Raw genomic sequence first — 57,671 nt, forward strand, 5'->3', positions numbered from 1 at the left:
AGCTCCGCCGCCTGGGTGTCGACATCCACCAGCCCGGCCAGCGATTTATCAATTTTGAGGCTGTCAAAGCTGAAGCTGCGTAAATAACCGATACTGGAGTATCCGGTACCGAAATCATCCAGCGCCACCGCAATGCCCAACGATTTTAAATTCTCAATCGCCGCCCTCGCGCGATCGGGATTTTCCAGAACATAGCTCTCGGTGACCTCAAGCTGCAATCGGCGGGCCGGGAAATGGCAGCGTCCAAGCACCTGTACCACGCGCGACTCAAACTCCGGGTCGCGGAACTGCGCCGGTGAAATATTCACCGACAGCAGCAGATCGCCCATCGACTGCAGGTCACAACAGGCGCGATAGAGGACAAACTGGCCGAGGGCGTAGATCAGGCCGCTGCTCTCGGCAATGCCGATAAACGCATCCGGCGGCAGCGCCCCCTGAGGGCGTCGCGGCCAGCGCAGCAGTGCTTCAACTCCCTCCATCACCAGCGTGTCGGCGTTGACTATCGGCTGATACCAGACGTCAAACTCTTCATTTTCCAGCCCCTGACGGATGCCGTTTTCGATATTGAGCTGATATTGCCGCGCGTCGCTAAGCGCTTCGTCATACCAGGTTGTGCGCCCTTTGCCGGTTTTCTTCGAGTGGTACATGGCAATATCGGCACGGCGAAACAGCTCGGTACTGGAACAGGTCGCCGGAACGCCGCTGGCGATACCGATACTGGCGCTGATATAAATTTTTCGATCGTTTAAGGTGACGGGGGCTTTCAGCATCTCCAGCACCGCCCAGGCAAATGCCGACGCCTGATTGACTGCCAGCTCCCCGCTGATTGTCATCGCGAACTCATCGCCGCCCATCCGCGCCAGCATCCCGCCAGAAGGAACGCGCTCCCGCAATTCTTTCGCAATATAGGTGATCAGCGCATCGCCAACATCATGGCCATAATTGTCATTGACGTCTTTGAAGCCGTCGAGGTCGATAAATACCACGCTTTGCGTTTCATACTGCGATTTTTCGCAGACCTGATTAAGCCGCTCGATCAGCGCCCGGCGGTTGGGCAAGCGGCTGAGCCAGTCGGTCATAGCGATATTACGCGCCAGCTTTTCGCCGCGCGCCAGCTTGTATAGTCCAAGGCTACTAAAGAGAATAAACAGCAGGATCAACCCCGCCGCTACCGCAGCAATCAGCCGAATGCTGTTCGATGCCGCTCGCGATGCCTCTGCGCCAGGAAGCCGGGACTGCCAGCTAAGATAGCCAACGATTTCCCCGGACTGAGTGAGCAACGGGATGCTGTACTCACCGCCGATCAGCGTGACATGTAGATTACGAATCTGAAACGTATCCCCCAGGCGTTCGAGCATTTGCGGGTTGATATGGCGGGTGATCACCAGGTAGCGGCGGGTGTCATCATAAACCTGCAAACGCCCGACCGTTGGGCGAATCAGGCCGATACCCACAAAGGCGATCCCAGCGCGGGTGCGTGTAATCCCGGCAAAGGCGCTTTTACCGCTGCGTAGCTCTCCAGCATGTTGCGTAATAAGCGTCTGGAAACCGCTGCCTAAAAATTGCGTATCCTGCTCAGTAAAGGACTGGCTGCGGAACGATCCCCACAGTACGTGGTGGTTCTGGTCCAGCACGAAAGTGCCGTCATAGAGATTATTAATTTTAAAGCCCGACCCCCATGAGTTGTAGAGCCATTTCGGATCGAGTTTAGTGGCATAGGCCTGAGTGACCGCGTCATCCCAGATAGAATTATCCAGCACCAGGGACAGCACGCGGTTGACCGAGGTCTGTACTGCGCCATTCACCGATAGCACCGAGCGATGCTTGTCGATTTCGTTGGCTTTGAGACCTATCAGATGTTGAGAGAGATAGAGTAGAGAAATAACAGACACGATTAAGCCGACCCCGGCGAGGACGATCATGACGGAAAGCGTTCTGGCGGAGGGAATATTGCGCCAACCTAACGAGTGAATCATGTTCTGTCCTCATCACGGCCAGCCGGGAGATGCGCCGAACTGGCTCTTTTTAAAGCGTAATACAGAGAACAGATTTTGCTGCCCGCATTCGCGAGCAGCATCACATCAGGCAAGTTTAATTAATACCATGCCTGCCACCAGCAGGATAAGTCCGGCCCAGCCTTTATAATTCAGACATTGACCAAACAGCACCCAACCAGCAGCAATAGTTGCCGCAATGCCGAAACCGCCCCACAGCGCATAGGCCACCGACAGGTCAATCCCCTTAACCGCCTGCGAAAGCGCGCTAAACGCGCCAAGGACCGCAGCCAGCGACATTACGCCGTAGAATTTACGCCGGAACCCGTCGGAAAACTTCAGAAAAACGTTCGCGATGATTTCCAGCACAATCGCCAGCGCCAGCCAAGCGCCGTGAACCCACTCAAACTGTTGCATGAGTTCTCTCCTTGCGCTGTTTCACCGTTTTTTGCGTCCCGGACTTGATTAATACGATCCCGGCGACCAGGGTGACCAGGCCAGCAATTTTTATCGCCGATAGCGTCTCATCAAACAACAGCACGCTGAAAATAGTGATCAGTAAAATACCGATCCCTTCCCATAGGGCGTAGGCTACGCCAAGGGCGATTTTTTTGACCGCGAAGGCCAGGAAAATATATGAAAGGGCAATCATTACCAGCATCAAAATAAAGCCAGTATGTCCACCGCTTACGCTAGCCCATTTCATCGATAGCGTGCCGGTAATTTCAGCAACGATAGCTAAAGCTAATAAAATCCAATAAAACATGATCCCTTCTCCTGCTTGAGAATATAATCCACAGCGGCTTACTCGAGTAAACCGGAAAAATTCTGACGTTATTTTAGCCGTGCGCAGCGCGCCAGCCCAGGCAGAGAGAAGAAGACTAAAGCGCCGAGCGCCAGTGCTGCTCGCCAAGAAAACGGGAGTGAGAGAGGGAAACTGCAGGGTGATAAGAAATAAACATCCTGAACTGATTGTCCATAAAATTACAATTATCCGCGCTATTGCTTCTCATCATTTGCGGATGAAAATTGTCCTCGGTAGTTATACACAAGCCGATTTGTACCATAATGCTACATTTAACTCAAAGTCTTTGCAGTTCTTTACCTTGGGTATTTTATTTTGATTAGTTTTTTCTGATAAAAATCGCCATTATGATATCGTTCTGGCAATTCTTTATTAATGGGTCGCGTTTTTCTTTCTAGCAGATGCAACGCGTTGAGACGCCGACTTTGCCAGCGTCTACAATAAACACACATTAGAGCTCATTTTTTCTCGCAGGGAGCGGTATGGCCAAACCCATCATCACGCTTAACGGCTTAAAAATGGTCATCATGCTCGGCATGATGGTTATCATCCTGACCGGCATTCGCTTCGCGGCGGATATCATCGTCCCTTTCATGCTGGCACTGTTTCTGGCGGTAGTGATTAACCCACTGGTTCAGCTTATGGTGCGCTGTCGGGTGCCGAGAGTGCTGGCCATTTCACTGTTGGTGGGCCTGATTGTCCTGCTTGCCGTCGTGCTGTTGGCTTCGCTGGGGACTTCTCTCAATGAGCTGGCGCGTACCCTGCCGCAGTATCGCAACTATCTCTATGAACCAATGCAGACCATTGCGCCGTGGTTACAGCGCTTCGGCTTTACCGTTTCGGTGGTTGAGCTTAATAAATATATTGACCCTAACGCAGTAATGACTCTGGTCACCAGTCTGCTCACTCAGCTTTCAAACGCGATGTCCTCTATCTTCCTGCTGCTGCTGACGGTGGTGTTTATGCTGCTGGAAGTCCCGCAGCTACCCGCCAAGCTGCAACAGCTGATGTCGCGACCGGTGGAAGGCATGGGGGCGATTCAGCGCGCACTCGACAGCGTCTCCCACTACCTGGTGTTAAAAACCGCCATCAGTCTGGTAACCGGCCTGGTGGTCTGGGGAATGCTGGTGCTGCTCGATGTGCGTTTTGCCTTTATGTGGGGACTGTTAGCTTTCGCGCTGAATTACATTCCTAATATTGGTTCGGTTCTCGCGGCAATCCCGCCGATTTTGCAGGTGCTGGTGTTTGGTGGTTTGTACGACGCGCTGGTGGTTCTGGCGGGCTATCTGATTATCAACTTGGTGTTCGGTAACATCCTCGAACCGCGCATCATGGGCCGTGGACTGGGGTTATCAACGCTGGTGGTATTCCTGTCGTTAATTTTCTGGGGCTGGCTGCTGGGACCGGTAGGAATGCTGCTATCGGTGCCGCTGACGATTATCGTCAAAATCGCCCTTGAACAGACGGTCGCCGGGCAAAGTATTGCCTTTCTGCTGAGTGATTTGAGTAAAAACTAACGACATTGCACGCGCGTTCCCCGGAGGCGATGCTGGCGCATCTGTCCGGGCTACCGACCCGCAGACGGCTGTGAAGCTGTAGCCCGGTCAGCGCAGCGCCACCGGGAAGAAACTGCGCCAATGCATCAGCTCCAGCACATTCCCCGGAGGCGGCGCTTGACGCACCTGTCCGGGCTACCTGTCCGCAAACGGCGGTGAACCCGTAGCCCGGTCAGCGCAGCGCCACCGGGAAGAAACTGCGCCAATGCATCAGCTCCAGCACATTCCCCGGAGGCGGCGCTTGACGCGCCTGTCCGGGCTACCTGCCTGCAGACGGCTATGAACCCGTAGCCCGGTCAGCGCAGCGCCACCGGGAAGAAACTGCGCCAATGCAACAGTCCCTAAACCATGCCGACTCGGGTTCTTTTTATACACATCCCCCCTGCTCGTAGACCAATCATTCACCTTCATTATTGATCGCCATCACATCTCTCACCCGCCAATTATTACTCTTACGCTAACAATTCGCCGTCAGCCTTAATTGATGCCTGCCACGTCGCGACGCACACTTACTCCCACACCAGGACAATCAAAACGATTTGTCGAATCAGGAGGTTAACAATGAGTGCCGAACAAACGACCGGACGGGTCTGGAACCGTCGCCGGACGGAAAAACAGCGGCGACTGGCCGAGACGAAGATCTCAGGTAAAGTCATTCCCACCGACCAGCTGGTTGCGGTTCTGGAACATTTACTGGCTCCCGGCGACCGGGTGGTGCTGGAAGGCAACAACCAGAAACAGGCCGATTTCCTCTCGCGGATGCTGGCGGAAGTCAATCCGCAAAAAATCCACGACCTGCATATGATTATGCCGAGCGTCGGGCGCAGCGAGCATCTGGATCTCTTCGAAAAAGGCATCGCCCGCAAGCTCGATTTCTCCTTCTCCGGCACCCAAAGCCTGCGCATTTCGCAACTGCTAGAAGATGGTCTGCTGGAAATTGGTGCCATTCACACCTATATCGAACTTTATTCACGCCTGTACGTCGACCTGTCGCCGAACGTCGCCCTGATCGCCGGTTTCAAAGCCGACCGCAAAGGTAATCTCTACACCGGGGCAAGTACCGAAGATACTCCGGCGCTGGTTGAAGCCGCCGCTTTCCATGACGGCATCGTCATTGCGCAGGTTAACGAACTGGTCGACGACGAATGCAACCTGCCGCGCGTCGATATCCCCGGTTCGTGGATTGACTACGTCGTTGTCGCCGACAAACCGTTCTTTATCGAACCGCTGTTTACCCGCGATCCGCGCCTGATCAAACAGGAACATATCCTGATGGCGATGATGGCGATTAAAGGCATCTACGCCGAGCATCAGGTGCAGTCACTGAACCACGGCATCGGCTTTAACACCGCCGCCATCGAACTGCTGCTGCCCACCTACGGCGAGCAACTCGGCCTGAAGGGCAAAATCTGTAAACACTGGACCCTGAACCCGCATCCGACGCTGATCCCGGCGATTGAGAGCGGCTGGGTGGAGAGCGTGCACTGCTTCGGCGGCGAACTGGGGATGGAAGAGTACATCCGCGCCCGCCCTGACGTGTTCTTTACCGGCGCAGATGGCTCCATGCGCTCCAACCGCGCCTTCTGCCAGCTGGCAGGCCAGTACGCGGTGGATATGTTTATCGGCTCGACGCTCCAGGTGGATGGCTACGCCAACTCCTCAACCGTCACCCGTGGGCGTCTTTCCGGCTTCGGCGGCGCGCCGAATATGGGCCATGACCCGCACGGTCGTCGTCACGCCACCCCGGCCTGGCTGAATATGATTACCGAACCGGACCCAATGCAGCGCGGCAAAAAGCTGGTGGTGCAGATGGTGGAAACCTTCCAGGCGGGCGTTAAACCCACCTTCGTAGAAAAACTGGATGCCATTGAAGTGGCGAAAACCTCCGGAATGCCGCTGGCGCCAGTAATGATTTACGGCGATGACGTCACCCATGTGCTGACCGAAGAAGGCATCGCTTATCTCTATCGCGCGGAAAGCCTTGAGGAGCGCCGGGCGATGGTCGCAGCGGTGGCCGGGATCACCGATATCGGCCTCGGCGTTGACGCTAAACGCGTAGCCGACCTACGCCGTAGCGGAAAAGTCGTTTACCCGGAAGATATCGGTATTCGCCGTAGCGACGCCACCCGTTCGTTGCTGGCCGCTGGCAGCGTCGCCGACCTGGTGGAATGGTCCGACGGCCTGTACAACCCACCGGCAAAATTCCGGAGCTGGTAATGAAAAACCTCTCTCCCCAACTCGCAGAAACCCGGGCCCAGCGTCTGGCGCAAATCGCCAGCGACTGCCTGATCGACGAAGCGCGCCTTAGCCCAAAACCGGGCCTGGTCGATAGCCGTGGCAACGGCGCGCATCAGGACCTGAATCTGGCGCTAATGGAACGCTCAGCCCACAGCCTGACACCGACTTTTCACGCGCTGGCGCAGCAAAGCTGGCTGCGCCCGGTTGATATCGCCCTGCGCGAGACCGTGGGTCGTCTGGGCCGTGAAGGCGAAGCGCAGATGATGCAGGCGACGGCGGGGGTCAACACCCATCGCGGCGCTATCTGGGCCCTTGGCCTGCTGGTCAGCGCAACGGCCATGCTGGGGGGGAAAGGTCATTCACAGAGAATCGCGGAAACTGCCGCCGCCCTCGCCCGTTTGCCGGACGCTTGCGCACCGAAGACCTTCAGTAAAGGTCTGCGCGCCAGCCGCCGCTGGCAGGTGCCGGGTGCGCGTGAAGAGGCACAGTGCGCTTTTCCGCACATCACCACCCTGGCGCTGCCGCAGCTACTGCGCAGCCGGGCGCAGGGGGCCAGCGAAGAGCAAGCCCGCCTCGACGCGCTGATAGCGATTATGACTTCGCTCAGCGATACCTGCGTGCTCTCCCGCGCCGGAATGGCGGGACTTGACGCCATGCAGCAAGGCGCAGCCGGGGTGCTGACCGCCGGGGGATGTGCGACAGCTGCGGGCCGAACCGCTCTGGCGCGACTTGATGCCCAGATGCTGGCGCAGAACGCCTCGCCGGGTGGCGCTGCAGACCTGCTTGCCGCCACCCTGTTTCTCGACCGGGTTTCCGCCTAACGCATTCAGAGGATGTTATGGAACAGATCAAATTGTCATTTCCTGCCAACCGCGCCCTCAGCGGCAAAGCGCTGGCAGGCGTTGTAGGCTCCGGGGATATGGAAGTGCTCTATACCGCCGGACAGAGCGACACGCTCAACGTAGAAATCACCACCTCGGTGGACAATAGCCAGGCGCGCTGGAACGCGCTGTTCGACCGCCTGAACCTGGTTAACGGCCTGCCCGGCGGGCTGCTGGTTATCCACGATTTCGGCGCCACGCCAGGCGTGGCGCGTATCCGTATTGAACAGGTTTTTGAGGAGGTGGCTCATGCGTAACGATCGCAGCTTTATCGAATTACGTGCCCGCGAACGCGCCCGCATCCTGCTGGACGACGGTAGCTATCGCGAGCTGCTCGACCCGTTCGAAGGCGTCATGTCGCCGTGGCTGGGCGCGCAGGGTATCGTCCCGCAGTCCGATGACGGCATGGTGGTAGCGAAAGGTACCATTAACGGTCAACCCGCGGTGGTGATCGCCATCGAAGGCACCTTCCAGGGCGGCAGCATGGGCGAAGTCTCCGGCGCGAAAATGGCCGCCGCGCTTGAACTGGCGGCGGAAGATAACCGCAACGGTATCCCCACCCAGGCGGTGCTGTGTCTGGAAACCGGCGGCGTGCGTCTGCAGGAGGCCAACCTGGGCCTTGCCGCTATCGCCGATATTCATGCCGCGATTGTCGACCTGCGTCGCTACACCCCGGTGGTCGGTATTATCACCGGCACCGTCGGCTGCTTCGGTGGGATGTCCATCGCCGCAGCGCTGTGCAGCTACCTGATTGTCACTCGCGAAGCGCGCCTGGGGCTCAACGGGCCACAGGTTATCGAACAGGAAGCAGGCATTGAAGAGTATGACTCCCGCGACCGTCCGTTTATCTGGAGCATGACCGGCGGCGAAATTCGCTACGCCAGCGGCCTGGTGGATGCGCTGGTGGGTGACGGCGTCAACGCGGTGAAAACGGCAATGAACGAGGCGATTGCCCAGGGCGTACCGGCCCAGCATCGCAGCGACAAATATGATGATTTCCTGACCCGTTTGACCCACTTCGATACCCGCCAGCAGGCGGATACCGCGCAGATCAAACAGCTATTCGCCCGGGAGGAGAAATAATGAGTCAGTTCACTAATCGCGCCGCGCTGTGGCTAAACCAGCTGGCACCGAATGCCCCACTGATGAGCGGTCTGTGCCCGTCAGTACAGGTTGCCGATGCCGATTTTAACGGCGAGTCCGTGCGTTTTATCGCCGTGGTGCCGGATGCTAATAACCACTACCCGCGCGCCGCTCAGGGCGAAGTTGGCCTGCTTGAAGGCTGGACTCTGGCGAAAGTGGTTAACGAAACGATCGACGCCGATGCGGATAACCCGGTGAAGCGCCCAATCATTGCGGTTATCGATGTGCCCAGCCAGGCCTATGGTCGCCGCGAAGAGGCCTTCGGTATTCATCAGGCACTGGCCGGTGCGGCAGGCGCTTATGCCAAAGCGCGTCTTGCTGGTCATCCGGTGATTGGCCTGATTGTCGGCAAAGCGATGTCCGGGGCGTTTCTGGCCCACGGCTACCAGGCCAACCGCCTGATCGCCTTTAACGACAGCGGCGTGCTGGTTCATGCAATGGGCAAAGAGTCTGCCGCGCGGATCACCCTGCGTACCGTTGAGGCGCTGGAGAAACTGGCGGCAACTATTCCGCCGATGGCCTATGACGTCAGCAACTACGCAACGCTCGGCCTGCTCTCCGCCCTGCTCGATATCAGTAATCCGGATGCCCCAGACGCTCGCGATCTGGCTTTGGTCACCGCCACCCTGCGCGACGCCATCGCTGACGCTCGCCAGGATGTCACCCTGAAGTGCCGCCTGGGCGCGAAGAACCGTCGTAGTTCCCAACAGGTGCGCGATCGCATGCGCGCCAGCTGGTAGTCAGTCCCAAGTAAAAGAAAACCTGCCGGAAGCGGCCACCCAAGGCACTCATTGAGTGTCTTTGGGGAGAGACTGCTTTTAGAAATTATAACAATCGCGCCAGTACTCTATTCTATTTACAGGTGATTTATGACTTATGTGATTATTCATGCTCTTGCGCCGATTTTTGTCATCATGCTGCTGGGCTTCTGGGCCGGTAAGGCCAAAATGGTCGATAACAAAAACGTCTCGCTGCTCAACATTTTCGTGATGGATTTCGCCCTGCCCGCGACGCTGTTCAGCGCCACGGTACAGACGCCGTGGGGCGGCATCGTCGCCCAATCACCGCTGGTGCTGGTGCTCACCGGCGCGATGTGGATTACCTACGCGGCCATCTACTTCCTCGCCACCCGCGTCTTTAAGCGCTCACCGCAGGATGCCGCCGTGCTGACCCTGACCGTGGCGCTGCCTAACTACGCCGCGCTCGGCCTGCCGATTCTTGGCAGCGTGCTCGGCGAAGGTGCGTCAACCTCGCTCTCGGTCGCCGTGTCTATTGCCTGCGGTTCGGTATTGATGACGCCGTTCTGTCTGCTGATTCTGGAACGTGAAAAAGCGCTGGCAGCCGGAGAAAACAGCGGTTCAACGCTGGCGATGCTGCCGGTATTGATGTGGCGCTCGGTGAAAAAACCGATTGTCTGGGGCCCGCTGCTGGGGGTGGTACTTTCCGCCATCGGTATCAAAATGCCGGACCTGCTGCTCTCCTCCATTAAACCGCTGGGCCTGGCGGCGACCGCCGCAGCGCTGTTCCTGACCGGGGTGATTCTGTCGGCGCGTAAACTGCAGCTCAACGCGCTGATCGCGACCTCCACCATCGTCAAACTGCTGGTGCAGCCGTTTATCGCCTGGGGTCTGGTGATGCTGCTCGGTCTGCATGGCTCCATCGCCATCACCGCGATTCTGATGATTGCCCTGGCGGCCGGTTTCTTCGGCGTGGTGTTCGGTAACCGCTTTGGCGTGCAGTCGCCGGATGCGGAAGCGGTGCTGCTGTTAAGCTCGGTTCTGTGTATCCTGTCGCTGCCGCTGTTTATCACTTTAACTTCAGGGATCTAACGATGTCATCAACGCCGCGTCCTCACGATTTAGTCTGGTTGAATCATGCCTGTGCGCTGGAGGCTACCGAGGAACTCTGGGTCGCCCAGCACTGGCGAGTCAGCCTGCCGGTGGTGGTCCGACGCGACGTTGATGCCGATGCCCGCATTCCAGTGGGCGTGCGGGGCATGAAGCGCGAACAGCGGGCGGCGGGCTGGGTACGGATGGAGAATATCGTTTGCACCATCAGCCCGGAAACGCTCGCCGACCGCCAGCTGCTTCTGCGCTCGCCGTTTGTCTCTCAGCCGCCGCTACAGGCGGCTATTTCACTGACTCTGCACGACTGGCCGTGGCGTTGGGGCATTACCGGCAGCACCGGCTACGCGCTGGCCACCGAAATTCCCGTTCTCCACGCCACCAGCGATCTGGATCTACTCATTCGCGCCCCGCAGCCTGTGGCCCGCGAGGCATTGCTCGAATGGCAAGCCCGCGTCGCCCAGTTGCCCTGCCGGGCGGATACCCAGATAGAAACGCCAGCCGGAGCTTTCGCACTTAACGAGTGGCTGCGCGATGGCCGCGCCCTGCTGAAGACGTCCCACGGCGCGCGTCTTACCGAGACGCCGTGGAACAGGGAGGAAGCATGAAAATTCTCTTTACCTTTCCCGGTCAGGGAAACCAGCATCCAGGTATGCTCGCCGCTATCCCCGACCGTCAGAATATTATGGCTGAAGCGCGCGCCGTGCTTGGCGATGAAGTCGATATTTTGGATAGCGCCGCCGCGTTACAACATACCCGCGCGGTGCAGCTGTGCCTGTTAATTACCGGTGTTGCCTGGGCGCGGGAGCTTCAGCGCCAGGGCGTAAACCCGGACATGGTCAGCGGCCTGTCGATCGGCGCTTTCCCGGCAGCGGTGATTGCCGATGCGCTGGACTTCGCCGACGCCCTGCGTCTGGTGGCGCTACGCGGCGATTTAATGGAGCAAGCTTATCCTCACGGCTACGGGCTTACCGCCATTATGGGCCTGACGCTCGACAGCGTAGAAAAGCTGATTGCCGACAGCGAGCTTTATATCGCCAACCTTAACGCCGAAACGCAGATAGTGATTGCCGGGCGCGACGAAGAGATGGCGCGAGTGGCACAGCTGGCGCTGAAGGCGGGGGCCAGCAAAGCGCAGCGGCTGGCGGTCAGCGTACCGTCGCACTGCGCGCTACTGGATAAACCGGCGGCTGAGCTGGCGAAGGCCTTTTCTGCCATCACGCTCAAGCGCCCACGCTGCGCGTATTTGAGCGGCTCCACGGCGCGCGTGCTCTGGGACCCGCTGAAAATCGCCGACGATCTGGCGCTGAATATGGCGCGCACCGTGCGCTGGCAGGAGGCGATGGTTGCCGCCGATGAACGCGAGGCGCGGCTGGCAATTGAGATGCCGCCGGGCGGCGTTCTGACCTGTCTCACCCGCCAGGCGGGCTGGCAGGGAGAGAGCATTTCGCTGGAGCGCAGCGGCATGGAAGTCGCTCGTCACCTGGCTGTCCGGCTTAATGGTTAAGGCTGCGGGCGTACATGCGCCCTTCTGCCGCCAGCGCCAGCAGGTCGGCGTCGCGTTCGCGATGATGTGAATAGACAATCGAAATCAGCTGGCGCATCTGATATGGCTCCGCCAGCTTCAACAGCTGTACGTCGTTTTCATAGACTTTTTTCATGCGTCCCGGCAGCAGCGCAAACCCCACCCCCGCCTGCACCAGGCTAATCATTGAAAAGATGTCGTTAACCCGGGTGACAATTTCCGGCTCAAATCCGGCTACCTGAAACGCATCCTGAAAGCCCGCATAGGTGGCAAACCCTTCCGCCAGCGAGACAAACTTACGCTCAGCGTAATCGCGCAGCTCGGCAGGTTGGCTGGTATCCAGTTGCTCCGTTGCCGGGGCAGCGAGGAAAATATCATCCTCGAACAGCGGGACCACATCAAAAGCGGAATTGCTGAACTCACCTTCGTTGGTGGCAATCAGAATCGCATCCAGCGCATCATCTTCCAGCATATCCAGCAGCATCTGATTAGAGCCCATAGTGAGATCCAGCTCCAGCTCAGGACGGCGCAGCTTCATGCCCATAATAATGCGCGGCACGGTTTCCAGCGTCAGGGAGTAAAGCGTACCGATGCGCAGCCGGCCCTGTCCAACGCCCGCCACTTTGCGCGCTGCTTCCAGTCCCCGAGTCATCAGGCTCATCACGTCCTGGCAGTATTCAAGCAGCGTCCACGCCGCCGGGAGCGGTAACAGATTCCGTCCTTTATGGATAAAAAGCGGACAGCCCACCCCCTCTTCCAGGGTGTGCAGCGCCCGATGAACGCTGACGCCGCTCAGCTGCATCGCCTCTGCGGTTCTGGCGATATTGCCCTTCACCATAAACATCATAAAAACCGACAGCTTGCGGAAGGTGATCTCCTGATTAATGTCGTCTTTCATTGCATTGCGCCCCGCATTTCGGTCTTCATTAGCATTTTCTTGTGTGATTTCAAGACAGTATAAACGCAATTACCGATTGAGGTATTAGCCGGAAGAGGGATATACCCGCATTGCAATTTATCGGTTTCGCCAGGCCAGCAGCAGGCTGGCAAGGGTAAAAGCAGCCATGATCCACGCCATCGTCCATGGCGTACCGTCACGCAGCCACGCCAGCAGTAACGAAGAAATAATCCCGCTACCGTACTGCAATGAGCCAATCAGCGCGGAGGCTGAACCAGCAAACGCCCCTGCCTCATCCAGCGCCGCGGCGGTCGAGGTGGCGGCAATCACCCCGTTCATTGAGAAAAAGAGGAACACGCTGGCCGCTATCAGACCAATGCCGCCAATTTGCAGCCTGACGCCCGTCGCCAGTATCACGACGGCTAGCGCGGCAACCGCCAGCGATATTTTCAGCAGCGAGCTCAGGGCGTGGCTCTGAACCAGACGGCGGTTTACCACGCTCATCGCCATAACCCCAATAATATTCACCGCGAACAGCCAGCCGTAATGTTGCGGCGCAACGCCGTAGTAACGAATATAGACATCCGGCGAACCGGTAATAAAGGCATAGGCGGCGACGTAGAAAAAGGTCAGGCTCAGGGTGTAGCGCATAAAAGTCGCGTTTTTCAACAGTAGACCATAATTGCGAAATGCCCCCAGCATTGAGCCCTGCTGACGACGTTCCGGCGGCAGGGTTTCCGGCAGCCAGCGCAGCGCGACAAACATCAGCGCGCCAATCACTGCCAACAGCCAGAAGATAGCGTGCCAACTGGTGACTTTAATCATCTGCCCGCCGATTAGCGGCCCGGCAATCGGCGCAATAGCCATCACGATAGTTAAGGTTGAAAGCATCTGCGCCGCCCGGCTGCGGGCAAAGAGATCGCGCACCATCGCCCGCGCCAGCATTGGTCCAGTGCAGGCTCCCAGCGCCTGGAAGACACGCCAGAAGACAATTTGATCGATAGTGGTCGACAGCGCACAGCCAGCAGAACCGATAATAAACAGTACCATGCCGATAAACAGCGGCGTTCGCCGTCCGAGGCGGTCGCTAATTGGGCCCCAAACCAGCTGCGCCAGGGCAAAGCCAATCAGAAAACCGGTGATAGTCAGTTCAGCGTCGCCCTGTAATTCGGCAGCCATTACCGGCATCGCCGGCAGGTAGATATCCGTTGAGAGCGAGGTGAACGCCATCAGCCCGCTGAGAATCAGAATAAACAGCGGCCCGCTGGCTGCACGCGTTTGCGGTGAAGTCATTATTGTTTCCGTTGAGGAGAGGGATTGCGATGAGGAGAGCGGCAAGTTTAGCGGGAAAGGCGCGCGGGATAATCCCTGCGAGGGGGATTGAGGTTATGAGTGAGATTCATTAATCGTGGGAGTCGAGTGGTCGACTTGTTTGGGTTACCGTGCCCGCCTTTCTGTCGGGCGGCGGCTAGCGCCTTGCCCGACCTACAAAACCCAAACTCATCCCGTAGGCCCGGTAAGGCGCTAGCCGCCACCGGGCAATTTCACAGGCGTGGGCTTAGAGTGCCATATCGTGCTGCGGCGACGCTTCCGCCTTCGGCTCTGCCGGTTTTGCGGTCATGACCGGTGCGGCGGTATTCATCTCGATCACCGGCGGTTTGGTCAACTGCAATGCAGCAGCAGTGTCATTCCAAACCTGCTGAGTCAGCGCAACGTTGCCGTTCAGCTTCTGACCGTAGCTTGGGACGATATCGCGAATGCGGCTCTGCCATTCCGGGGAGTTAAACTGCTCCGGGAACATCTGCTTAATCACATTCAGGGTGATTGGCGCGGCGGTTGAAGCGCCCGGCGATGCACCCAGCAGCGCGGAGATGGTTTTCTGCTGATCGACCACTACTTCCGTACCCAACTTCAGCACGCCGCCCTTTTCTGCATCTTTCTTGATGATCTGCACGCGCTGGCCGGCCTGAATCAGCTTCCAGTCCTCTTTACGTGCGCTTGGGTAATACTCTCTCAACGCCGCAAAGCGGTCATCATCACTCAACATAACCTGGCTAATCAGGTATTTCACCAGGTCGAAGTTGTCCAGACCAACGTGAGTCATCGGCAGCACGTTATCGGTAGTGGTGGTGCTCAGCAGATCCAGGAAAGAGCCGTTTTTAAGGAACTTGGTTGAGAAGGTGGCGAATGGCCCAAACAGCACCACGCGCTTGCCGTCGAGGAAACGGGCATCAAGATGCGGTACTGACATCGGCGGTGCGCCCACCGAGGCCTGACCATAGACTTTTTGCTGATGCTCTTTGGTCACTGCCGGATTTTCGGTCATCAGGAAGGAGCCACCCACCGGGAAACCGGCGTAGTTATCCGCTTCCGGAATACCGGTTTTTTGCAGTAATTTCAGCGCGCCGCCGCCAGCGCCGATAAAGATGTATTTAGCATCGATCGCCTGCTCTTCGCCGCTATTCACGTTTTTAATCGTCACGTGCCATGAATTATCGGCATTACGTTTAAAATCGGTCACTTCAGACGAAGTTTGCAGCGTGAAGTTGTTATTTTTCTTCAGGCTTCCGATCAGCTGGCGGGTTATTTCCCCATAGTTAACGTCGGTACCCACCGGCGTCCATGTCGCCGCGACTCTTTGCTGCGGATCGCGACCTTCCATAACCAGCGGCGCCCATTGCTTTATTTGTTCGTGATCGGTGGAGAATTTCATCCCCTGGAATAAAGTGGTTTGCTGCAAGGCGGTATAACGTTTTTGCAGATAATCCACATTATCCCCCCAGACGAAACTCATATGCGGGGTGGAATTAATAAATGCATGCGGATCGTGCAAAATGCCGCGTTTGACCTGCGCCGTCCAGAACTGACGGGAGATCATAAACTGCTCGTTAATATCCAGCGCTTTGCTGACGTCGATAGAGCCATCCGGTCGTTCCGGCGTGTAGTTCAGCTCCATGTTAGCGGAGTGCCCGGTCCCGGCGTTGTTCCAGCCGTTCGAGGACTCCAGCGCAACGCCATCTAACTTCTCAACCATCACCTGTTTCCACTCCGGCTGTAATTCGTGCAGCCAGGTCCCCAGCGACGCGCTCATAATGCCGCCGCCAATCAACAGGAAATCGGTTTTTTTCGAGGTATCGCCATTTGCATATGTCGCCGAACTGACGAACATCGCTAATGCGGTCATAGATATAATCGTATTTTTAATTGCAGGCATAATAGAAATATCACATAGCACAAGTGTAATAAGAGAGTGCATATTAACGCACTTTTACTTTATTTTAAAATATCATTTACACTTTCGCACACATAGCCAATTATTATTAACCTGGTTTTTTAACTTAAAAAAGTAAATCAGAGATTAGGCGAAGGGATATTTAACAGCAAAAACCGTCATCACGGAGAAATATATTGCTTTATATACCCCAAATAATTCGAGTTGCAGAAAGGCGGCGACGCAGGGACAAATGAAGACTCAGTACATCGCCAGTCCACCATCGACAAAATATTGGCTTCCGGTGACAAACGATGCCGCATCAGAGAGAAGAAATAGCGCCACTTCTGCCGCTTCTTCCGCCGTGCCCTGGCGGTTAAGCGCCAGCCGACTCACCACCGATGTTTCAAATTCGCGGCGAAAATCCTGGCTCATAAAATGGCGAAAGTCAGTATCGATCGGCCCGGGAACCAGGGTATTGACGCGGATGTTTTGTGACCCCAGCGCCGATGCCCAGCAGCGAGTCAGCGAAATTAGCGCCCCTTTCGTCGCTGAATAGAGACTTGCCGCTGCCGCCCCCTCATAAGCCGACGTCGATGCTGTCACGATAACCGAGGCCCCCGCGTTAAGCGCTCCGGCAAGCGCCGCAAATTGCAGTACCGGCCCGCGCACGTTGGCCGCCATCATGCTGTCAAAGTTGTGCGCATTAACCTGCGCGGGTTCGCCGACGCCAGCATAGCCGGCATTCAACCACAAGCCATCCAGTCTGCCAAAATCCTCAACCTCGCGAGCCAGCACCTCGCCTGTCGTCGGGTCGCTGGCGTCGTTATAGACCACCCGCGCCCGGTCGGAAAGCTGCCTGCACAGTGCCTCCAGCCGTTGCGGATCGCGCCCCGTCGCCAGAACATATCCCCCTTCACTATCAATCATCTTTGCCCCGGCAAGCCCGATACCGCTTGTCGCTCCGGTGACTAAAATTCGTTTCGCCGTAAATCTCGCCATTGCTGATCGCTCCTGATGGTTAATGACACTCAACGGGATGGTAACCAACAGGGGTATGTTTGATAATAGAACAATTATCAACAGGACTATTTGGGAAAACCGACATAATGCGAGGAAGTGATTTTGCTGAATTAAGAGCCTTCGCGATGGTCGTTGAGCAAGGCAGCTTCACCCGAGCCGCCGCACATCTTGGCGTCACGACCTCTACCTTAAGCGCTACAATACGGCGACTCGAAGAGCGTATCGGCGTGCGCTTGCTGCACCGGACCACGCGCAGCGTCGCGCCAAGCGAGGCGGGTAAACGCATGATGCAGCGGCTCGCTCCGGCGCTAGCGGGCCTCCAGGAAGCGGTTACCGATGCGCAAACTATCGATAATCCCGCAGGCCGTTTGCGGCTCAATGTTTCACGGGTCGCCGCCATTCATTATCTGTCCCCGCTGCTCGGCGGCTTTATTCAGCGCTATCCCAATATTGAGCTGGATATTGTCACCGACGATTGCCTGATTGATATCGTCTCAGCCGGGTTCGATGCCGGAATTCGTCTGGGCGAGAAGCTCCATCAGGATATGATTGCCGTCAGGCTAAGCGGCGACCTTGAGATGAAAGTGGTCGCCTCGCCGCACTATCTGGCGCAGGCTCCACGGCCCCACAAACCGCAGGATTTATTGCAACATCGGTGTTTGACTTATCGGCGGCCCAGCGATGGCAGCGTTTATCGCTGGGAGTTTCAACGTGACAATGAAAGCTGTGAAATCGCGGTCAAAGGGCCAATTGTGGTCGATGAGCCGGAGATGCTCACCCCCATCGCACTGGCGGGAGTGGGAATCGCTTACCAGTTTGCTCATCAGGTTGACGGCTGGTTAGCGACAGGGCAGCTGGTTCAGCTCCTGCCTGAATGGACGCCCGCCTTCCCCGGCTTTTACGTTTACTATCCGAGCCGTAAGCAAATGGCGTCGCCGCTGCGGGCATTTGTCGATTATCTGCGGGTTGAATGCGGCAAATAAGCCATAGTGGATTTGCCCGATATGCACCAACTGCTCGCTCGCAATATATTTTGCTTTTATTACACAGTTTTATGAAAGCCTTTCGTTCAGCGATAATACCACTCTATGAGTTTTACCCTGAGGTCGGAATGAACAAACTAGCTCAGCAGGCTTCGCCCGCGCGTAAACGCCCAATGAATATGAAGCTGAGCACCGCCGTGACCTTAATGATTGGCAGCGTGATTGGCTCGGTGCTGATTCTGGTTTATGCCCTGTGGTTTATGCAGATCAGCGGCGCGACGCGCGACGGTGTGAAAGATACGGCGCTGGCGGTGGCGCGAACGCTGGCCGATACCCCCGAAGTCAAACGTGGTTTGGCCTTATCGCCGCAAAATAATATCATCCAGCCGCTGGCGCTGGCGGCCACCAAACGCAATGGGCTGCTGTTTGCCGTAGTCACCAATATGGACCGCATCCGCTATTCGCACCCCAATAGCCAGATTATCGGTCAACCTTTTATTGGCGATGACATTCTGCCAACGCTAAAAGGTCGAGAGAACGTTGCCGTTAACCACGGCGTACTAGCCCCGGCGCTGCGGGTTTTTACGCCTGTTTTTGACGATAACCACCGGCAAATTGGCGTGGTGGCGATTGGCATTTCGCTGAGCAAAGTTGATCAGCAAATCGCTACCAGCCGCCGGGATGTGATATTGACCGTGCTGTTCAGTGCGCTGGTTTGCGCCATTGGTACCTGGAGTCTGGTTCGCGGTCTGAAGCGCGTTCTGTTGGGCCTGGAGCCGCAGGAGATATCCAACCAGTTTCAGCAGCGCCAGGCGATGCTGCACTCGTTAAAAGAGGGCGTCGTGGCGGTAGATGCTGACGGCCAGGTCACGCTGATTAACCCCGCCGCGCGCGATATCCTGTTTAACGGCCCTAATAATGACATCACCGATACGCCGCTGCTGGCGGACTTGCAGGAGGTGCTGCAAACCGGAGAACCCATTTACGATCGGGAGCTGGGCTGTAACGGTCTTCTGCTGATCAGCAACACCGTTGCGGTGCGCAGCCAGGATGACGTAGTGGGCGCAATCAGCACCTTCCGTGATAAAACCGAAGTCAGCCAACTGCTTCAGCGCCTCGATGGGATGGTGAATTACGTTGACGCCCTGCGCACCACCTCACATGAATTCATGAACAAGCTGCATGTGATTCTCGGCCTGCTGAATATGAAAAGCTACGACAAGCTGGAAGAGTACGTGCTGCACACCGCCCACACTTATCAGGCGGATATTGGTGAAATCCAGAACCGCATTAAATCGCCGGTCGTCGCGGGATTTTTAATCGGCAAAATTCAGCATGCCAGGGAGCGCGGTTTTACCCTCACGCTTGCCGAAGAGAGCCTGGTGCCGGACTGTCCGAATGAAAAACAGGTAACCGTGCTGATCACCGTGCTGGGCAATTTAATCGAGAACGCGCTGGATGCTATGAGCGGCCAGGCCGAGGGCGAAGTCAGCCTGCTGTTACACTATCAGAACGGCTGGTTGAGCGGCGAAGTCAGCGATGATGGCCCCGGTATTCCACAGGCGATTATTGATGATATTTTTAATAAAGGATTCTCCACCAAAGGCGAGAATCGCGGCGTCGGGCTGTTTCTTACCAGCCAGCAGCTTCACGAACTGGGCGGCACGCTGGCCGTCGAGTCCGAACCCGGCGTGTTTACCCAATTTTTTGTTCATCTTCCCTGGGATAGTAAGAGGAAAAGTGCGTGATAAATGTATTAATTGTTGACGATGATGCCATGGTAGCCGAACTGAACCGCCTGTACGTAGCGCGCGTCAGCGGCTTTCGCTGCAGCGGCACGGCGTCAACGCTGAGTAAAGCCAGGGAGATGATTGACGATAAGGATCTGGAGATAGACCTGGTCCTGCTGGATGTGTATATGCAGCAGGATAGCGGCCTGGATCTGCTGCCCACCATTCGCGCCTCGGGCCGCGCCATCGATGTGATTATGATTACTTCCGCCGCCGACGCCACAACGGTGCAGACGTCTATGCACTATGGCGTAGTCGACTATCTGATCAAACCCTTTCAGTTCCCGCGTTTTGAAGAAGCACTGACCGCGTGGCGCGAAAAGCGCAAGCTGATGACCGGCCAACCCTGGTACGAACAAGCAGATGTCGATCGGCTGCTGCACGGCAGCGCGCCGGAAGCCACCGATGCGCGTAAGCTGCCAAAAGGCTTAACCTCCCAGACGCTGCGCACCCTTTGCCAGTGGATTGATGCGCACCCGGACATTGAGTTTTCCACCGACGAACTGGCGGCAGCGGTGAGTATTTCTCGGGTATCTTGCCGTAAGTATCTGATTTGGCTAGCGCAGATTAACATTCTGTATACCAGCATTCACTACGGCGCCACCGGGCGTCCGGTGTATCGCTATCATCTGATCGCCGAACAATACGGCCTGCTTAAGCAATACTGTCAGTAAGCTGGTAGTTGTCATCCAGCAGATGGAAGCGAAAATGGCGCGGCGAGGGTCGCCGAATAGCGGCCTTTTAAGTATTACCGCTGGCTCGATTTCCGTGTTTTCAGCCGCCCGGCAAGCGTCACGTGGGTTGCGGCATCTTCCTCGTTGCACAAATACTCAACGGCCAGACGTCCCAGTTCACTGTAGGGCAACTGAATACTGGTCAGAGGTGGGGTGAGCTGTTCAGAAATTTTCTGGTCGTCATAACCCGCCACCAGAATATCCTCAGGGATCGCGATGCCCTGCATTGCCAGCGCCTGATAGCAACCAATCGTCAGCCAGTCGCTGGCACAAAAAATAGCATCGGGACGCGTTTCCAGCGCCAGCAGCTTTAGCGTGGCCTGGTGCGACTCGCTGAACTGCCAGTTGGTTTCACAAATCCACTCATTCTGCACGGCGATCCCCGCCTGCTCCAGCGCCGCACGCCATCCAGCCAGACGCTGTTTTGTCGCTTCCATCCATCCTTCGCCAGTAATATGCGCCACCCGCTGCGCCCCCTGGCTAATCAGATGGCGCGTCACCTGAAACGCGTTGGCATAGTCGTCCGGAACAAAGGACGGCAGCAGTGGGGAATCCGGATCGCGCTGGTTAAGCAGCACCAGCGGCAGTTCAGTACAATCGCGAAACTGCGACATATCGCTAACTGTGGTCACCGGAGAGGCGAGAATAATGCCCACGCAGTTGCGCTTTTCCAGCTGGCGAATAATGTTGATTGCCAGTTCGGCATCATCACCATATTCATACACCGTCAGAAGAATTTCGTTGCGCCACGCCGCCTCGCGAGCCTGACTTATGGCATCAATGAACGGATCGTAGCTCTGCAATGAGCTGATGAGCAGGGCAATCTCTTGTTGATTACGCGGAGAGTGAATCGCCGGTAGGCGGTCGTAACCCAGCGATGTCGCCACCTCAATCACCCGCTGACGGGTCTCTTCGCTAAGTTTAATATTGCGCGACTGATTGAGCACCAGCGACACCGTTGCCTGGGAAACCCCGGCGGCTCTGGCGATGTCGTTCATCGTCACTTTGGTTTTGCGTTTCATCATCCCTTCCCTTCGCATACAGAACCAACATCATAACCGCAGTTTGCGCCAGCTGCGCTCTCTCTCACGTTTCTTTGCCTTGATCCCACCAGGATTGTGACTCACTTCGCTTTTTTTTACTTCACTATTTGCTCATTTATACGCCAACTAATATTTATTAGCTAATTATTATCAGTAAGCGAGGCGATGATGAAACAACAATGGACACCTGAACAGGCACAGACGTGGTATCAGCAACAGGGTTGGCTATGTGGCTTTAACTACCTGCCATCAACAGCGGTGAACTGGACGGATATCTGGCAGGCGGAAACCTTTGACGCACCAACAATTGACCGCGAGCTTGGCTGGGCGGCGCAGGCGGGTTACAACTCCCTGCGCATCAACCTGCCGTTTATCGTCTGGCAGCACGATCGTGACGGGCTCATAGCGCGTATCGACCAGTTTCTGACACTGGCCGATGAGCGCGGGTTTAGCACCATGCTGACATTAATGGATGACTGCGGTTTCTCCGGCGATGAGCCTTACCTTGGGCCGCAGAAAGCGCCGGAGCCGGGGAAACACAACAGTCAGGCGGCCGCCAGTCCCGGGCGGGAAATCGTCTGTAACCGCGATGCCTGGCCTGAAGTCGAATGCTACGTACGTGATATCGTGCGCCAGTTCCGCGACGACCGCCGCGTGCTGCTTTGGGATCTGTATAACGAGCCGGGCAACCGGGGGATTTTTTCCACTGGCACCGTCGAAGTGTTGTATGACGAAAAACTGGAACATTACGCCCTCGAACTCATGCAGGCGGCGTTTCGCTGGGTGCGGGAAGAAGATCCGACGCAGCCACTCACCGTCTGCGCATGGAAACTGCCGGACGAAGTCGAAGGCGAGGTGTTCTATCAACATCCTTTAGACCAGACTGCGCTGGCATTATCTGATGTGATCAGCTTTCACGCCTATACCAATACCGCACGCATGGTGGCCATCATCCACCAGCTCGAACAGCACGGACGGCCGCTGTTCTGCACCGAGTGGCTGGCGCGCCATGTCGGCAGCCTGATTGAAGAGCAGCTCCCGTTAATGCATGCCGCTAATATCGCCCCCTATCAGTGGGGGCTGGTGCGCGGAAAAACCCAGACCTGGCTGCCGTGGCCGGTGGTGATGAAAAACTCACCGGACTACTGTCGCCTGTGGTTCCATGACGTTTTTGACGAAAACGGCATTCCGTTTGCCAAAGCCGAAATGGCGCTGGTGCGTAAACTCAGCCGGATTGGCCTGCATTCGAATAAAGCATAAAAAATATTATCTCTACAGACGCCCTGACCCAATGCGGCCGGGGCGTGAGGGAACACACGATGGCAAGCACCATGAAAATACCTTCTCGCGAGTTATGGTCCTATTTTGGCTATGGTTTAGGTCAGTGTTTTAGCTTTGGTTTAGTGGGTTCGTTTATTAACTATTTTTATACTGACGTGCTGGGGATCTCAGCCCTCGCGGCGAGCACTATCTTTTTGATCGCCCGCGCCTGGGATGCAGTTCACGACCCGCTGTTCGCCAGTATCATGGATACGTTAAACAGTCGCTTCGGTAAGTTTCGCCACTTCCTGCTGATCGCACCGCTGTTAATCACCGGCGTCACCCTGCTGGCGTTTTACAAAATAGAAGCCGATCTCACCACTAAGATCCTGTATGCCGGGGTGACCTACATACTGTGGGGCACGCTGTACGCCATTTCCGATATTCCGTTCTGGTCGATGTCTTCGGTGATGACTAACGATTCCGGTCAGCGTACCCGCGCGGTGACCGCCGCTATGCTCGGGGTTAACGCCGGTATCGCCTGTGCTAATATTTTCTTCCCCAAACTGGCGGCCTTCTTCGCCCAGTACAGCAATGACAAAGGCTATTTTATGGCTGCGCTGGTGGTGATGCTGGTGGGTCTGCCGCTGATGTTAAACGGATTCTTTCAGATCAAAGAGCGCGTGCCGCCAAGCCCGGAAAAGGTCACCATTCGCGATACCTTCCGCAATTTGCGTCACAATAAGCCACTGTTTATTATTCTGCTGTCGTTTTTCTTTTGCGTCTTTCATAACGTCGCGAACGGCATTTATATCTACTTTTTTATCTACAATCTGGGCGATGGCAGCCTGCAAATGGCGATAGGCGTGATGGGGATTGCCGCCGCCGTCATCTGCCTGATTGCCCCGCTTCTCACCCGTCATATGCAAAAACGTCAGCTGTTTATGATCCTTTGCGCGCTGGATATTGTGGTTCGCGTGGTGATGTGGTTTATCGGCTATCAGCACGTGGCGATGCTGTTCTTATTGCTTGGCCTGAGCACGCTGTTTGTCATGATGAGCAACATTCTGACTTCATCGATGATTGCCGACACCATCGAATACGCTGAATATCATACCCATCGACGCTGCGCGGCGATCACCTTCTCCGGCCAGACGTTCACCGGAAAAATGTCCGTCGCGGTGGGTGGCGGCCTGATTGGCATCTGGCTGACGATGATAGGTTATATTCCGCAAGCGCAAAGCCAGAGCGAGAGCGTGCTGAATGGCCTGTTCTTCGGGATTTGCCTGCTCCCGGCAATCGGGTCGTTGATTCGCCTGCTGTGCATGTCCCGCTTTACCTTCACGGAAGAAAAGCACGCGGAGATTTGCCGCCTGCTGGCGCTGCGCCGCCAGAGTGCGGAGGTGGATGACGCGGAGCAAACTGTTGAAACATATCCGGCATCAGTAAACTAAGGCTCTTTCCCCGCCAGGCGTGGTGTAATTCATCACGCCTGGCGGGGATTGTTATCAGGACCCGCTATCCATCTCATCAAACACCTGCTGCGCCAGGTGCATCGTGGCGTTAGCTGCGGGCAGGCCGCAGTAGAGCGCGGAGTGCATAATCAGCTCTTTTAACTCATCGCGGGTGACACCGTTATTAAACGCCGCGCGCAGATGCATTTTCAGTTCAGCTTCACGGTTCAGGGCAATCAGCATCGCGATGGTAATCATGCTGCGGGTGTGGTGATCGAGGCCCGGACGGGTCCAGGTCTCACCCCAGGCGTAGCGGGTGATAAAATCCTGAAACTCCTCATTGAGCGGCGTCAGTTTTTGCAGGGTTTTATCAACATGGGTATCGCCAAGTACCTTGCGGCGCACTGCCATTCCCTGCTGATAACGCTGTTTATCTTCCATGCTGTTCTCCCTGGAAAAAGCCCAGCAACGCGGCGCTGAACGCCTTCGGTGCTTCGATATTCGATAAATGAGAAGCTGCCAGCACCACCACCTGTGAGGCGGGGATCTGCTGATGCAGGAAGTTGGCGTCCGCCACTGTGGTGACAGGGTCACTTTCCCCGGCAATAATCAAAACGGGTAGTGGAATTTGCGCCACTTCAGCGCGAAGGTCGGCCGCCGCCAGCGCCTCGCAGCAGTCCGCATAACCTTCTGCATTGCTATGGGTCAGTTGATGGCACAGGGCTTCCACCACTTCCGGCGTCTTCTGGCGAAATTCGTGGGTAAACCAGCGATCCGCCGATCCGGCAGCCACAACGTCCATCCCCTCCTGACGAACCGCGCGGGCACGCGACAGCCAGCCCGACTGATCGCCAATTCGTGCTGCGGTATTGGCGACGACCAGGCCATAAAAGCGTTCAGGCGCAAAACGTCCCAGCCACAGTCCGGTCAGCCCACCCATAGAAATACCGCAGAACCAGGCTTTGTTGATATTAAGATGATCGAGCAGCGCTATTACATCTTCACCAAGCTGCGCCAGCGTCACTTTGCCGCTTTTACGGGTTGCGCCATGACCGTGGGTGTCGTAGCGCAGGACGCGAAAATGCTGAGTTAGCGCCGCGAGCTGCGGCTGCCACATCGCCCGGGTGGTCCCCAGCGAATTGGAGAGTACGATGACCGGCGCACCGTCCGGCCCGTCAATCTGATAATCAACCTTCATTACGTTGCTCCTTATAGCGCGCCATCACCTGACGCACGAAGAGTTCAGCGCTGCCGGTCGCCGTTGCCGGGTCCAGCAGTTGGGTTAAACGGCTGGTGGAAAGATGCTCACCGACCAAGGGATCGTTATCCAGCACGCTCAGCAGCGAACGAGATTCATCCATCGCCTGACGACACAAGGCCTCAACCCGATGATGGGCCTCGGCTTTACCGATAAACTCCACCAGCGCCAGGGTGACCGCTTCCGCCATAATCAGGCCATGGGTGATATCAAGGTTGGCGCGCATCTTATGCGCAAACACCTGCATTTCACGCACCAGTGCTTCGCTTTGCGCCATCGCGCCGCCGACGAGGGTGATCAGATCCGGCAGCGTTTCCCACTCCGCCTGCCATCCGCCCAGCGCGCGCTCATGCTGCTGAATCTGTCCGGCATACAGCGTTGCCACCAGTCCGGGCGTGCGTTGAGCGGCTGTCAAGATAGCCGCGCAGGAGATGGGATTACGTTTGTGCGGCATGGTCGATGAACCGCCGCGACCTTCGGCGACCGGTTCAGAGACTTCGGCAACTTCGGTTTGCATCAGCAGGGAAAAATCATTGGCGAATTTACCAAGAGTGCCGCAAACACCCGCGTACCACGCCCCCACTTCTAACAATCGATCGCGCTGGCTGTGCCACGGGGTATCGGGAAGGTTCAGGTCGAGCGTTTTTGCCAGCGCAGCGGCAACCTGTGGCGCTTGCGTTTTGAGCGAGTCCAGCGTGCCAGCGGCACCGCCAAATTGCAGCACCAGCACCCTTGATCGCATTTCACGCAGACGTATCTGCCAGCGCAGCAGCGCGTCGAGCGTTCCCGCTAGCTTCAGACCAAAGGTCACCGGCAGCGCATGCTGCATCCAGGTACGCCCGGGCATCACCGTATGCTGATGTCGCTCGGACTGGCTGGCCAGCGCATCAAGCAGGCGTTGTAAGAGCGCGTCCGTTTCCGCCAGCGCGCCGCGCAGTTGCAGGATCAAGCCGGTATCAATTGCGTCCTGACTGGTTGCTCCCCAATGGACATAGCGCGCAGCCGATTCGTCCTGAGCTTTTACCCGCGCGGTGAGCTGTTTTACCAGCGGGATGGCGAGGTTGCCCGCGCTGGCGGCGGCCTGTCCCAAAGCCGCAAAGTCAATTTGCTGATGCTGGCATGATTCGATAATCGGGTTAAGCGCCGCCTGCGGCACCAGCCCGCACTCGGCCTGAGCATGGGCCAGCGCGGCTTCAAAATCCAGCATACCCTGCACCCGCTGCGCATCGCTGAACCAGGCGGTCAGCGGACTGGTGCGCATCATCGGGGTCAACAAACTCATTATGGCTCCTTAAACGCGTTCAATAATCAGCGCGATCCCCTGACCGACGCCGATACACATGGTGCACAGCGCATAGCGCCCGCCGGTTCGCCGCAGCTGATACGCCGCAGTCATCGCCAGACGCCCACCTGAAGCCCCGAGCGGATGGCCCAGCGCAATGGCGCCGCCGTTTGGGTTTACGTGCGCAGCATCGTCAGGCAACCCCAGATCGCGCGTCACCGCCAGCGCCTGGGCGGCGAAGGCTTCATTCAGCTCAATGACGTCCATTTGCCCAAGGGTCAGGCCGGTTTGTGCCAGAACCTTACGCACCGCCGGTGCCGGGCCAAACCCCATAATGCGCGGCGCAACCCCCGCCGTCGCCACGCCGACCACACGGGCCAGCGGCTGTAAATCATTCGCCGTAAGCGCCTGCTCGCTGGCGAGCAATAGCGCACAGGCACCGTCGTTAACCCCGGAGGCGTTACCCGCCGTGACCGAGCCATCAGCACGCACGACGCCGCGTAGTTTCGCCAGCGCCTCTGCACTAGTGCCGCGCGGGTGTTCATCCTGGGTAAATAGCAGCGCTTCACCCTTTCGCTGCGGGACCGAAACGGCGATCAGCTCATCGGCAAAGCGTCCAGCTGCTTGCGCAGCCACAGTGCGCAGCTGGCTACGCAGCGCAAACGCATCCTGATCGGCACGCGAAATGGCAAAATCACCCGCCACGTTTTCGGCAGTTTCTGGCATTGAATCAACGCCATACAGCGCTTTCATCTGCAGGTTGATAAAGCGCCAGCCGATGGTGGTGTCTTCCATCTGCATCGTTCGGCTAAAGGCGCTTTCCGCCTTGCCCATCACAAACGGTGCCCGCGACATGCTTTCGACGCCACCGGCAATCATCAGTTGAGTTTCGCCGCTTTTAATCGCGCGCGCTGCGATGCCGATCGCATCAAGGCTGGAACCACACAAGCGATTAACGGTACTGCCCGGCACGCTTTCTGGCAGCCCGGCCAGCAGCAGCGCCATGCGGGCAACGTTGCGGTTATCTTCCCCGGCCTGGTTGGCGCAGCCGTAAATCACATCATCAATACGCGCCGGGTCAAGGCCTGGGTTACGTTCCAGCAGCGCTTTTAGCGGCAGCGCCGCCAGATCGTCGGCACGCATTGTCGCCAGCGTACCACCAAAACGACCGAACGGTGTACGCACCGCATCGCAGATAAATGCCTGATTCATCATAGGTTCCTTACGCGCTTTCCGCCAGTTGCTCGAAAGTCAGCGTCACCGGAGTGATGCGCTGCAGTTCTTCAAAAGAGAGGCCATTAAAGATTTCCCGCACCACCGGGCCGTTCTCACTGATATCGATCACCGCCAGATCGGTATAGATGCGGCTGACGCAGCCAACGCCGGTCAGCGGATAAGTGCAGTGTTCGACAAGTTTGCATTCGCCATCGCGGGTCAGGTGATCCATCATCACGAACACCTGACGCGCGCCGATAGCCAGATCCATCGCGCCACCGACGGCGGGAATGGCATCGGGCGCCCCGGTGCTCCAGTTCGCCAGATCGCCGCGGGCGGAGACCTGATAGGCTCCAAGGACGCAGATATCCAGATGGCCTCCGCGCATCATGGCGAAGGAGTCACCATGGTGGAAATAGCAACCGCCCTGAAGCAGAGTCACATACTCTTTCCCGGCGTTAATCAACTCCGGGTCCTCTTCCCCCGGCTGCGGTTTCGGCCCCATCCCGAGCAGACCGTTTTCGCTGTGCAGGAACACTTCTTTATCCACCGGAAGATAGTTAGCGATACGGGTCGGCAGGCCGATGCCCAGATTGACATAAGCGCCTTCAGGAATATCGCGGGCCACGCGCTGGGCCATCTCATCGCGAGTCAGTTTTTGCATAATGGGTTCCTCAGGCGCTTTTGGCAGCAATCAGGTGTTCCAGGGAATAGACACGCTGGACGAAAATTCCCGGCGTGATAACGCTTTCCGGGTCGAGATCCCCCAGGGCGACCAGTTGCGAGACTTCCACAATGGTGGTTTGCGCGGCGGTCGCCATAATCGGACCGAAGTTACGCGCCGCTTTGCGATAAATCAGGTTGCCCCAGCGATCGCCCTGATGGGCTTTAATCAACGCGAAATCTGCTTTGATGGGATATTCAAGAACGTAATGACGGCCGTCGATCTCGCGGGTCTCTTTACCCTCAGCCAACGGCGTACCGTAACCCGTAGGAGTAAATACTGCACCGAGACCGGCACCTGCCGCCTGAATGCGTGCCGCCAGATTTCCCTGCGGTACCAGCTCCAGCTCCACTTTGCCGCGGCGATAGAGATCATCAAAAATCTGTGAATCAACCTGGCGCGGGAACGAGCAAATCATCTTGCGCACCCGCCCGGCTTTCAGTAACGCCGCCAGGCCTACTTCGCCGTTACCCGCGTTATTGTTAATGATGGTTAAATCACGGGCCCCCTGTTCTATCAGAGCATCTATCAGGTACGTCGGCTGACCGGCGGGGCCAAAACCGCCAATCATAATGGTCGCCCCGTCGTGGATCCCAGCGATGGCATCACTTAGCGTCGACACGCTTTTATCAATCATCAGGTCGCTCCTGTATGTGCGGTATCGCACTTTTATTCGTTGTTCGCACAAAATGTGACCCGCTTAACGATGTTGGTCAAGGGCGATAATCGAAATATGGTGCGATAATCGAACATCGTATATCTTTAGCGAAAGAATGTGATCGATGGCAAATACGGAGACGAAAATGGAGAAACATCCAGACGATTTACTGACGGGCGATAGCGATCCGTTTAAGGGCGATCCGAACTTTATGGCTTCGTTGGCGCGCGGGCTGGAAGTGATTCAGGCCTTCACCCCACAGCGCCCACTGCTGTCCATCTCGCAAATCAGCCAGAAGACCGGTATTCCGCGTGCGGCGGTGCGTCGCTGCCTGTATACCCTGAGCAAATTAGGTTTTGTTTACGCCGAGGATGGCAAAAATTTCCAGCTGCGCCCGAGGATTCTGGCTCTGGGGCACGCCTGGCTGGCCTCCACGCCGCTGGCGCGATCCGCGCAGCCGGTGCTGAAGCATTTAAGCGAAATGCTTAATGAGTCCTGCTCTATCGCGACGCTTGATGGCGACGACATTCTCTATATTGCCCGCGCTTCCAGTTCGCGAATTATGACCATTGATTTGGATATCGGTAGCCGCCTTCCCGCGTGGGCGACTTCGATGGGACGGGTACTGTTGAGTCATCAACCGGAAGAGAAGCTCAACGATATGCTGGGCCGGGTAACGATGATTCGCTATACCCCGCAAACCGTCGATTCGGTAGCGAAACTGCGTGCTGAACTTAAACGCGTTCATCAACAAGGCTACGCGCTTAACGATCAGGAGCTGGAAATGGGGCTACGCTCGCTGGCGGTGCCGCTGTTTAACCCGCAGGGGCAAATTCAGGCGGCGCTTAACGTCGGCGTTCATGCCGGGCAGGTTTCAACGCGTGAGATGCTGGAAAGAGATTTGCCCGAGCTGCAAAAAGCGGCCCGGGAGCTGACGTTACTGATGCGCTAGCGGCTGCGTTTGGCGTGGCGCTCCCAGTTTTCCTGTTTTGCCTCGGCAGATTTGCGCAGAGCAACGTAGCACGCGCCGCTGCCGCCGTGGTGCCCTAACGCGGTACAAAAGGCCTGAACCTCCGGGAGTTCCACCAGCCAGCGCGCCAGGTAACTACGAATGATATTGGCGTGAGCATTATCATCGCGCCCTTTGCCATGAACGATCAGCAAATTGCGCAGTCCCTCCTTCTGCGCCTGAATCACAAAGGCGAACAGCAGTTGTCGACACTGTTCAACCGGCTGACGCAGTAGATTCAGGCTTGCCTGTTGGCTATATTTGCCGCGTCGCAGTTTATCCAGCACCCCGGATTGCAGCCCTTCGCGCTTAAACTCCAGCGCGGTGGCTAACGGTACAATATCGAGATAGCCGGTGGTGAGACAGTTATCGAGCTGTAGGGTGTCTACCCGTTGTACGGGACGAGCGTTACGCTCGGGATGCCAGTGAACGTCGTTATTGCGCTTCAGAGGCTGTACGTCCTCCATAGCGCCAAGAAATAGGGATTTGTCGTCAAGATTCATGCGCGTTCCTCCAGCTACCACCGGGGATTACTATAGCGGCGACGCCCTGCGCCCTCAATCCGTTTACGTTGTTTTACCGCCAGAGATGTTTATCTTTTGGAGGTATAGTTGCCCGCGCGGGCCGCGTGATATCTTGTTGGCCTAATACAAGGGAAGAGGAATAACGATGCTGACGCTGCTGCAGGACAAAATCGATACCCCAATGGGGCCGCTGTGGATCATTTGCGACGAGCAATATCAACTACGCGCAGTGGAGTGGGAAGAGCATAGCGATCGCATGGAGCAACTGCTGGAACTGCACTATCGCCGCGAAGGTTACCAGCGCGTTGCCGCCACAAATCCGGGTGATTTAAGCCGTAAGCTCGCCGACTATTTTGCAGGCGATCTGAGCATTATCGACACCCTTCCTACCGCTACCGCAGGCACGCCGTTTCAACGTGAAGTCTGGAAAGCGCTGCGCACCATACCCTGCGGGCAGGTCATGCACTACGGCCAGCTCGCGGAAACGCTGGGTCGGTCTGGTGCTGCGCGCGCGGTCGGTGCCGCGAACGGATCTAACCCAGTCAGTATTGTGGTACCCTGCCATCGCGTTATCGGGCGCAACGGCACCATGACCGGATACGCTGGCGGCGTACAACGAAAAGAGTGGTTATTGCGCCACGAGGGGTATTTGCTTCTTTGACCGTATGTGCCTTTTCTGGAATCTTCCGGTAATTTTACAATCCCATACGTTCCAACAACTCATTCGTAATCAAGCAGATAAGAGGGATAATTGATTTACCCTCTTAATATTACGTGTTTCAGAGGTTCGAGGCTTACCTGCTCACCAAAAAGATGTTAAAATTGACCAATATCAATTAAAAGCCTGAGCAGACCTATGATCCCGGAAAAGCGAATTATACGACGCATTCAGTCTGGCGGTTGTGCAATCCATTGCCAGGATTGCAGCATCAGCCAGCTTTGCATCCCTTTTACTCTGAACGAGCATGAGCTTGATCAGCTTGATAACATCATCGAGCGGAAAAAGCCTATCCAGAAAGGACAGACCTTGTTCAAAGCCGGTGATGAACTGAAATCGCTGTATGCAATTCGTTCTGGCACAATCAAGAGTTACACCATCACTGAACAGGGTGATGAACAAATTACTGGTTTTCACCTGGCGGGCGATCTGGTGGGTTTTGACGCCATCGGCACCGGCCACCACCCGAGCTTTGCTCAGGCGCTGGAAACCTCAATGGTCTGCGAAATTCCTTTCGAAACCCTGGACGATCTTTCCGGTAAAATGCCGAATCTGCGCCAGCAGATGATGCGTCTGATGAGCGGCGAGATCAAAGGCGATCAGGACATGATCCTGCTGCTTTCCAAAAAGAACGCAGAAGAGCGCCTGGCGGCCTTTATCTATAATCTCTCCCGTCGCTTCGCTCAACGTGGTTTCTCCCCGCGTGAGTTCCGTCTGACCATGACCCGTGGCGATATCGGTAACTATCTGGGTCTGACGGTGGAAACCATTAGCCGCCTGCTGGGGCGTTTCCAGAAAAGCGGTATGCTGGCGGTTAAAGGCAAATATATCACCATCGAAAATAGCGACCTGCTGGCACAACTTGCCGGTCAGGCCCGCAACGTCGCCTGATAACACTTCTGTTACTGGGCCAGATCGCGAATTTTTTTCTAATTTGTTGATCTGGCCAGGCACATCCCCTGTTTCATTTCATCCATATAGGTTATCTTTTTAATTACGAACTGTGGTTACAGTTGTAAGGAGACCCTGTATGGCAAAGTATCAGAACATGCTGGTAGTAATTGACCCCAATCAGGACGACCAGCCTGCATTGCGGCGTGCGGTGTATCTGCACCAAAGGATTGGTGGACGCATCAAAGCCTTTTTGCCGATCTATGATTTTTCCTATGAGATGACCACCCTGCTGTCCCCTGATGAACGCACGGCCATGCGCCAGGGCGTTATCAGCCAGCGTAGCGCCTGGATCCGCGAGCAGGCCAAATTTTATATTGATTCCGGTATTCCCATCGACATCAAAGTGGTGTGGCACAACCGTCCCTTTGAGGCCATTATTCAGGAAATCATCAGCGATAAGCATGATTTAGTCCTGAAGATGGCGCACCAGCACGACCGGCTGGAAGCGGTTATTTTCACCCCGACAGACTGGCATCTGCTGCGCAAATGTCCATGTCCGGTGTGGATGGTTAAAGATCAGCCATGGCCGGAAGGGGGTAAAGCGCTGGTGGCGGTCAACCTCGCCAGCGAAGAGAATTACCACAACGCGCTCAATGAGAAGCTGGTAAGAGAAACAATTGAACTGGCGGAACAGGTTAACCATACCGAGGTTCATCTGGTGGGCGCTTATCCGGTAACGCCAATCAATATCGCGATTGAACTGCCTGATTTTGACCCCAGTATCTATAACGACGCCATTCGCGGTCAGCATCTGCTGGCGATGAAAGCGTTACGGCAGAAATTCAGCATTGATGAAAGCCGCACCCACGTTGAGAAAGGTCTACCTGAAGAAGTGATTCCCGACCTGTCTGAGCATCTGCAGGCAGGGATTGTGGTGCTGGGTACCATCGGGCGCACCGGGTTATCGGCGGCCTTCCTCGGCAATACTGCCGAACAGGTTATCGATCACCTGCGCTGCGACCTGCTGGCGCTGAAACCGGATCAGTACCAGACGCCGGTTGAACTGGATGACGACGAAGACGATTAGCCAGCGCTTAAATAGACTGTAATAAAAACTATCCCCTGCCTACGCGGGGGATTTTTTATGTTCAAGGCAAAAATAAAGGGCCCTTTATGGCCCCTGTCATCAACAGCAAATGCCGGTAACGAAACGTTAGTGGATACCTAAACGCCAGGCGTGATCGATCTCTTCTTTAAGCTCCATGGATGAGAGCGCCATTAAGTCGGCAAACTCCAGCTCCAGCAGTTTTAGCTTTTTCAGGTACTGCGCAGGGGTTAAAACGGTGGGGTCACGACGCAGAAATTCGATGGCCAATTGCGTGGGGGTTAACTCGGTATCCATAATATCCTCAGTTTGGTGGGAAAACGAACTGAGTATAACACTGCGGGCTGACTATTTTATGAGCAATTAATGGCTTCATCATGCATATGAAAAAGCCGTCTCAGAAGAGACGGCTTAAGAAGTAAACGTTTTAAATTAAACGCTTTACATTACAAAGATTTGAGAATTGCATCGACGCTGGCTTTGGCATCGCCAAACAGCATGTGGGTGTTTTCTTTAAAGAATAGCGGGTTCTGTACGCCAGCGTAGCCGGTGTTCATCGAACGCTTAAAGACAATCACATTCTGCGCTTTCCACACTTCCAGCACCGGCATACCGGCGATCGGGCTGTTCGGATCGTCCAGCGCGGCCGGGTTAACGGTGTCGTTCGCGCCGATAACCAGCACGGTGTCGGTATCGGAGAAGTCATCATTGATTTCATCCATCTCCAGCACCACGTCGTAAGGCACTTTCGCTTCAGCCAGCAGCACGTTCATGTGACCAGGCAAACGCCCGGCTACCGGGTGAATACCAAAGCGCACTTTGATCCCGCGCGCGCGCAGTCTCTCAGTGATTTCCGCGACCGGATACTGTGCCTGCGCTACCGCCATGCCGTAGCCTGGGGTGATGATCACCGAGTGCGACTCTTTCAGCATCTCTGCCGTTTCTTCAGCACTGATTTCGCGATGTTCGCCCACTTCTTCATCACCGCTGGCAGCCGTACCATCGGTACCGAAACCACCTGCGATCACGCTGAAGAACGAACGGTTCATCGCCTTACACATGATGTAAGACAGAATCGCACCGGAAGAACCGACCAGCGCACCGGTCACAATCAGCAGGTCGTTGCTGAGCATAAAGCCCGCCGCCGCTGCCGCCCAACCGGAGTAGGAGTTCAGCATTGAAACCACGACCGGCATATCTGCACCGCCGATAGAGGCCACCAGATGCCAGCCAAATGCCAGCGCGATAACGGTCATCACCAGCAGGCACAGAACCTGCATGCCTACGCTGTCGGTACGAACAAACACCACCAGCAGCAGGAAAGAAACCACCAGCGCCGCCAGGTTCAGCTTGTGGCGATTCGGCAGCATCAGCGGCTTGGAGGACATCTTGCCGCACAGCTTGCCAAACGCGACAACGGAACCGGTAAAGGTCACCGCACCGATGAAGATGCCGAGGAACACTTCGGTCAGATGAATATTGACCAGAATCTGTTCCATGCCGGTTTCATGCTGCAGGTAGCTGTTAAAGCCTACCAGCACCGCCGCCAGACCTACGAAGCTGTGCAGAATCGCCACCAGCTCCGGCATTTCGGTCATTTCAACTTTCTTCGCCAGACGAATACCAATAGCGCCACCGATAACCATCGCCAGCAGGATCCACGCGACGTTGCTGCTGTCCGGCCCCAAAATGGTCGCCACCAGCGCAATCGCCATCCCGGCCACACCGTAGTAGTTGCCCTGCTGAGAGGTTTCGTGTTTAGACAGCCCTGCCAGGCTAAAAATAAACAGGATCGCGGCAACAATGTATGCAGCTGTAACTAATCCACCAGACATTTGTTACCCCTTATCCTTTGCGGAACATTTTCAGCATGCGCTGAGTGACGGTGAAACCACCAAAAATATTAATGCTGGCGATCAGCACCGCGATAAAGCTCAGGAAGCTAACCCAGCCGCCGTGGCCTATCTGTAGTAATGCTCCCACGACGATGATGCCTGAAATAGCATTTGTCACCGACATCAGCGGCGTGTGCAGCGCATGAGAAACGTTCCACACGACGTAGTAACCCACCACGCAGGAGAGAGCAAAAACGGTAAAGTGGCCGAGGAACTCTTTCGGCGCCACGCTTGCCAGCCAGCCAAACAGGATAATCGCCAGCGCCATCAACGCGTACTTGCGCCACGGCGAGCTCGGTTTCGCCTCAGCTTTTGGTGCTTCAACCTTCTTCGCTGCCGCCTGCGGTTGAGCAGAAACCTGAATGGGCGGTGCGGGCCAGGTGACTTCACCCTCGCGAACCACGGTAACGCCGCGGATAACGACATCATCAAAATCGATAACGACATTGCCGTCTTTCTCTTTGCATAGCAGTTTAAGCAGGTTGACGAGGTTGGTGCCGTACAGCTGTGAGGACTGAGTCGGTAAACGGCCCGGCAGGTCGGTATAGCCGATGATCTTCACGCCGTTAGCGGTCGTTACCACTTGACCCGATACGGTGTATTCACAGTTACCGCCGTTTTGCGACGCCAAATCGACCACCACGCTGCCAGGTTTCATGGAGTCAACCATTTCGCGGGTAATCAGCTTCGGTGCGGGTTTACCCGGAATCAACGCAGTGGTCACGATGATATCAACGTCTTTCGCCTGGGCGGCAAACAACGCCATCTCAGCTTTGATAAAGGCTTCAGACATGACTTTGGCATAGCCATCGCCGCTGCCCGCTTCCTCTTTAAAATCCAGTTCCAGGAACTCGGCGCCCATACTCTGCACCTGTTCTTTGACTTCCGGACGGGTATCGAACGCGCGGACGATCGCGCCGAGGCTGTTCGCAGCACCAATGGCCGCCAGGCCCGCAACCCCTGCCCCGATAACCATCACCTTGGCGGGAGGAACTTTACCGGCGGCGGTGATCTGCCCGGTAAAGAAGCGACCAAACTGATGAGCGGCTTCGACAATCGCACGATAACCGGCGATGTTAGCCATTGAACTTAACGCATCCAGCGACTGGGCGCGGGAAATACGCGGCACCGAATCCATTGCCATCACGTTAATGTTACGTGCCGCCAGTTTTTCCATCAGCTGCGGGTTTTGCGCAGGCCAGATGAAACTGATCAGCGTCGTGCCGGGGTTAAGCAACTGGATCTCATCGTCATCCGGCGCGTTAACTTTCAGAATGACGTCTGACTGCCACACGTCATTACCGCTAACAATCTCTGCCCCGGCCTCGACAAAAGCCTCGTCGTCGAAACTGGCCAGTTTACCGGCGCCGCTTTCTACCGCGACGTTAAACCCGAGTTTCAGCAGTTGCTCCACCGTTTTCGGCGTGGCGGCTGCCCGGGTTTCCTGGGCTAGTCTCTCTTTTGGTACACCAATACGCATAGTTTTCCCTTCCATCGGTTTTTGATGATGGTTTACTTTTCTCACAAACGACCGTCCGGTGGCGAAAGAAAGCGCAACCTGACATATGTCTGAAAAAATGAAACAGTAACAAACTTTTTATAACCTACTGAAAATACCGATTGTGATCTACAGCGATAAAACAGAAATTTTGATTTTATTGGTAAAACTCACGGCTAACCGTGTCAGGCAGCAATATTTACCTCATTTTTACGCCAACACCTGATATTTCGCCTGGATGATGGGTTAATTCGCCATTTATTACCATCCGGAACATCACATTAACATTACGTTAACTTATGAAAGTGATATGGATTATCGATTTTGCTGGTCAAGCGGCTGTTTTTTCCACATATCGAAAAATGTTATATTTCTGCACTATACGTTTCGGGCGACAACTGAAAATTGACGCAGACAGTCACTTACGATAAATGCAATAATCAAACGTTTTCAGTCAACAACAATACCAGTACATGGTTTGCGCAAGGCAAAGGATTATTTTTATGAAGCTTAAGAACTCACTCCTGGCGTCTGCTCTTCTGGCTACGACCGCGTTGTCTGCGCATGCAGCGACCGAGCTGACTCCAGAGCAGGCGGCAGCGCTGAAGCCCTACGACCGCGTAGTGGTCACAGGCCGTTTTAACGCCATCGGCGACGCGGTGCAGGCCGTTTCCCGTAAAGCGGACAAAGAAGGCGCAGCTTCCTTTTATGTTGTCGACACGTCTGATTTCGGCAGCGGCGGCAATTTGCGCGTAACGGCAGATTTCTATAAAGAAAACGCCCCGCAGGCCGACGCGCCAAAAAATCGCATTATCAACGGCGTTATGGAATTGCCTAAAGACCAGGCCGTTGAGCTGGAACCGTTTGATACCGTCACCGTCCAGGGCTTCTACCGCAGCCAGCCGGAAGTCAACGACGCGATCACCAAAGCGGCGAAAGCCAAAGGCGCAGCCTCATTCTTTATCGTGCGCCAGGTTGATGCTAACCAGGGCGGCAACCAGCGCATTACCGCTTACGTCTATAAAGCGGATGCGAAAAAACGCGTCCTGCAAAGCCCGGACGCGATCCCGGCTGATTCAGAAGCCGGTCGCGCCGCGCTGGCTGAAGGCGGCGACGCAGCCAAAAAAGTTGAAATCCCAGGCGTTGCTACCACCGCCGCCGTGGGTTCAGGTACCGGCGTAGGTCGCTTCTTTGAAACGCAATCCTCTAAAGGTGGGCGTTACACTGTCACGCTGCCGGATGGCACTAAAGTTGAAGAAGTGAACAAAATCACCGCCGCACAGATGGTTCCTTATGACAGCATCAAGTTCACCGGCAACTACGGTAACATGACTGAAATCTCTTATCAGACGGCAAAACGCGCAGCGAAGAAAGGCGCGAAGTACTATCACATCACCCGTCAGTGGCAGGAACGTGGTGGCAACATCACCATCAGCGCCGACCTGTACAAATAACAGTTCCCCGACTGAACAAAAAGGCGACGCTTTGTCGCCTTTTTGCTTTTTTTCATTTCTCTCCATTGCATGCATACAAAACACTCCGTAAAATCCCGCGCCTTAGCGCAATCCTCCATTTTTATGCGATTTCGCAAAATAAATATTCTTAGCTTTATGGTTATCACCTCGGGAATGCAATGGATAAGAAACTGGGCCTTAGCGCCCTGACCGCGTTGGTACTCAGCTCGATGCTGGGTGCAGGTGTATTCAGTTTGCCGCAGAACATGGCGGCCGTCGCCAGCCCTTCCGCTCTGCTTATCGGCTGGGCGATTACTGGTGTGGGAATTCTGTTTCTCGCCTTCGCCATGCTGCTGCTGACCCGAATTCGCCCCGAACTCGACGGCGGCATTTTTACCTACGCCCGCGAAGGTTTTGGTGAGCTGATTGGCTTCTGTTCTGCATGGGGCTACTGGCTGTGCGCGGTTATCGCTAATGTTTCCTACCTGGTTATCGTTTTCTCCGCCCTAAGCTTCTTTACCGATACCCCAGAACTGCGCCTGTTTGGCGATGGCAACACCTGGCAGTCAATCGTGGGGGCATCCGTACTGCTGTGGGTGGTGCATTTCCTCGTTCTGCGCGGGGTGCAGACGGCAGCGGGTATCAACCTGGCCGCAACGCTCGCTAAGCTATTGCCGCTGGGCGCGTTTGTCGCGTTGGCCGCCATCGCGTTTCGCCTGGAGACTTTCCGCCTCGATTTTAGCGGCCTGGCGCTAGGCGTACCGGTGTGGGAGCAGGTGAAAAATACCATGCTGATCACCTTGTGGGTGTTTATCGGCGTTGAAGGCGCGGTGGTGGTTTCCGCCCGCGCTCGCAATAAACAGGACGTAGGACGCGCCACGCTACTGGCGGTGCTGTCGGCACTGGCAGTATATTTGCTGGTGACGCTGCTCTCTTTGGGCGTGGTTCCGCGCGCTGAGCTGGCGGAAATTCGTAATCCCTCGATGGCCGGGTTGATGGTCAAAATGATGGGGTCATGGGGCGAGATTGTTATCGCCGCAGGGCTGATTATCTCAGTTTGCGGGGCGTATCTGAGCTGGACAATTATGGCAGCGGAAGTCCCATTTCTGGCGGCAACGCATAAAGCGTTCCCGCGCCTCTTCGCGCGACAGAATAAAAATAACGCACCGTCGGCTTCGTTGTGGCTCACCAATATCAGCGTGCAGGTTTCACTGGTGTTGATCTGGCTCACCGGATCGGATTACAACACGCTACTGACTATCGCTTCCGAGATGATTCTGGTCCCCTATTTCCTCGTTGGCGCATTTCTGCTGAAGATTGCGGTCCGCCCGCTGCATAAGGCTGTGGGTGTCGGAGCCTGCATTTATGGCTTATGGTTATTATATGCGTCCGGCCCTGTGCATTTGCTGATGTCGGTGATACTTTACGCCCCGGGTCTTCTGGTTTTCCTGTATGCCCGTCGTACACACCAGCACGATCGCTCGCTCAAACGCCGTGAATTGGCATTAATTGGTTTTTTGCTGGTTGCCGCCGTGCCGGCAACGTGGATGCTGGTGGGGTAAGCGGTTGCCCTGCCGCTGAACTCAAAGGAGATACCCATGGCTGAAATCCAGCCTCGCCCGATTCTGATAACAGGCGGAGGTCGTCGTATTGGCCTCGCCCTGGCCCACCATTTTTTGACACAACAACAGCCCGTTATCATCAGCTACCGCACGTACTATCCGGCTATCGACGCTCTGCGTGAAGCCGGGGCTATCTGTTTGCATGCGGATTTCAGCACCGACGAAAGCATTCTGGCTTTCGCTGAAGAGGTGAAAGCGCACGCCAGCAGCGGTCTGCGAGCCATCATTCATAACGCCAGCGGCTGGATGGCGGAAAAGCAGGGAATTGCGTTAACCACGGTGCTTGCCAGCATGATGCAAATTCACGTCAACGCGCCCTACCTGCTTAACCATGTGCTGGAATGCCTGCTGAGCGGTCACGGCCATGCTGCCAGCGATATTATTCACATCACTGATTACGTCGTGGAACGCGGCAGCGATAAACATATTGCCTACGCCGCCAGTAAGGCCGCGCTGGATAACATGAGCCGCTCGTTTGCTCGCAAGCTGGCCCCGGAAATTAAAGTCAACGCCATTGCCCCATCGCTTATCCTGTTTAATGAAGGCGACGATGCAGAGTACCGTCGACAGGCGCTGGACAAATCGCTGATGAAAATTGCCCCAGGCGAAAAAGAGATTATCGACCTTATAGAATATCTATTCAGTAGTAGCTATGTGACTGGCCGCTCATTCGCCGTCGACGGCGGCCGTCATCTGCGTTAGTGGAAGCGGCTCCAGCCGATAATTAACAGCCACGCGCAAAGACTCCAGCACACGACAGCGCCTGCCAGAGCAAACGGCAGGCGCATCACCCCGGTGAAATACCACAGCGAAAGCAGATAGATAAAGTACGGAATGATTGACCACATGCCGAACACAATGGTAGTCCGCAGCGCTTCAATACCCCGTTCGCTGGCGACGATATAGTGTGCAATCAGCGCGAAGGTAGGAAAGAGTGGAATTAATCCGGCGATATAGTAATTTTTCGTTTTGGACAGTACGCCGATCAGGACAACCACCAGCGCCCCGAGCAGCGCTTTAATCAACAACCCCATTCCTTTTGCCTTAACATTTAAACAACAAGTACCCGCAGCATAACGGAAGAACATTTGTTTATAAAAGAGTAATGGCAGGTAAATTAATCGCAGTGTATGTTAGCCCTTTTACATATACACATAAAATATGAATAAAATCGTTTATGTTGAGGATGAGCCGGAAGTTGGTGCCCTCATCGCCGCTTATCTGGGAAAACACGATATGGATGTCATCGTGGAGCCGCGTGGAGACCGGGCGGAAGAAGTCATCGCTCGAGAAAAGCCGGATCTGGTGCTGCTGGATATCATGTTACCCGGTAAAGATGGCATGACGCTGTGCCGGGATTTACGCGGCCAGTGGCAGGGACCAATCGTGCTGCTGACCTCTCTAGATAGCGATATGAACCATATTTTATCGCTCGAAATGGGTGCCAGCGATTATATTCTGAAAACCACTCCACCCGCTGTACTGTTGGCTCGTTTGCGCCTGCATCTGCGTCAACATATCACCACACCAGCAGGCGGAGTGCCCTCCTCGCTCACGCCGCATAAAGCCATCACATTTGGGTCCCTGAGCATTGACCCAGTCAATCGCCAGGTGATGTTGAGCGGCGAAAGTATCGCGCTGTCCACGGCAGACTTCGATCTACTGTGGGAGCTGGCAACCCATGCTGGACAAATTATGGACCGCGACGCTCTGCTGAAAAACCTGCGCGGCGTGACCTACGACGGAATGGACCGCAGCGTTGATGTTGCTATCTCGCGGTTGCGCAAAAAGCTTCTCGATAACGCGACTGAGCCGTATCGCATCAAGACGGTACGCAATAAAGGCTATCTGTTCGCCCCGCACGCCTGGGATAATTAATTTACGGGTCTGGCTATGAAGAAACTGTTTGTGCAGTTTTACCTGCTGCTGTTCGTCTGTTTCCTGGTGATGACCATGATGGTCGGTCTGGTGTATAAATTCACCGCCGAGCGCGCAGGCCGTCAGTCGCTGGACGACCTGATGAAAAGCTCGCTGTATCTGATGCGTAGCGAGCTGCGGGAGATCCCACCTCGCGACTGGAGCAAAACCCTCAAAGAACTGGACCTGAATCTTTCCTTCGACCTGCATATCGAACCGATCAGCAAATTTAAGCTCTCGGAAAATTCGATGCAGCATCTGCGCGCTGGGGATATTGTCGCCCTCGATGACCAGTACACTTTTATCCAGCGAATTCCGCGCAGCCACTATGTCCTTTCTGTTGGCCCGGTGCCCTATCTCTATTTTCTGCACGAGATGCGGCTACTGGATATCGCGCTGATGGCTTTTATCGCTATCTCGCTGGCCTTCCCGGTATTTATCTGGATGCGCCCCCACTGGCAGGACATGCTACGTATCGAAACCGCAGCCCAGCGCTTTGGTGAAGGACATCTGACCGAGCGAATTCATTTTGACAGCATGTCCAGCTTTGAGCGTCTGGGCGTGGCGTTTAACCAGATGGCCGATAACATCAATGCGCTCATTGCCAGCAAGAAACAGCTGATTGACGGTATCGCTCATGAACTGCGTACACCGCTGGTTCGTCTGCGCTATCGCCTGGAGATGAGCGAGAATCTGACTGAAGCGGAATCGCTGGCGCTAAACCGCGATATTGGCCAACTGGAAGCCTTGATTGAGGAGCTATTGACCTACGCCCGTCTTGACCGCCCGCAAAACGAACTGAAGCTCACCACCCCCAACTTCCCGGCGTGGATCAGCGCTCACATTGAAGACATTCAGATGGTTAACCCACAGCGCGAGGTGGCGTTAAGCAAGGTCATCCCCGGAAATTATGGCGCGCTGGATATGCGCCTGATGGAACGCGTGCTGGATAATCTGGTCAACAATGCCCTGCGCTACAGTCACCAACGGATTCAAGTGAGCCTAACGCTAGAAGGCTCGCGTGCGACGTTGTGGGTAGAAGACGATGGTCCGGGAATTGCGCCTGATGAACGGGAGCGGGTTTTTGAGCCGTTTGTCCGCCTCGACCCCAGCCGAGACCGCGCCACCGGCGGCTGCGGTCTCGGCCTGGCTATCGTGCACAGTATCGCCCAGGCGATGGCCGGAGAGGTTCATTGCGACGCCAGTCCATTGGGCGGAGCAAGTTTCTGTTTTAGCTGGCCTATCTACCACCAGTTGCCTGATTTTACCTCTACCTGATTAGCCCTTGCGCAGATGCCGAGGCCTGCGTATAGTTAAAAAAACATCTAGTATGTTGTAACTAAGGTGGAAAATATGGCTAGCTATGACCTTGTTGACCGTTTGAACGACACCTTTCGTCAGTTGGAGCGAGAACTCCTGGCGCTGCGGCAGTCCCTGAATGCTTGCCGCCTGCTGGCCGCCCGGGTATTTGAGCTACCGCCGGTGAGCAAAGATGCCGAACACCAGCCGCTGGACGCGATCAATGTGGTTCAGCATACCGGCAAAACTGCGCTGGAGATGGCGCTCAGCCACTATAGCCACCTGTTTATCCAGCAGCAGTCGGAAAGTCGCAGCAGTAAGGCTGCCGTGCGTTTGCCAGGGGCAATTTGTCTGCAAACCGATATCAATGAGCAGGCTGAATTATTGCGCCAAATCGCCCATATCAACGCCCTCAAAGCGACCTTCGAGAAGATTGTCACCATTGATTCCGGACTCCCCAGCGCCGCGCGCTTCGAGTGGGTCCATCGCCATCTTCCGGGCCTGATTACCCTCAGCGCCTACCGCACGCTGACGCCGTTGCGTGACCCGAGCACCATCCGTTTCGGCTGGGCCAATAAGCATATGATTAAAAACCTGACCCGCGATCAGGTGCTGATGCAACTGGAGAAAAGCCTGCAATCGCCGCGCGCGGTTCCACCGTGGACTCGCGAACAGTGGCAAAGCAAGCTGGAACGGGAGTATCAGGATATTGCCGCCCTGCCGCAGCGGGCAAAGCTTAAGATCAAACGGCCGGTGAAAGTGCAGCCCATCGCCCGGGTCTGGTATACCGGGGAGCAAAAGCAGGTGCAATACGCCTGCCCCGGGCCACTGATTACGCTGATATCCGGCACCAAAGGCGTGAGCGTGCCGGACCTGGGGGAGTTGCTGAACTATGATGCCGATAACGTGCAGTACCGCTATAAACCGCAGGCGCAGTCGCTCAGGTTAATGATCCCGAGGCTGCACCTGTGGCTGGCTAGCGAGTAGCCATGCTGCCGACCATCTCTTCAGGGCGTACCCAGCTATCGAACTCGGCTTCCGTCAGGTAGCCGAGCGCCAGCGCGGAAGCCTTCAGGGTTAGCCCCTCTTTATGCGCCTTCTTGGCAATTTCCGCCGCTTTATCGTAGCCGATATGGGTATTCAGCGCGGTCACCAGCATTAGCGACTCATTCAGCAGTTGGCTGATGCGTTCCCTATTAGGTTCAATCCCCACCGCGCAATGCTCGTTAAAGCTCTCTATGCCGTCGGCCAGCAGGCGTACGGATTGCAGGAAGTTATGGACAACCATCGGGCGATAAACGTTAAGCTCGAAGTTACCCGACGCGCCGCCGATATTCACCGCCACATCGTTACCCATCACCTGACAGCACAGCATGGTCAGGGCTTCACACTGGGTCGGGTTGACCTTACCTGGCATAATCGACGATCCCGGTTCATTTTCCGGGATGGAGATTTCCCCAATCCCGCAGCGAGGACCGGATGCCAGCCAACGCACATCGTTGGCGATTTTCATCAGCGAGGCGGCCAGACCTTTTAGCGCCCCATGAGCATGCACCAGCGCATCAACGGTCGCCAGCGCTTCAAATTTATTCGGCGCGGTAACAAACGGTTGACCGCTGATGCTCGCCAGTTCCGCCGCGACCCGCACCGCATATTCCGGATGCGTGTTCAGTCCAGTTCCGACCGCTGTCCCGCCCAGCGCCAGTTCCGCCAGATGCGGCAGGCCATAGTCGATGTGTTTGAGGCTGTGTTCAAGCATCGCCACCCAACCTGAAATCTCCTGGCCGAGGGTCAGCGGCGTGGCGTCCTGTAGATGAGTACGGCCAATTTTGACAATATCGTTGAAGGCAACGGATTTATCGTGGAGGGTCTTTTTCAGCACATTAAGTTGGGGGATCAGCTTTACGCGTAGGGCAATAACCGCCGCCACGTGCATCGCCGTCGGGAAAACGTCGTTGGAACTTTGGCTTTTATTGACGTCATCGTTAGGGTGAACTTTACGCTCCATCCCCCGCACGCCGCCGAGCAGTTCACTGGCACGGTTAGCCAGCACCTCGTTCATATTCATATTACTCTGGGTGCCAGAACCCGTTTGCCAGATGGCCAGCGGAAACTCGTCGGGATGCTTACCCGCCAGCACTTCATCAGCGGCCCGAATAATGGCATCAGCTTTCTCTGCCGCCAGCAGGCCGAGGTCGTGGTTCACTTTCGCCGCCGCGCGCTTGGTCAGCGCCAGCGCATAGATAAGCTCGCCCGGCATTTTTTCCGTCGAAATGCGGAAATGTTCCAGCGAGCGCTGGGTTTGCGCGCCCCATAGTTTATCTGCGGGCACGTCAATGGCGCCCATCGAGTCTTTTTCACTGCGATGCGTTGTCATTACTTTCTCCTTGAATTCAAAGTGTGTAATAGCGACAAAGCTCACTTGCTTGAAGCGTTAAGTATGGGTCAGTTTTATAAGAGCCTATCCCATTAGGGCTATTTTATTTGCCATTTTGAACCTGGGCAGTGCTCAAAATCCTCACGTACTCCGTGTACGCTCCGGTTTTTCCGCGCTGTCCGTGTTCAAACTGGCTGCAACAATAACGCCTACTGAGATAGGCTCTAAGTTGTTTTGGTGGTTCGTGCCGCAAAGCGGCATAAAAAAACCGCCCCGGAGGGCGGCTGAGATCATTTCACACAGCGGGTGCATTGCGAACTCTGGATCTGCTGGAAGAAGTCATTGCCTTTGTCATCCACCAGGATAAACGCCGGGAAGTCTTCCACTTCAATTTTCCAGATAGCTTCCATCCCCAGCTCCGGGTAGGCCACGCACTCCAGGCTGCGGATGCTCTGCTGCGCCAGCACCGCCGCCGGGCCGCCGATGCTGCCAAGATAGAACCCACCGTGCTTGTGACAGGCCTCGGTGACTTGCTGACTACGGTTGCCTTTCGCCAGCATGATCTTACTCGCACCATGCGCTTGCAGCAGGTCAACGTAAGAGTCCATACGGCCTGCGGTGGTTGGACCGAGGGAGCCGGAAGCATAACCGTCCGGTGTTTTTGCCGGTCCCGCATAGTAAATCGGGTGATCTTTCACGTACTGCGGCAGCTCATCGCCGTTATCGATAATCTCTTTCAGCTTCGCGTGGGCGATATCGCGCGCCACGATAATGGTGCCGCTCAGCGACAGGCGGGTCGACACCGGATACTGCGACAGCAGTGCCAGAATATCGCTCATCGGCTGGTTCAGGTTGACCTTAACCGCTTCGCCCTCACCGGCCTGGCGCAGATGCTCGGGAATGAATTTCCCCGGATTGCTCTCCAGTTTCTCCAGCCAGATCCCCTCGCGGTTAATCTTCGCTTTGATATTGCGATCCGCCGAGCAGGAAACACCCATGCCCACCGGGCAGGATGCGCCGTGACGCGGCAGACGTACAACGCGGATATCGTGAGCGAAGTATTTGCCGCCGAACTGCGCACCGAGGCCGAGGTTCTGCGCTTCCAGCAGCAACTCGTGCTCCAGCTGAATATCGCGGAAAGCCTGACCGTGCTCGTTGCCCTCAGTCGGCAAACCATCGTAGTACTTGGTTGAGGCCAGCTTTACGGTTTTCAGCGTAGATTCCGCCGAGGTGCCGCCAATGACAAAGGCAATATGGTACGGCGGACAGGCAGCGGTTCCCAGGGTACGCATCTTCTCGACGAGATAGTTTTTCAACTTCGCCGGGGTGATCAGCGCCTTGGTTTCCTGATACAGATAGGTTTTGTTCGCCGAGCCGCCGCCTTTAGCAATGCAGAGGAATTTGTACTCCTCGCCGTCGGTGGCGTAGAGGTCAATTTGCGCAGGCAGGTTAGTGCCGGTGTTCACTTCTTTATACATATCCAGCGCGGCGTTCTGCGAATAGCGCAGGTTATCCTGGATATAGGTGTTATAGACCCCCTGCGCCAGCGCCGCTTCATCGCCGCCGCCGGTCCACACGCGTTGACCTTTTTTGCCGGTGATAATCGCGGTGCCGGTATCCTGGCAGGTCGGCAGCACGCCTTTAGCGGCGATGTCCGAGTTGCGCAGGAACTGTAGCGCCACGTATTTATCGTTTTCGCTGGCTTCAGGGTCGTTGAGGATATCGGCGACCTGCTGCTGATGAGCCGGGCGAAGCATAAAGGAGGCGTCGTGGAAAGCGTGTTGTGCCAGTAGCGTTAGCGCCTGAGGTTCAACTTTCAGGACTTCCTGGCCGGCGAATTCGGCGACGGAGACGTAATCACTGCTGAGGAGGTAGTACTCGGTATCGTCCTTTTTCAGTGGAAAAGGATCCTGATATACAAACGGTTTATTCGACATTGTGCTCTCACTTACTGCTTGGCTGATTATATTTCAGGCAGACACTCCATTTGCCCGTAGAAAAGCGAGTCGATCGATTTTACACAATTTCTTAACAAAAACTGAGACCAGGACGACTTTTTCTTCGCGCCGGTTGCTTATCGGGCGTTTGCTGGTTTAATAGAGCCATTACTATCAAGTGGAAACAGGGATTGAGAATGCAAAAGCTCATCAACTCAGTGCAAAACTACGCCTGGGGAAGTCATACCGCCTTAACCGAACTTTATGGGATCGCCAACCCGAACAACCTGCCGATGGCAGAACTGTGGATGGGTGCGCATCCGAAGAGCAGCTCGCAGATTCTGGATGACGCCGGTACTCCGCGCTCGCTGCGTGAAGTGATTGAAGGCGATAAAACCGCCCTGCTCGGGGCGAAAGTGGCAGAGCGTTTCGGCGAGCTACCGTTCCTGTTTAAAGTCTTGTGTGCCGCACAGCCGCTATCTATTCAGGTTCATCCGAACAAACAGGCCTCCGAAATTGGTTTCGCCAAAGAGAACGCTGCCGGGATCCCGCTTGATGCCGCCGAGCGTAACTATAAAGATCCAAACCACAAGCCGGAGCTGGTTTTTGCTCTGACGCCGTTCCTCGCCATGAACGCCTTCCGCGAATTTGCCGATATCGTCAATCTGCTGCAGCCGGTAGCCGATGCCCATCCGGCCATTGCCCAGTTTCTTGCACAGCCGGACGGTGAACATCTGAGCCAGCTGTTTGCCAGCCTGCTGAATATGAAAGGTGATGAGAAAGCGCACGCCTTAAGCGTCTTGCAGGCCGCGCTGGACAGCGAGCAGGGAGAACCGTGGCAGACGATTCGCCTGATCGCCGAGTTCTACCCGGACGATAGCGGCCTCTTCTCTCCGCTGCTGCTCAACGTAGTGAAGCTGAACCCAGGCGAGGCGATGTTCCTGTTTGCGGAAACCCCGCACGCCTACCTGCAGGGCGTGGCGCTGGAGGTGATGGCTAACTCGGACAACGTTCTGCGCGCGGGCCTGACGCCGAAGTACATTGATATTCCAGAGTTGGTCGCTAACGTTAAATTTACAGCCAAACCTGCGGGTGAGCTGCTGACTCAGCCAGTGACCCACGGTGCGGAGCTGGATTTCCCGATCCCGGTCGATGATTTCGCCTTCTCTCTGCACGACCTGTCTGCGCAGGCGTCAACCATCGCCCAGGATAGCGCGGCGATTCTGTTCTGCGTTGAGGGTGAAGCCGTTATCACTAAAGGCGAGCAGAGCCTGACGCTGACCGCGGGTGAATCGGCGTTTGTTGCCTGTAACGAATCGCCAGTACAGGTTAGCGGCACCGGTCGCGTAGCGCGCGTGTTCAATAAGCTCTAGTAAGTTACTGAACTTTTTGACCACAATTGCTAGACTTTCACCCATCATGACAACACAACCAGGCGGCCCGATCCGCCTGGTTTCATTTATGGACAAATGCTATGAAAAAATCGCTGATCGCAGCAGGAGTTATCATCGCGTTGGCCGTCGTCTGGACCGGCGGCTCCTGGTACACCGGAAAGCAATTGGAGAGCCGTATTGCCGATATGGTGCAACAGGCCAATGCTCAGTTACAAAGCAGCGCACCGCAGGCAGGCGTTGAGCTGACTTATCAGGACTACCAACGCGGTCTGTTCAGCAGCCATTTACAGCTGGTGGTTAAACCGATTGCCGGTAAAGAGACCCGCTGGCTTGCTGCCGGACAATCGTTGGTCTTTGACGAAGTCGTCGATCACGGCCCCTTCCCGCTGGCCTCACTGAAAAACTTTAACCTCGCGCCATCGATGGCCTCCGTCAAAACCACGTTAGTCAATAACGACGCCAGCAAGGCGCTGTTCGACATCGCGAAAGGCGAAACGCCGTTTACCATCGATACCCGCATCGCCTACAGCGGCGATAATCAGTCCGCGATTGTGCTCAATCCACTGGATTACGCGAAAGGCGATGAGAAGGTGACTTTCAGCGGCGGGCAGTTCCAACTGGATTCTGACCGCGAAGGTAAAACCATCAATCTGAGCGGTGAAGCGGGCAGCGGGCAGATCAACGCGGTTAACGAGTACAATCAGAAGATTCAGGTCATCTTTAATAACCTGAAAACCGATGGCACCACCGAGATGGCCAGCTTCAACGAGCGCATTGGCAAACAAGCCATCTCGCTGGAAAAACTGTCAATTGGCGTTGAAGGCAAAGAGCTGGCGCTGTTTGAAGGGATGAAGGTCGACGGCAATTCCACGCTGACCGCCGACGGGAAAGGCATTAATAGCCAGCTGGATTACACCGTCAACAGCCTGAAGCTGCAAAATCAGGATATCGGTAGCGGCAGGCTAACCCTGAAGCTGGATAATATTGATGGCCAGGCTTTCCACGAGTTCAGCCAAAAATATAACGCCGAAGCGCAGGCGCTGATGGCAAACCCGCAGTTGGCGCAGAACCCGGAGCTGTACCAGCAGGCGCTGACGCAAACCTTCTTTAGCACGCTGCCGATGATGCTCAAAGGTAATCCTTCGCTGACCATCGCACCGCTGAGCTGGCGTAATGCGAAAGGCGAAACGACGCTCAATTTCTCCATTCTGTTGCAAGACCCGTCGCAAAACACAACACCGCCGCAGACCCTGGCCGATGAAGTGGATCGTAGCGTCAAGTCTCTCGACGGCAAGCTGGTGATCCCTGTGGATATGGCAACCGCCTTTATGACCCAAATTGCCGGGCTTGAAGGCTATCAGCCCGCAGACGCCGCCAAACTGGCTGACCAGCAGGTGAAAGGCCTGGCGGCGATGGGCCAGATGTTCCGCATCACCACCATGGAAGATAACGCCATCACCTCCAGCCTGCAGTACGCTGACGGTCAGGTGACGCTCAACGGTCAGAAAATGCCGCTGGATGAGTTTGCCGGCATGTTTGGCTTAGAGCTTCCTGCTGTGTCGGAACCTGCACCGCAGGAAACCCTGCCACAAGAAACCACTCCGCAAGAGGTGGTTCCGCCCGCCGCCCCGCAGCAGTAAACAACAACAAATAGCCCCTTACGAGGGGCTATTTCACATTACTGACACTGTCGCATTTGAGAAATCCGTCACCTGCATCACCGGTAAATCAGCGTAAAATGCTGCGGCGATTCCGTCAGCTCTGAAAGCGAATCCAGAGGGCTATTTGATAAATGCCGTTGAGGCTTAAGTTCCGCTCCCCCTTCGTTACCGAAGGGAGACTCTGATTAAGGAAGTTCAGATGTTTGATTTTTCAACGCCGGTTGACCGTCACGGCACCTGGTGTACGCAATGGGATTACGTTGCCGACCGCTTCGGTACCGCCGACTTGCTACCATTTACTATCTCGGATATGGATTTTGCCACCGCCCCCTGCATTCTGGATGCCGTTAGCAAGCGTCTGGCGCACGGCGTTTTTGGCTATAGTCGCTGGAAAAATGATGAATTCCTTAGCGCGGTGAGCTACTGGTTCGCCAGCCGTTTTCATAGTCCAATCAACCGTGAAGCCATTGTTTACGGGCCGTCAGTTATCTATATGGTGGCGGAGATGATTCGCCAATGGTCCGAGCCTGGCGACGGTATCGTGGTGCATACGCCAGCTTATGACGCGTTTTATAAGACTATTGAAGGCAACCAGCGGAGCATTGCCCCGGCTCCGCTAACGCTCGACAACGGCCAATGGCGTTGTGATATGGCCGAATTTGAGCAGATACTGGCTCAACCACGTAATAAGGTCCTGCTACTGTGCAGTCCCCAAAACCCAACCGGCAAAGTCTGGACCCGCGAAGAGCTGGAAACCATGGCGCATTTGTGCGAAAAGCATGGCGTGAAGGTGATCAGCGACGAGATCCATATGGATATGGTGTGGGCTGAACATCAGCATACCCCATGGTGCGATGTCGCTCGCGGCCCGTGGGCGCTGTTCACTTCCGGATCAAAAAGCTTCAATATTCCGGCTTTTACCGGTGCATACGGGTTAATTGACGATAGCACCACACGTGAAAGCTATTTACAGGCGCTCAAGAACCGCGACGGTCTCTCTTCCCCTTCCGTTCCGGCGCTGATCGCCCATGTTGCCGCCTATCGTGAAGGGGCTGCCTGGCTTGACGCTCTGCGCGAGTATCTGCAAGAAAACCTGCGCTACATCGCCCATGAACTCAATCTCGCTTTCCCCGAGCTAAGCTGGCAGCCGCCGCAGGCAACCTATCTGGCGTGGATTGACCTGCGTCCGCTGGGCGTTGATGATCAGGCTTTGCAAAAAGCGTTAATTGAAGAGCAGAAAGTGGCCATTATGCCCGGCTACACTTACGGTGATGAAGGAAAGGGTTTTGTCCGCCTGAATGCGGGTTGCCCACGCGAGAAGCTAGAAAAAGGCGTTCAGGGGCTGATTGCCGCCCTGCGCTCGCTGCGCTGACCGCGCGTTAAACGACGAAAACGGTAGCGGTCAACCCGCTACCGCTGTCGTTAAAGCTCATCCCGCCGCCGAAAAGCCAAATATCCAGCTCCAATCGTAAATACGGCGACAATCACCACCAGCCAAATAAAACCATGATGGTTGGTCGATAGCGGTATTCCACCGACGTTCATTCCAAAAAAGCCCGCGACGATATTAATTGGCAACGCAAGCACGGTAATCACCGTCAGGGTGTAGAGCGTGCGGTTGCTTTGTTCGAGCTGTCTGGCGCTGATCTCCTCCTGTAGCAAGCTGATCCGCTCAATCAATCCGGAAAGATCGTTCAGCACCACGGTAAACTCTTCGGTGAACTGGCGAAATTCCTGCACCACTGAGCGGTCGATCCACGCCGGGGGACGGTTAAGTAAGCGGAACATCGCCGCCGGTTCGGGCGCTAACAGACGCTGAAAGCGCAGCAGCATTCGCCGCAGACGCGCCAGATCGGCGCGATTACGCTGGACATGATTACTTAGCAAGCGCTCTTCAATCACATCCACATGCTGGCTGGCCTGACGAACCACCTGCTCGAGAACTTCTTCTTGCTCTTCCAGCAAAAAAGCAAGCAGTTCGGTCGATGAATTCACTTTGAGGGTTTGCAAGCGCGGGAGCATCCATTCAATAAAGCGCAGCGGCTTATAGCGGGCGGTCACCACCAGCTTCTGGCTGCAATATAACCACAGCGTCGAGGTTTCCGAGCCGGTATCCTTGGGATGAAAAATGACATCGTTCAGAACGGCATACAAATTTTCGCCCTGCCGTTCAATCCTCGTGGTGTGGGAACCGCCACGGATCTCTTCAAAGAAAAAGTCAGCCACGGTAAACTGACTTTTGAGCCACTTCTCAGCGGTTGCATGATTGAGATTCAGATGCAGCCAGACAAAATCATTTTCCTTATCCAGTTGTTGATATTGGGTACAAACCTCATTTGAGGTGATCCGCAGGGGTAAACTCCCTTCACGAAAGACATATCCGTGCACTAAGCCGGATACTTCCATATCAAAATCAGGCTTTAACATCTTACTGGTGACGTCTTGACTCATATATCCCTCAGGATCCTCAGTGAGCGCTAATTAAGCCCGAAGAAGGTTATCTTTCGCTATTATCCCGCCCCTGACAAGTGTAATAATCCGTTCATAAAACGGTAACCTGAATGAAATGCTCCTTTATTGCTCAGCGCCATACCCCCTAGGAATAATCAGACTTTAAATTTAACCAATCTACCCTATTATATTTTTAGCGAAAAACCGTTCATTATTTTGACAAAACTCAAAAAAAATTCTTCCCCATAGGTGTATTAAAATGCCGTTTTAACCATCCCGTCAAAATAGACTTAGAAAGGAGGAAACCATGAAAACTTACGATCGTAACCGTAACGCTATCTCGACAGGCAGTATGGTTATGGTAGCCGACAATGGCGCGACGGGCGTTATTAAGGCCATTCACGGGAGCGGCAAAACGGCAGAGCAGCTCCGTCGCTCAGATTGCGTGGAAATTGAAGGCCGTGAGGGATTATATTGCCCGCTAGGCCTCGTTCGCCTCGGATTCAATTAATATAAGAATAAGCTGACAATCCATCATCACCTCGATAAAGCAGTGGATAGCCGCTTGTAAAAGGCCACAACGCGTGGCCTTTTACCTTCATATCATCGCCTCACTTTGATCCCGTCGAGAGTTTTAACTGCTCAAACGGCGTATTATTGCGCCTCTCCAACCCGATACGGGTAATATACCCGTCATACTTCAAGTTGCATGTTCGTTGGCTACGTTCGTTCACCCCTGTCACTTACTTAAGTAAGCTCCCGGGGATTCACTTACTTGCCGCCTGCCTGCAACTCGAATTATTTAGAGTATAAACCTTCTGAGTTCAGAGGCATTTTCATGACATGGCAACAATTCAAACAAGCGTGGCTGATTAAGTTCTGGTCACCCGTTCCCGCAGTTATCGCCGCCGGCATTCTCTCTACCTACTACTTCGGTATTACCGGTACCTTCTGGGCAGTCACTGGCGAATTTACTCGCTGGGGCGGACAGTTATTGCAACTGGTCGGCGTACACAGCGAACAGTGGGGCTACTACAAACTGATTCATCTTGAGGGAACACCGCTAACCCGCATCGACGGCATGATGATTATCGGCATGTTCGGCGGCTGCTTCGCCGCAGCACTGTGGGCCAACAACGTTAAGCTACGCTTTCCGCGCAGCCGGGTTCGTATTCTCCAGGCTATCGCCGGGGGGATAATCGCCGGTTTCGGCGCGCGTCTGGCGATGGGTTGTAATCTGGCAGCATTCTTCACCGGCATTCCGCAGTTTTCTCTGCATGCCTGGTTCTTTGCCATCGCTACCGCCATCGGCACCTGGTTCGGCGCGCGCTTTACCTTGCTACCTATTTTTCGCATTCCGGTGAAGATGCAAAAGGTCTCTAGCGCGTCGCCTTTAACGCAAAAGCCAGATCAGGCGCGACGTCGTTTCCGCCTTGGAATGCTGGTTTTTTTCGCCATGATCGCCTGGGGACTGCTGACGGCTGCGAATCAACCTAAGCTCGGTCTGGCCATGCTGTTCGGCGTTGGATTTGGCCTGCTGATTGAACGAGCGCAGATCTGCTTTACTTCCGCTTTCCGCGATATGTGGATCACCGGGCGTACCAATATGGCGAAGGCGATTATTTTCGGTATGGCCGCCAGCGCTATTGGGATTTTTAGCTACGTGCAGCTTGGCATGGAGCCGAAAATTATGTGGGCGGGCCCTAATGCGGTCATCGGCGGCCTGCTGTTTGGCTTCGGCATCGTGCTGGCGGGCGGCTGTGAAACCGGCTGGATGTACCGTGCAGTTGAGGGACAGGTGCATTTCTGGTGGGTCGGATTGGGAAACGTTATTGGCTCAACTATCCTTGCTTATTACTGGGATGGGCTATCACCGGTGCTGGCAACCAACTGGGATAAAATCAATCTGTTAGCGACATTTGGCCCCTTCGGCGGCCTGCTGGTAACCTATCTTCTGCTGCTTATCGCGCTAATTTTGGTCATCGCCTGGGAGAAACACTTTTTCCGGCGCAAGTCCCTCACCGCCGCGTCCATTAAGGAGACAGCATGAAAACTATCGTTCCTGATTATCGCCTCGATATGGTTGGCGAACCCTGCCCCTATCCGGCAATCGCCACTCTGGAAGCTCTGCCTTCGTTAAAGAAAGGCGAAATTCTGGAAGTGGTCAGCGACTGTCCGCAGTCGATTAACAATATCCCGCTGGATGCGAAAAATCATGGCTACACCGTGCTTGATATCCAGCAGGACGGGCCAACTATTCGTTATTTAATTCAAAAATAGGCGCGAGCCAACAGGCCCGGCGGCGTCTAACGCCTTACCGGGCCGGGTATTTCACAGGATTACCAGCCTTTCACCGCATCACCTTTATAAAGCTCCTCCGCCGCAGCGGCGACTTCATCGCTTTGATAGGCTTTTACCAGGTTTTTCACCTTTTCACTGTCTTTGTTTTCGATGCGACTGGCGAAGATGTTGACGTAAGGCGAGTCTTTGCTTTCGACAAACAGGCCATTGCGCGACGGTGACAGCCCCACCTGACTTGAGAAGGTGGTATTGATGATCGCCATCGTTATCTGCTGGTCGTCCAGCGCGCGGGTTAGCTGCGGGGCCTCAATTTCAACAATCTTCAGATTTTTCGGGTTGCTGATAATATCCAGCGAGGTCGGCAACAGCCCGACGCCATCTTTAAGCGTAATGAGCCCCTGTTTTTGCAGCAGAAGCAGCGCACGTCCAAGGTTGGTCGGGTCATTCGGCACCGCGACCTGCGCGCCATCTTGCAGCTGGGCGACTGAATTGATTTTCTTCGAGTAGGCGGCTATCGGATAAACAAACGTCGTCCCCACTTCAACCAGTTTGTAACCGCGCTCCTGAATCTGTTTATCCAGATAGGGCTTGTGCTGGAAAGCATTAGCATCCAGGTCACCGTTGTTGAGCGCCTCGTTGGGAAGAACGAAATCATTAAACGTCACGACTTCAACATCGAGATTGTATTTCTCTTTTGCGACTTTTTGCGCCACCGCCCACACTTCCTGGTCAACGCCCGCGCTAATCCCCACTTTGACGTGATTGGGGTCCTGCTCAGAAGGTTTGCAGCCGCTCAGCAACAGTGCGCTTGCCACAGCCAGAGATACCGTGATTTTTTTTAACATGAAAACCATATCCCCAGGGTCCTTTTTAAAATAGCCTGCCACTCATTGCAGGAAAACTAGTACCGGAGACTATAAAAAATCTCACTGACAAAATTAAAGACTGTTTCACTATGATTAATAGCGTTTTGCTATGAACGCTACCGTCGCCCATGCACTGAAAAGGGTAATCCTCCCTGCTTTTTCTCTTTTCCATTGATTTATTCGGTATTTTTCAGAGCTTTTAACCGTTTATCGCTCTGATGTACAATAGTGCGCACTTTAACTAAAAAAAGAGTGCGACCATGATTGATTCAACTTTGCCACTAACCGACATTCACCGCCACCTTGATGGCAATATCCGGGCCCAAACCATCCTCGATCTTGGCCGTCAGTTCAATCTTTCTCTTCCAGCAAACACTCTTGATACCCTGCGCCCGCACGTACAGGTCACCAGCAATGAACCTGACCTGGTGAGTTTTCTCTCTAAGCTGGATTGGGGCGTAAAAGTGCTGGCCTCGCTGGAAGCCTGCCGCCGCGTTGCTTACGAAAACCTTGAGGATGCGGCGCGAAATGGCCTGCACTATGTTGAACTGCGCTTCTCCCCGCGCTATATGGCAATGACGCACCAGCTGCCGGTTGCAGGCGTGGTAGAAGCGGTCATCGCCGGCGTAAAAGAAGGTAGCCGCGATTTTAACGTTGAAGCGCGTCTGATCGGTATTCTGAGCCGCACCTTCGGTGAAGCTGCGTGTCAGGAAGAGCTGGAAGCCCTGCTTGCCCACCGCGATGGCATTACTGCCCTCGACCTCGCCGGAGATGAACTCGGTTTTCCTGGCAATCTGTTTATGGAACACTTCAGCCGCGCCCGCGATGCGGGTTGGCGCATTACCGTGCACGCGGGAGAAGCCGCAGGCCCGGAAAGCATCTGGCAGGCGATTCGTGAGCTGGGCGCGGAACGTATCGGTCACGGCGTAAAAGCGGTACAAGATCTGGCGCTGATGGATTATCTCGCCGCGCAGCGTATCGGTATTGAGTCCTGCCTGACGTCAAATATCCAGACCAGTACCGTGCCCTCACTGGCCCAGCATCCGCTGAAAACGTTCCTGGAACATGGCGTGCTGGCCTGCATTAACACTGACGACCCGGCCGTACAGGGCGTTGATATTATCCACGAATATACCGTCGCGGCCCCTGCTGCAGGCCTGAGCCGCGAGCAAATTCGTCAGGCGCAGGTGAATGGTCTGGAACTCGCTTTTTTAAGCCCACAGGAAAAAG

The 57,671-nt window shown here is 55.4% G+C and carries 54 protein-coding genes (2 of these 54 only partly in view); 31 read left to right on the forward strand and 23 right to left on the reverse strand.

Annotation, left to right across the window (positions count from 1 at the left end; all coding sequences use genetic code 11):
• The 3 genes from HV127_RS23240 to mdtJ form a co-directional block, all read right to left on the reverse strand.
• Positions 1-1,976 carry the 5' portion of an EAL domain-containing protein gene (locus HV127_RS23240; RefSeq protein ID WP_182239090.1) on the reverse strand. 181 nt of this gene lie to the left of the window's left edge, so only the first 1,976 of its 2,157 coding nucleotides appear in the window; it begins with the start codon at positions 1,974-1,976; the stop codon falls past the left edge of the window.
• Positions 1,977-2,081: 105 nt separating this feature from the next.
• Positions 2,082-2,411, reverse strand: a complete 330-nt coding sequence (gene mdtI / locus HV127_RS23245) for a multidrug/spermidine efflux SMR transporter subunit MdtI (protein ID WP_182239093.1) — start codon at positions 2,409-2,411, stop codon at positions 2,082-2,084.
• Complete coding sequence (mdtJ, locus tag HV127_RS23250; protein WP_182239095.1) at positions 2,398-2,760, reverse strand: multidrug/spermidine efflux SMR transporter subunit MdtJ; 363 nt, start codon at positions 2,758-2,760, stop codon at positions 2,398-2,400. Before mdtJ ends, mdtI begins: the two co-directional genes overlap by 14 nt.
• 521 nt (positions 2,761-3,281) lie before the next feature.
• On the opposite strand from mdtJ, the gene HV127_RS23255 reads away from it, so the two are divergent.
• The 9 genes from HV127_RS23255 (at position 3,282) to mdcH (ending at position 11,968) form a co-directional block, all read left to right on the forward strand.
• Positions 3,282-4,316, forward strand: coding sequence for an AI-2E family transporter (locus tag HV127_RS23255; RefSeq protein ID WP_182239097.1), 1,035 nt, complete (start codon positions 3,282-3,284; stop codon positions 4,314-4,316).
• 600 nt (positions 4,317-4,916) lie between these two features.
• Positions 4,917-6,572, forward strand: coding sequence for a malonate decarboxylase subunit alpha (gene mdcA / locus HV127_RS23260; protein ID WP_182239099.1), 1,656 nt, complete (start codon positions 4,917-4,919; stop codon positions 6,570-6,572).
• Positions 6,572-7,414 carry a triphosphoribosyl-dephospho-CoA synthase gene (locus tag HV127_RS23265; RefSeq protein WP_182239101.1) on the forward strand — a complete coding sequence of 281 codons (843 nt, stop codon included), beginning with the start codon at positions 6,572-6,574 and terminating at the stop codon, positions 7,412-7,414. Before mdcA ends, HV127_RS23265 begins: the two co-directional genes overlap by 1 nt.
• 17 nt (positions 7,415-7,431) lie before the next feature.
• The gene (gene mdcC / locus HV127_RS23270) at positions 7,432-7,731 is read left to right on the forward strand and encodes a malonate decarboxylase acyl carrier protein (protein WP_142463105.1); all 300 of its coding nucleotides are present in this window, start codon (positions 7,432-7,434) and stop codon (positions 7,729-7,731) included.
• Entirely contained in the window at positions 7,724-8,557 is an 834-nt protein-coding gene (locus tag HV127_RS23275; protein WP_182239103.1) for a biotin-independent malonate decarboxylase subunit beta, read from the forward strand. The genes mdcC and HV127_RS23275 overlap by 8 nt, the downstream gene beginning before the upstream one ends.
• Entirely contained in the window at positions 8,557-9,357 is an 801-nt protein-coding gene (gene mdcE, locus HV127_RS23280) for a biotin-independent malonate decarboxylase subunit gamma (RefSeq protein ID WP_182239105.1), read from the forward strand. The genes HV127_RS23275 and mdcE overlap by 1 nt, the downstream gene beginning before the upstream one ends.
• 129 nt (positions 9,358-9,486) lie before the next feature.
• Positions 9,487-10,446 carry an AEC family transporter gene (locus HV127_RS23285; protein ID WP_181486059.1) on the forward strand — a complete coding sequence of 320 codons (960 nt, stop codon included), beginning with the start codon at positions 9,487-9,489 and terminating at the stop codon, positions 10,444-10,446.
• A gap of 2 nt (positions 10,447-10,448) precedes the next feature.
• Positions 10,449-11,069: a malonate decarboxylase holo-ACP synthase gene (locus tag HV127_RS23290; protein ID WP_182239107.1), complete on the forward strand. Its 621-nt coding sequence runs from the start codon at positions 10,449-10,451 to the stop codon at positions 11,067-11,069.
• Positions 11,066-11,968: a malonate decarboxylase subunit epsilon gene (mdcH, locus tag HV127_RS23295; protein WP_182239109.1), complete on the forward strand. Its 903-nt coding sequence runs from the start codon at positions 11,066-11,068 to the stop codon at positions 11,966-11,968. The genes HV127_RS23290 and mdcH overlap by 4 nt, the downstream gene beginning before the upstream one ends.
• On the opposite strand, the gene HV127_RS23300 is transcribed toward mdcH, so the two are convergent.
• The 4 genes from HV127_RS23300 to HV127_RS23315 all read right to left on the reverse strand — a co-directional run bounded on the left by HV127_RS23300 (position 11,958) and on the right by HV127_RS23315 (position 17,097).
• On the reverse strand, positions 11,958-12,884 hold the full coding sequence (locus HV127_RS23300; protein ID WP_182239111.1) for a LysR substrate-binding domain-containing protein: 927 nt from the start codon (positions 12,882-12,884) through the stop codon (positions 11,958-11,960). The genes mdcH and HV127_RS23300 overlap by 11 nt on opposite strands.
• 117 nt (positions 12,885-13,001) lie before the next feature.
• A complete protein-coding gene (locus tag HV127_RS23305; protein ID WP_182239113.1) occupies positions 13,002-14,177 on the reverse strand; it encodes a multidrug effflux MFS transporter in 1,176 nt (391 codons plus the stop codon).
• 265 nt (positions 14,178-14,442) lie between these two features.
• Complete coding sequence (gene mqo, locus HV127_RS23310; RefSeq protein ID WP_182239115.1) at positions 14,443-16,098, reverse strand: malate dehydrogenase (quinone); 1,656 nt, start codon at positions 16,096-16,098, stop codon at positions 14,443-14,445.
• 258 nt (positions 16,099-16,356) lie between these two features.
• Positions 16,357-17,097, reverse strand: a complete 741-nt coding sequence (locus HV127_RS23315) for an SDR family oxidoreductase (protein ID WP_182239117.1) — start codon at positions 17,095-17,097, stop codon at positions 16,357-16,359.
• A gap of 107 nt (positions 17,098-17,204) precedes the next feature.
• Between HV127_RS23315 and HV127_RS23320 the strand changes: the two genes are divergently transcribed.
• The 3 genes from HV127_RS23320 to dcuR all read left to right on the forward strand — a co-directional run bounded on the left by HV127_RS23320 (position 17,205) and on the right by dcuR (position 20,565).
• Positions 17,205-18,101, forward strand: a complete 897-nt coding sequence (locus HV127_RS23320) for a LysR family transcriptional regulator (protein WP_182239119.1) — start codon at positions 17,205-17,207, stop codon at positions 18,099-18,101.
• A gap of 128 nt (positions 18,102-18,229) precedes the next feature.
• Entirely contained in the window at positions 18,230-19,849 is a 1,620-nt protein-coding gene (locus HV127_RS23325; protein WP_182239121.1) for a sensor histidine kinase, read from the forward strand.
• A complete protein-coding gene (gene dcuR / locus HV127_RS23330; RefSeq protein ID WP_182239123.1) occupies positions 19,846-20,565 on the forward strand; it encodes a two-component system response regulator DcuR in 720 nt (239 codons plus the stop codon). Before HV127_RS23325 ends, dcuR begins: the two co-directional genes overlap by 4 nt.
• A gap of 74 nt (positions 20,566-20,639) precedes the next feature.
• On the opposite strand, the gene HV127_RS23335 is transcribed toward dcuR, so the two are convergent.
• Positions 20,640-21,647, reverse strand: a complete 1,008-nt coding sequence (locus HV127_RS23335; protein ID WP_182240790.1) for a LacI family DNA-binding transcriptional regulator — start codon at positions 21,645-21,647, stop codon at positions 20,640-20,642.
• A gap of 189 nt (positions 21,648-21,836) precedes the next feature.
• On the opposite strand from HV127_RS23335, the gene HV127_RS23340 reads away from it, so the two are divergent.
• Positions 21,837-22,928 carry a cellulase family glycosylhydrolase gene (locus HV127_RS23340; protein ID WP_182240792.1) on the forward strand — a complete coding sequence of 364 codons (1,092 nt, stop codon included), beginning with the start codon at positions 21,837-21,839 and terminating at the stop codon, positions 22,926-22,928.
• A gap of 59 nt (positions 22,929-22,987) precedes the next feature.
• Positions 22,988-24,382 (forward strand): MFS transporter, encoded by a 1,395-nt coding sequence (locus tag HV127_RS23345; RefSeq protein ID WP_182239125.1) that lies wholly within the window; start codon positions 22,988-22,990, stop codon positions 24,380-24,382.
• 54 nt (positions 24,383-24,436) lie between these two features.
• Here the strand turns inward: HV127_RS23345 and pcaC are convergent, their stop codons facing one another.
• From pcaC to HV127_RS23375, 6 genes are read right to left on the reverse strand one after another with little or no spacing between them, the layout of a single operon-like run.
• Positions 24,437-24,823: a 4-carboxymuconolactone decarboxylase gene (pcaC, locus tag HV127_RS23350; RefSeq protein ID WP_110274039.1), complete on the reverse strand. Its 387-nt coding sequence runs from the start codon at positions 24,821-24,823 to the stop codon at positions 24,437-24,439.
• Complete coding sequence (pcaD, locus tag HV127_RS23355) at positions 24,813-25,580, reverse strand: 3-oxoadipate enol-lactonase (RefSeq protein ID WP_182239127.1); 768 nt, start codon at positions 25,578-25,580, stop codon at positions 24,813-24,815. The genes pcaC and pcaD overlap by 11 nt, the downstream gene beginning before the upstream one ends.
• Positions 25,570-26,922: a 3-carboxy-cis,cis-muconate cycloisomerase gene (locus tag HV127_RS23360; protein ID WP_182239129.1), complete on the reverse strand. Its 1,353-nt coding sequence runs from the start codon at positions 26,920-26,922 to the stop codon at positions 25,570-25,572. Before HV127_RS23360 ends, pcaD begins: the two co-directional genes overlap by 11 nt.
• Before the next feature lie 9 nt (positions 26,923-26,931).
• Complete coding sequence (gene pcaF, locus HV127_RS23365) at positions 26,932-28,134, reverse strand: 3-oxoadipyl-CoA thiolase (RefSeq protein ID WP_182240794.1); 1,203 nt, start codon at positions 28,132-28,134, stop codon at positions 26,932-26,934.
• Positions 28,135-28,144: 10 nt separating this feature from the next.
• Positions 28,145-28,801: a 3-oxoacid CoA-transferase subunit B gene (locus tag HV127_RS23370; RefSeq protein ID WP_182239131.1), complete on the reverse strand. Its 657-nt coding sequence runs from the start codon at positions 28,799-28,801 to the stop codon at positions 28,145-28,147.
• 10 nt (positions 28,802-28,811) lie between these two features.
• Positions 28,812-29,498 (reverse strand): 3-oxoacid CoA-transferase subunit A, encoded by a 687-nt coding sequence (locus tag HV127_RS23375; protein ID WP_182239133.1) that lies wholly within the window; start codon positions 29,496-29,498, stop codon positions 28,812-28,814.
• Positions 29,499-29,664: 166 nt separating this feature from the next.
• Between HV127_RS23375 and HV127_RS23380 the strand changes: the two genes are divergently transcribed.
• On the forward strand, positions 29,665-30,471 hold the full coding sequence (locus HV127_RS23380) for an IclR family transcriptional regulator C-terminal domain-containing protein (RefSeq protein WP_182239135.1): 807 nt from the start codon (positions 29,665-29,667) through the stop codon (positions 30,469-30,471).
• Here HV127_RS23380 and smrA read toward each other — a convergent pair.
• Positions 30,468-31,031 (reverse strand): DNA endonuclease SmrA, encoded by a 564-nt coding sequence (gene smrA / locus HV127_RS23385; protein WP_112214360.1) that lies wholly within the window; start codon positions 31,029-31,031, stop codon positions 30,468-30,470. The two genes, HV127_RS23380 and smrA, sit on opposite strands and share 4 nt — an antisense overlap.
• A 166-nt stretch (positions 31,032-31,197) precedes the next feature.
• Here smrA and ogt point away from each other — a divergent pair, with 166 nt between their 5' ends.
• From ogt to uspE, 3 genes are all read left to right on the forward strand, one after another.
• Positions 31,198-31,713, forward strand: a complete 516-nt coding sequence (ogt, locus tag HV127_RS23390; RefSeq protein ID WP_182239137.1) for a methylated-DNA--[protein]-cysteine S-methyltransferase — start codon at positions 31,198-31,200, stop codon at positions 31,711-31,713.
• 195 nt (positions 31,714-31,908) lie between these two features.
• Complete coding sequence (gene fnr / locus HV127_RS23395) at positions 31,909-32,661, forward strand: fumarate/nitrate reduction transcriptional regulator Fnr (RefSeq protein ID WP_004102577.1); 753 nt, start codon at positions 31,909-31,911, stop codon at positions 32,659-32,661.
• Positions 32,662-32,800: 139 nt separating this feature from the next.
• Positions 32,801-33,751 (forward strand): universal stress protein UspE, encoded by a 951-nt coding sequence (gene uspE / locus HV127_RS23400; protein ID WP_110274030.1) that lies wholly within the window; start codon positions 32,801-32,803, stop codon positions 33,749-33,751.
• A 126-nt stretch (positions 33,752-33,877) separates the two neighbouring features.
• On the opposite strand, the gene HV127_RS23405 is transcribed toward uspE, so the two are convergent.
• The 3 genes from HV127_RS23405 to pntA form a co-directional block, all read right to left on the reverse strand.
• Positions 33,878-34,066, reverse strand: a complete 189-nt coding sequence (locus HV127_RS23405) for a YdiH family protein (protein WP_110274029.1) — start codon at positions 34,064-34,066, stop codon at positions 33,878-33,880.
• A gap of 149 nt (positions 34,067-34,215) precedes the next feature.
• On the reverse strand, positions 34,216-35,604 hold the full coding sequence (gene pntB / locus HV127_RS23410; protein ID WP_112214364.1) for a Re/Si-specific NAD(P)(+) transhydrogenase subunit beta: 1,389 nt from the start codon (positions 35,602-35,604) through the stop codon (positions 34,216-34,218).
• A 10-nt stretch (positions 35,605-35,614) separates the two neighbouring features.
• Entirely contained in the window at positions 35,615-37,144 is a 1,530-nt protein-coding gene (pntA, locus tag HV127_RS23415; protein WP_181486410.1) for a Re/Si-specific NAD(P)(+) transhydrogenase subunit alpha, read from the reverse strand.
• A gap of 521 nt (positions 37,145-37,665) precedes the next feature.
• On the opposite strand from pntA, the gene ydgH reads away from it, so the two are divergent.
• The 3 genes from ydgH (at position 37,666) to folM (ending at position 40,940) form a co-directional block, all read left to right on the forward strand.
• On the forward strand, positions 37,666-38,616 hold the full coding sequence (gene ydgH, locus HV127_RS23425; protein WP_112214366.1) for a DUF1471 family protein YdgH: 951 nt from the start codon (positions 37,666-37,668) through the stop codon (positions 38,614-38,616).
• Positions 38,617-38,795: 179 nt separating this feature from the next.
• Complete coding sequence (locus tag HV127_RS23430) at positions 38,796-40,178, forward strand: amino acid permease (protein WP_182239139.1); 1,383 nt, start codon at positions 38,796-38,798, stop codon at positions 40,176-40,178.
• Positions 40,179-40,214: 36 nt separating this feature from the next.
• Entirely contained in the window at positions 40,215-40,940 is a 726-nt protein-coding gene (gene folM / locus HV127_RS23435) for a dihydromonapterin reductase (RefSeq protein ID WP_182239141.1), read from the forward strand.
• On the opposite strand, the gene HV127_RS23440 is transcribed toward folM, so the two are convergent.
• Complete coding sequence (locus tag HV127_RS23440) at positions 40,937-41,272, reverse strand: GlpM family protein (protein WP_004119621.1); 336 nt, start codon at positions 41,270-41,272, stop codon at positions 40,937-40,939. The two genes, folM and HV127_RS23440, sit on opposite strands and share 4 nt — an antisense overlap.
• Before the next feature lie 127 nt (positions 41,273-41,399).
• Here HV127_RS23440 and rstA point away from each other — a divergent pair, with 127 nt between their 5' ends.
• From rstA to tus, 3 genes are all read left to right on the forward strand, one after another.
• Positions 41,400-42,116: a two-component system response regulator RstA gene (rstA, locus tag HV127_RS23445; protein ID WP_182239143.1), complete on the forward strand. Its 717-nt coding sequence runs from the start codon at positions 41,400-41,402 to the stop codon at positions 42,114-42,116.
• Between the two features lie 15 nt (positions 42,117-42,131).
• A complete protein-coding gene (rstB, locus tag HV127_RS23450) occupies positions 42,132-43,433 on the forward strand; it encodes a two-component system sensor histidine kinase RstB (RefSeq protein ID WP_182239145.1) in 1,302 nt (433 codons plus the stop codon).
• A gap of 75 nt (positions 43,434-43,508) precedes the next feature.
• Positions 43,509-44,441 (forward strand): DNA replication terminus site-binding protein, encoded by a 933-nt coding sequence (gene tus, locus HV127_RS23455; protein WP_182239147.1) that lies wholly within the window; start codon positions 43,509-43,511, stop codon positions 44,439-44,441.
• Here the strand turns inward: tus and fumC are convergent.
• Together fumC and fumA are read right to left on the reverse strand one after the other, a co-directional pair.
• Entirely contained in the window at positions 44,431-45,831 is a 1,401-nt protein-coding gene (gene fumC, locus HV127_RS23460) for a class II fumarate hydratase (RefSeq protein ID WP_182239149.1), read from the reverse strand. The two genes, tus and fumC, sit on opposite strands and share 11 nt — an antisense overlap.
• Before the next feature lie 290 nt (positions 45,832-46,121).
• Positions 46,122-47,768: a class I fumarate hydratase FumA gene (fumA, locus tag HV127_RS23465; protein ID WP_182239151.1), complete on the reverse strand. Its 1,647-nt coding sequence runs from the start codon at positions 47,766-47,768 to the stop codon at positions 46,122-46,124.
• 197 nt (positions 47,769-47,965) lie between these two features.
• Here fumA and manA point away from each other — a divergent pair, with 197 nt between their 5' ends.
• From manA to HV127_RS23480, 3 genes are all read left to right on the forward strand, one after another.
• Complete coding sequence (manA, locus tag HV127_RS23470; RefSeq protein ID WP_182239154.1) at positions 47,966-49,141, forward strand: mannose-6-phosphate isomerase; 1,176 nt, start codon at positions 47,966-47,968, stop codon at positions 49,139-49,141.
• 101 nt (positions 49,142-49,242) lie between these two features.
• Positions 49,243-50,802, forward strand: a complete 1,560-nt coding sequence (locus tag HV127_RS23475; protein WP_182239156.1) for a YdgA family protein — start codon at positions 49,243-49,245, stop codon at positions 50,800-50,802.
• A gap of 220 nt (positions 50,803-51,022) precedes the next feature.
• Positions 51,023-52,195, forward strand: coding sequence for a MalY/PatB family protein (locus tag HV127_RS23480; RefSeq protein ID WP_182239158.1), 1,173 nt, complete (start codon positions 51,023-51,025; stop codon positions 52,193-52,195).
• 50 nt (positions 52,196-52,245) lie between these two features.
• On the opposite strand, the gene HV127_RS23485 is transcribed toward HV127_RS23480, so the two are convergent.
• Complete coding sequence (locus HV127_RS23485; protein WP_182239160.1) at positions 52,246-53,274, reverse strand: CorA family divalent cation transporter; 1,029 nt, start codon at positions 53,272-53,274, stop codon at positions 52,246-52,248.
• 307 nt (positions 53,275-53,581) lie between these two features.
• Between HV127_RS23485 and ydfZ the strand changes: the two genes are divergently transcribed.
• The 3 genes from ydfZ to yedF all read left to right on the forward strand — a co-directional run bounded on the left by ydfZ (position 53,582) and on the right by yedF (position 55,554).
• On the forward strand, positions 53,582-53,785 hold the full coding sequence (ydfZ, locus tag HV127_RS23490) for a putative selenium delivery protein YdfZ (RefSeq protein WP_110274014.1): 204 nt from the start codon (positions 53,582-53,584) through the stop codon (positions 53,783-53,785).
• 327 nt (positions 53,786-54,112) lie between these two features.
• A complete protein-coding gene (gene yedE, locus HV127_RS23495; protein WP_110274013.1) occupies positions 54,113-55,324 on the forward strand; it encodes a selenium metabolism membrane protein YedE/FdhT in 1,212 nt (403 codons plus the stop codon).
• Positions 55,321-55,554, forward strand: a complete 234-nt coding sequence (gene yedF, locus HV127_RS23500) for a sulfurtransferase-like selenium metabolism protein YedF (RefSeq protein WP_110274012.1) — start codon at positions 55,321-55,323, stop codon at positions 55,552-55,554. Before yedE ends, yedF begins: the two co-directional genes overlap by 4 nt.
• A 59-nt stretch (positions 55,555-55,613) precedes the next feature.
• Here the strand turns inward: yedF and metQ are convergent, their stop codons facing one another.
• Positions 55,614-56,429, reverse strand: coding sequence for a methionine ABC transporter substrate-binding lipoprotein MetQ (gene metQ / locus HV127_RS23505; RefSeq protein ID WP_182239162.1), 816 nt, complete (start codon positions 56,427-56,429; stop codon positions 55,614-55,616).
• 272 nt (positions 56,430-56,701) lie between these two features.
• Between metQ and add the strand changes: the two genes are divergently transcribed.
• A protein-coding gene (add, locus tag HV127_RS23510) for an adenosine deaminase (protein ID WP_182239164.1) crosses the window boundary here: on the forward strand, positions 56,702-57,671 show its 5' portion. Its footprint extends 32 nt past the window's final position; 970 of the gene's 1,002 nt are visible here — the first part of the coding sequence; its start codon is at positions 56,702-56,704; its stop codon lies beyond the right edge, outside the window.

The organism is Klebsiella sp. RHBSTW-00215 (genome assembly GCF_014103785.1).
Lineage (GTDB): Bacteria > Pseudomonadota > Gammaproteobacteria > Enterobacterales > Enterobacteriaceae > Klebsiella.

Coding starts and splice junctions, on each gene's coding strand:
- mdtI (WP_182239093.1), bottom strand. CDS start 2,411: ATGCAACAGTTTGAGTGGGTTCACGGCGCTTGGCTGGCGCTGGCGATT.
- mdtJ (WP_182239095.1), bottom strand. CDS start 2,760: ATGTTTTATTGGATTTTATTAGCTTTAGCTATCGTTGCTGAAATTACC.
- HV127_RS23255 (WP_182239097.1), top strand. CDS start 3,282: ATGGCCAAACCCATCATCACGCTTAACGGCTTAAAAATGGTCATCATG.
- mdcA (WP_182239099.1), top strand. CDS start 4,917: ATGAGTGCCGAACAAACGACCGGACGGGTCTGGAACCGTCGCCGGACG.
- HV127_RS23265 (WP_182239101.1), top strand. CDS start 6,572: ATGAAAAACCTCTCTCCCCAACTCGCAGAAACCCGGGCCCAGCGTCTG.
- mdcC (WP_142463105.1), top strand. CDS start 7,432: ATGGAACAGATCAAATTGTCATTTCCTGCCAACCGCGCCCTCAGCGGC.
- HV127_RS23275 (WP_182239103.1), top strand. CDS start 7,724: ATGCGTAACGATCGCAGCTTTATCGAATTACGTGCCCGCGAACGCGCC.
- mdcE (WP_182239105.1), top strand. CDS start 8,557: ATGAGTCAGTTCACTAATCGCGCCGCGCTGTGGCTAAACCAGCTGGCA.
- HV127_RS23285 (WP_181486059.1), top strand. CDS start 9,487: ATGACTTATGTGATTATTCATGCTCTTGCGCCGATTTTTGTCATCATG.
- HV127_RS23290 (WP_182239107.1), top strand. CDS start 10,449: ATGTCATCAACGCCGCGTCCTCACGATTTAGTCTGGTTGAATCATGCC.
- mdcH (WP_182239109.1), top strand. CDS start 11,066: ATGAAAATTCTCTTTACCTTTCCCGGTCAGGGAAACCAGCATCCAGGT.
- HV127_RS23300 (WP_182239111.1), bottom strand. CDS start 12,884: ATGAAAGACGACATTAATCAGGAGATCACCTTCCGCAAGCTGTCGGTT.
- HV127_RS23305 (WP_182239113.1), bottom strand. CDS start 14,177: ATGACTTCACCGCAAACGCGTGCAGCCAGCGGGCCGCTGTTTATTCTG.
- mqo (WP_182239115.1), bottom strand. CDS start 16,098: ATGCCTGCAATTAAAAATACGATTATATCTATGACCGCATTAGCGATG.
- HV127_RS23315 (WP_182239117.1), bottom strand. CDS start 17,097: ATGGCGAGATTTACGGCGAAACGAATTTTAGTCACCGGAGCGACAAGC.
- HV127_RS23320 (WP_182239119.1), top strand. CDS start 17,205: ATGCGAGGAAGTGATTTTGCTGAATTAAGAGCCTTCGCGATGGTCGTT.
- HV127_RS23325 (WP_182239121.1), top strand. CDS start 18,230: ATGAACAAACTAGCTCAGCAGGCTTCGCCCGCGCGTAAACGCCCAATG.
- HV127_RS23335 (WP_182240790.1), bottom strand. CDS start 21,647: ATGAAACGCAAAACCAAAGTGACGATGAACGACATCGCCAGAGCCGCC.
- HV127_RS23340 (WP_182240792.1), top strand. CDS start 21,837: ATGAAACAACAATGGACACCTGAACAGGCACAGACGTGGTATCAGCAA.
- HV127_RS23345 (WP_182239125.1), top strand. CDS start 22,988: ATGGCAAGCACCATGAAAATACCTTCTCGCGAGTTATGGTCCTATTTT.
- pcaC (WP_110274039.1), bottom strand. CDS start 24,823: ATGGAAGATAAACAGCGTTATCAGCAGGGAATGGCAGTGCGCCGCAAG.
- pcaD (WP_182239127.1), bottom strand. CDS start 25,580: ATGAAGGTTGATTATCAGATTGACGGGCCGGACGGTGCGCCGGTCATC.
- HV127_RS23360 (WP_182239129.1), bottom strand. CDS start 26,922: ATGAGTTTGTTGACCCCGATGATGCGCACCAGTCCGCTGACCGCCTGG.
- pcaF (WP_182240794.1), bottom strand. CDS start 28,134: ATGAATCAGGCATTTATCTGCGATGCGGTGCGTACACCGTTCGGTCGT.
- HV127_RS23370 (WP_182239131.1), bottom strand. CDS start 28,801: ATGCAAAAACTGACTCGCGATGAGATGGCCCAGCGCGTGGCCCGCGAT.
- HV127_RS23375 (WP_182239133.1), bottom strand. CDS start 29,498: ATGATTGATAAAAGCGTGTCGACGCTAAGTGATGCCATCGCTGGGATC.
- HV127_RS23380 (WP_182239135.1), top strand. CDS start 29,665: ATGGAGAAACATCCAGACGATTTACTGACGGGCGATAGCGATCCGTTT.
- smrA (WP_112214360.1), bottom strand. CDS start 31,031: ATGAATCTTGACGACAAATCCCTATTTCTTGGCGCTATGGAGGACGTA.
- ogt (WP_182239137.1), top strand. CDS start 31,198: ATGCTGACGCTGCTGCAGGACAAAATCGATACCCCAATGGGGCCGCTG.
- fnr (WP_004102577.1), top strand. CDS start 31,909: ATGATCCCGGAAAAGCGAATTATACGACGCATTCAGTCTGGCGGTTGT.
- uspE (WP_110274030.1), top strand. CDS start 32,801: ATGGCAAAGTATCAGAACATGCTGGTAGTAATTGACCCCAATCAGGAC.
- HV127_RS23405 (WP_110274029.1), bottom strand. CDS start 34,066: ATGGATACCGAGTTAACCCCCACGCAATTGGCCATCGAATTTCTGCGT.
- pntB (WP_112214364.1), bottom strand. CDS start 35,604: ATGTCTGGTGGATTAGTTACAGCTGCATACATTGTTGCCGCGATCCTG.
- pntA (WP_181486410.1), bottom strand. CDS start 37,144: ATGCGTATTGGTGTACCAAAAGAGAGACTAGCCCAGGAAACCCGGGCA.
- ydgH (WP_112214366.1), top strand. CDS start 37,666: ATGAAGCTTAAGAACTCACTCCTGGCGTCTGCTCTTCTGGCTACGACC.
- HV127_RS23430 (WP_182239139.1), top strand. CDS start 38,796: ATGGATAAGAAACTGGGCCTTAGCGCCCTGACCGCGTTGGTACTCAGC.
- folM (WP_182239141.1), top strand. CDS start 40,215: ATGGCTGAAATCCAGCCTCGCCCGATTCTGATAACAGGCGGAGGTCGT.
- HV127_RS23440 (WP_004119621.1), bottom strand. CDS start 41,272: ATGGGGTTGTTGATTAAAGCGCTGCTCGGGGCGCTGGTGGTTGTCCTG.
- rstA (WP_182239143.1), top strand. CDS start 41,400: ATGAATAAAATCGTTTATGTTGAGGATGAGCCGGAAGTTGGTGCCCTC.
- rstB (WP_182239145.1), top strand. CDS start 42,132: ATGAAGAAACTGTTTGTGCAGTTTTACCTGCTGCTGTTCGTCTGTTTC.
- tus (WP_182239147.1), top strand. CDS start 43,509: ATGGCTAGCTATGACCTTGTTGACCGTTTGAACGACACCTTTCGTCAG.
- fumC (WP_182239149.1), bottom strand. CDS start 45,831: ATGACAACGCATCGCAGTGAAAAAGACTCGATGGGCGCCATTGACGTG.
- fumA (WP_182239151.1), bottom strand. CDS start 47,768: ATGTCGAATAAACCGTTTGTATATCAGGATCCTTTTCCACTGAAAAAG.
- manA (WP_182239154.1), top strand. CDS start 47,966: ATGCAAAAGCTCATCAACTCAGTGCAAAACTACGCCTGGGGAAGTCAT.
- HV127_RS23475 (WP_182239156.1), top strand. CDS start 49,243: ATGAAAAAATCGCTGATCGCAGCAGGAGTTATCATCGCGTTGGCCGTC.
- HV127_RS23480 (WP_182239158.1), top strand. CDS start 51,023: ATGTTTGATTTTTCAACGCCGGTTGACCGTCACGGCACCTGGTGTACG.
- HV127_RS23485 (WP_182239160.1), bottom strand. CDS start 53,274: ATGAGTCAAGACGTCACCAGTAAGATGTTAAAGCCTGATTTTGATATG.
- ydfZ (WP_110274014.1), top strand. CDS start 53,582: ATGAAAACTTACGATCGTAACCGTAACGCTATCTCGACAGGCAGTATG.
- yedE (WP_110274013.1), top strand. CDS start 54,113: ATGACATGGCAACAATTCAAACAAGCGTGGCTGATTAAGTTCTGGTCA.
- yedF (WP_110274012.1), top strand. CDS start 55,321: ATGAAAACTATCGTTCCTGATTATCGCCTCGATATGGTTGGCGAACCC.
- metQ (WP_182239162.1), bottom strand. CDS start 56,429: ATGGTTTTCATGTTAAAAAAAATCACGGTATCTCTGGCTGTGGCAAGC.